This is a genomic window from Chryseobacterium kimseyorum, from assembly GCF_025971945.1.
Classification (GTDB): domain Bacteria; phylum Bacteroidota; class Bacteroidia; order Flavobacteriales; family Weeksellaceae; genus Chryseobacterium; species Chryseobacterium kimseyorum.
In genome coordinates this window covers 403701-461371 of record NZ_JAPDHW010000001.1, presented here as the reverse complement: position 1 = coordinate 461371, position 57671 = coordinate 403701, and the positions used below count along the sequence as shown (strand labels likewise).

Annotated in this window: 55 protein-coding genes (2 of these 55 cut by a window edge); 33 read left to right on the top strand and 22 right to left on the bottom strand. The window is 37.5% G+C overall.

Features of this window, described 5'->3' with window-relative positions:
* Positions 1–205 carry the 5' portion of an NAD(P)H-dependent oxidoreductase gene (locus tag OMO38_RS02240; protein WP_264748618.1) on the bottom strand. 476 nt of this gene lie to the left of the window's left edge, so 205 of the gene's 681 nt are visible here — the first part of the coding sequence; the start codon lies at positions 203–205; its stop codon lies beyond the left edge, outside the window.
* Positions 206–332: 127 nt separating this feature from the next.
* Positions 333–1193, bottom strand: a complete 861-nt coding sequence (locus OMO38_RS02235; RefSeq protein ID WP_264748617.1) for a helix-turn-helix domain-containing protein — start codon at positions 1191–1193, stop codon at positions 333–335.
* 333 nt (positions 1194–1526) lie between these two features.
* Between OMO38_RS02235 and OMO38_RS02230 the strand changes: the two genes are divergently transcribed.
* The gene (locus OMO38_RS02230; protein WP_264748616.1) at positions 1527–2171 is read left to right on the top strand and encodes an NAD-dependent epimerase/dehydratase family protein; all 645 of its coding nucleotides are present in this window, start codon (positions 1527–1529) and stop codon (positions 2169–2171) included.
* Positions 2171–3301, top strand: coding sequence for an MBL fold metallo-hydrolase (locus OMO38_RS02225; protein ID WP_264748615.1), 1131 nt, complete (start codon positions 2171–2173; stop codon positions 3299–3301). The genes OMO38_RS02230 and OMO38_RS02225 overlap by 1 nt, the downstream gene beginning before the upstream one ends.
* Before the next feature lie 85 nt (positions 3302–3386).
* Here OMO38_RS02225 and OMO38_RS02220 read toward each other — a convergent pair whose 3' ends face one another.
* A complete protein-coding gene (locus OMO38_RS02220; protein WP_264748614.1) occupies positions 3387–6812 on the bottom strand; it encodes a DEAD/DEAH box helicase in 3426 nt (1141 codons plus the stop codon).
* Between the two features lie 197 nt (positions 6813–7009).
* On the opposite strand from OMO38_RS02220, the gene OMO38_RS02215 reads away from it, so the two are divergent.
* Complete coding sequence (locus OMO38_RS02215) at positions 7010–7903, top strand: helix-turn-helix domain-containing protein (protein ID WP_264748613.1); 894 nt, start codon at positions 7010–7012, stop codon at positions 7901–7903.
* Positions 7904–7945: 42 nt separating this feature from the next.
* On the opposite strand, the gene OMO38_RS02210 is transcribed toward OMO38_RS02215, so the two are convergent.
* Genes OMO38_RS02210 through OMO38_RS02195 form a run of 4 tightly spaced genes read right to left on the bottom strand, consistent with a single transcriptional unit; the run spans position 7946 to position 11698 of the window.
* On the bottom strand, positions 7946–9181 hold the full coding sequence (locus OMO38_RS02210; protein ID WP_264748612.1) for a MutS-related protein: 1236 nt from the start codon (positions 9179–9181) through the stop codon (positions 7946–7948).
* 51 nt (positions 9182–9232) lie between these two features.
* Entirely contained in the window at positions 9233–9814 is a 582-nt protein-coding gene (locus OMO38_RS02205; protein ID WP_264748611.1) for a 5'-methylthioadenosine/S-adenosylhomocysteine nucleosidase family protein, read from the bottom strand.
* Positions 9815–9837: 23 nt separating this feature from the next.
* Positions 9838–10536: a DsbA family oxidoreductase gene (locus OMO38_RS02200; RefSeq protein WP_264748610.1), complete on the bottom strand. Its 699-nt coding sequence runs from the start codon at positions 10534–10536 to the stop codon at positions 9838–9840.
* Positions 10537–10561: 25 nt separating this feature from the next.
* Positions 10562–11698, bottom strand: a complete 1137-nt coding sequence (locus OMO38_RS02195; protein WP_264748609.1) for an MFS transporter — start codon at positions 11696–11698, stop codon at positions 10562–10564.
* A 451-nt stretch (positions 11699–12149) separates the two neighbouring features.
* Between OMO38_RS02195 and OMO38_RS02190 the strand changes: the two genes are divergently transcribed.
* From OMO38_RS02190 to OMO38_RS02180, 3 genes are read left to right on the top strand one after another with little or no spacing between them, the layout of a single operon-like run.
* Positions 12150–13073 carry an alpha/beta hydrolase gene (locus tag OMO38_RS02190; protein WP_264748608.1) on the top strand — a complete coding sequence of 308 codons (924 nt, stop codon included), beginning with the start codon at positions 12150–12152 and terminating at the stop codon, positions 13071–13073.
* A gap of 25 nt (positions 13074–13098) precedes the next feature.
* On the top strand, positions 13099–14157 hold the full coding sequence (locus OMO38_RS02185) for a serine hydrolase domain-containing protein (protein WP_264748607.1): 1059 nt from the start codon (positions 13099–13101) through the stop codon (positions 14155–14157).
* Positions 14154–14831, top strand: a complete 678-nt coding sequence (locus tag OMO38_RS02180) for an alpha/beta hydrolase (protein WP_264748606.1) — start codon at positions 14154–14156, stop codon at positions 14829–14831. Before OMO38_RS02185 ends, OMO38_RS02180 begins: the two co-directional genes overlap by 4 nt.
* On the opposite strand, the gene OMO38_RS02175 is transcribed toward OMO38_RS02180, so the two are convergent.
* The 4 genes from OMO38_RS02175 to OMO38_RS02160 form a co-directional block, all read right to left on the bottom strand.
* Entirely contained in the window at positions 14824–15738 is a 915-nt protein-coding gene (locus OMO38_RS02175; RefSeq protein WP_264748605.1) for a helix-turn-helix domain-containing protein, read from the bottom strand. The genes OMO38_RS02180 and OMO38_RS02175 overlap by 8 nt on opposite strands.
* 43 nt (positions 15739–15781) lie before the next feature.
* Positions 15782–16681, bottom strand: coding sequence for an SDR family oxidoreductase (locus OMO38_RS02170; protein ID WP_264748604.1), 900 nt, complete (start codon positions 16679–16681; stop codon positions 15782–15784).
* An 83-nt stretch (positions 16682–16764) separates the two neighbouring features.
* A complete protein-coding gene (locus OMO38_RS02165; RefSeq protein WP_264748603.1) occupies positions 16765–17679 on the bottom strand; it encodes a helix-turn-helix domain-containing protein in 915 nt (304 codons plus the stop codon).
* 47 nt (positions 17680–17726) lie between these two features.
* Complete coding sequence (locus OMO38_RS02160) at positions 17727–18566, bottom strand: SDR family NAD(P)-dependent oxidoreductase (RefSeq protein WP_264748602.1); 840 nt, start codon at positions 18564–18566, stop codon at positions 17727–17729.
* Between the two features lie 841 nt (positions 18567–19407).
* Here OMO38_RS02160 and OMO38_RS02155 point away from each other — a divergent pair.
* The 7 genes from OMO38_RS02155 (at position 19408) to OMO38_RS02125 (ending at position 26219) form a co-directional block, all read left to right on the top strand.
* Positions 19408–20646, top strand: coding sequence for a YncE family protein (locus OMO38_RS02155; protein WP_264748601.1), 1239 nt, complete (start codon positions 19408–19410; stop codon positions 20644–20646).
* A 311-nt stretch (positions 20647–20957) separates the two neighbouring features.
* Complete coding sequence (locus OMO38_RS02150; RefSeq protein ID WP_264748600.1) at positions 20958–21830, top strand: GLPGLI family protein; 873 nt, start codon at positions 20958–20960, stop codon at positions 21828–21830.
* A gap of 11 nt (positions 21831–21841) precedes the next feature.
* Positions 21842–22201 (top strand): LPS-assembly protein LptD, encoded by a 360-nt coding sequence (locus OMO38_RS02145; RefSeq protein WP_264748599.1) that lies wholly within the window; start codon positions 21842–21844, stop codon positions 22199–22201.
* Positions 22202–22273: 72 nt separating this feature from the next.
* Positions 22274–23374, top strand: a complete 1101-nt coding sequence (locus tag OMO38_RS02140; protein ID WP_264748598.1) for a lipase family protein — start codon at positions 22274–22276, stop codon at positions 23372–23374.
* 229 nt (positions 23375–23603) lie between these two features.
* Positions 23604–23996 carry a 2-dehydro-3-deoxyphosphooctonate aldolase gene (locus tag OMO38_RS02135; RefSeq protein WP_264748597.1) on the top strand — a complete coding sequence of 131 codons (393 nt, stop codon included), beginning with the start codon at positions 23604–23606 and terminating at the stop codon, positions 23994–23996.
* A gap of 190 nt (positions 23997–24186) precedes the next feature.
* Entirely contained in the window at positions 24187–25047 is an 861-nt protein-coding gene (locus tag OMO38_RS02130; RefSeq protein ID WP_264748596.1) for a hypothetical protein, read from the top strand.
* Between the two features lie 158 nt (positions 25048–25205).
* Positions 25206–26219, top strand: a complete 1014-nt coding sequence (locus tag OMO38_RS02125) for an SDR family NAD(P)-dependent oxidoreductase (RefSeq protein ID WP_264748595.1) — start codon at positions 25206–25208, stop codon at positions 26217–26219.
* A 72-nt stretch (positions 26220–26291) separates the two neighbouring features.
* Here OMO38_RS02125 and OMO38_RS02120 read toward each other — a convergent pair whose 3' ends face one another.
* Both OMO38_RS02120 and OMO38_RS02115 read right to left on the bottom strand, forming a co-directional pair.
* Positions 26292–26663: a hypothetical protein gene (locus OMO38_RS02120; protein WP_264748594.1), complete on the bottom strand. Its 372-nt coding sequence runs from the start codon at positions 26661–26663 to the stop codon at positions 26292–26294.
* A 327-nt stretch (positions 26664–26990) separates the two neighbouring features.
* A complete protein-coding gene (locus OMO38_RS02115) occupies positions 26991–27701 on the bottom strand; it encodes a DUF6261 family protein (protein ID WP_264748593.1) in 711 nt (236 codons plus the stop codon).
* 743 nt (positions 27702–28444) lie between these two features.
* Here OMO38_RS02115 and OMO38_RS02110 point away from each other — a divergent pair.
* Positions 28445–28996: an REP-associated tyrosine transposase gene (locus OMO38_RS02110; RefSeq protein WP_264748682.1), complete on the top strand. Its 552-nt coding sequence runs from the start codon at positions 28445–28447 to the stop codon at positions 28994–28996.
* 647 nt (positions 28997–29643) lie between these two features.
* On the opposite strand, the gene OMO38_RS02105 is transcribed toward OMO38_RS02110, so the two are convergent.
* The 4 genes from OMO38_RS02105 to OMO38_RS02090 form a co-directional block, all read right to left on the bottom strand.
* A complete protein-coding gene (locus OMO38_RS02105) occupies positions 29644–31062 on the bottom strand; it encodes a sugar MFS transporter (protein WP_264748592.1) in 1419 nt (472 codons plus the stop codon).
* 203 nt (positions 31063–31265) lie between these two features.
* Positions 31266–33725 (bottom strand): glycoside hydrolase family 3 N-terminal domain-containing protein, encoded by a 2460-nt coding sequence (locus tag OMO38_RS02100; protein ID WP_264748591.1) that lies wholly within the window; start codon positions 33723–33725, stop codon positions 31266–31268.
* A gap of 13 nt (positions 33726–33738) precedes the next feature.
* On the bottom strand, positions 33739–34767 hold the full coding sequence (locus OMO38_RS02095; protein WP_264748590.1) for a nucleoside hydrolase: 1029 nt from the start codon (positions 34765–34767) through the stop codon (positions 33739–33741).
* 224 nt (positions 34768–34991) lie between these two features.
* On the bottom strand, positions 34992–35870 hold the full coding sequence (locus OMO38_RS02090) for an alpha/beta hydrolase (RefSeq protein WP_264748589.1): 879 nt from the start codon (positions 35868–35870) through the stop codon (positions 34992–34994).
* A gap of 223 nt (positions 35871–36093) precedes the next feature.
* Here OMO38_RS02090 and OMO38_RS02085 point away from each other — a divergent pair, with 223 nt between their 5' ends.
* Positions 36094–36282 (top strand): hypothetical protein, encoded by a 189-nt coding sequence (locus tag OMO38_RS02085; RefSeq protein ID WP_264748588.1) that lies wholly within the window; start codon positions 36094–36096, stop codon positions 36280–36282.
* Positions 36283–36297: 15 nt separating this feature from the next.
* Here the strand turns inward: OMO38_RS02085 and OMO38_RS02080 are convergent, their stop codons facing one another.
* Entirely contained in the window at positions 36298–38592 is a 2295-nt protein-coding gene (locus OMO38_RS02080; protein WP_264748587.1) for a glycoside hydrolase family 3 protein, read from the bottom strand.
* Between the two features lie 10 nt (positions 38593–38602).
* A complete protein-coding gene (locus tag OMO38_RS02075; protein WP_264748586.1) occupies positions 38603–40870 on the bottom strand; it encodes a TonB-dependent receptor in 2268 nt (755 codons plus the stop codon).
* A 564-nt stretch (positions 40871–41434) separates the two neighbouring features.
* Between OMO38_RS02075 and OMO38_RS02070 the strand changes: the two genes are divergently transcribed.
* Complete coding sequence (locus OMO38_RS02070; RefSeq protein ID WP_264748585.1) at positions 41435–42184, top strand: NUDIX hydrolase; 750 nt, start codon at positions 41435–41437, stop codon at positions 42182–42184.
* A gap of 34 nt (positions 42185–42218) precedes the next feature.
* On the opposite strand, the gene OMO38_RS02065 is transcribed toward OMO38_RS02070, so the two are convergent.
* The gene (locus OMO38_RS02065) at positions 42219–42845 is read right to left on the bottom strand and encodes a chloramphenicol acetyltransferase (RefSeq protein WP_264748584.1); all 627 of its coding nucleotides are present in this window, start codon (positions 42843–42845) and stop codon (positions 42219–42221) included.
* Between the two features lie 34 nt (positions 42846–42879).
* Positions 42880–43227: a winged helix-turn-helix transcriptional regulator gene (locus OMO38_RS02060; protein ID WP_264748583.1), complete on the bottom strand. Its 348-nt coding sequence runs from the start codon at positions 43225–43227 to the stop codon at positions 42880–42882.
* 131 nt (positions 43228–43358) lie between these two features.
* On the opposite strand from OMO38_RS02060, the gene OMO38_RS02055 reads away from it, so the two are divergent.
* Complete coding sequence (locus OMO38_RS02055) at positions 43359–44420, top strand: NADH:flavin oxidoreductase (protein WP_264748582.1); 1062 nt, start codon at positions 43359–43361, stop codon at positions 44418–44420.
* Positions 44421–44469: 49 nt separating this feature from the next.
* Here OMO38_RS02055 and OMO38_RS02050 read toward each other — a convergent pair whose 3' ends face one another.
* On the bottom strand, positions 44470–45309 hold the full coding sequence (locus tag OMO38_RS02050) for a helix-turn-helix domain-containing protein (protein WP_264748581.1): 840 nt from the start codon (positions 45307–45309) through the stop codon (positions 44470–44472).
* Positions 45310–45461: 152 nt separating this feature from the next.
* Between OMO38_RS02050 and OMO38_RS02045 the strand changes: the two genes are divergently transcribed.
* From OMO38_RS02045 to OMO38_RS01970, 16 genes are all read left to right on the top strand, one after another.
* Complete coding sequence (locus OMO38_RS02045) at positions 45462–46838, top strand: amidohydrolase family protein (RefSeq protein WP_264748580.1); 1377 nt, start codon at positions 45462–45464, stop codon at positions 46836–46838.
* 5 nt (positions 46839–46843) lie between these two features.
* Positions 46844–47953: a major royal jelly family protein gene (locus OMO38_RS02040; protein WP_264748579.1), complete on the top strand. Its 1110-nt coding sequence runs from the start codon at positions 46844–46846 to the stop codon at positions 47951–47953.
* A 34-nt stretch (positions 47954–47987) separates the two neighbouring features.
* Entirely contained in the window at positions 47988–48971 is a 984-nt protein-coding gene (locus tag OMO38_RS02035; RefSeq protein ID WP_264748578.1) for an aldo/keto reductase, read from the top strand.
* A gap of 264 nt (positions 48972–49235) precedes the next feature.
* Positions 49236–50357 (top strand): aldo/keto reductase, encoded by a 1122-nt coding sequence (locus OMO38_RS02030; RefSeq protein WP_264748577.1) that lies wholly within the window; start codon positions 49236–49238, stop codon positions 50355–50357.
* A 2-nt stretch (positions 50358–50359) separates the two neighbouring features.
* The gene (locus tag OMO38_RS02025) at positions 50360–50650 is read left to right on the top strand and encodes a DUF3861 domain-containing protein (RefSeq protein ID WP_264748576.1); all 291 of its coding nucleotides are present in this window, start codon (positions 50360–50362) and stop codon (positions 50648–50650) included.
* Positions 50651–50665: 15 nt separating this feature from the next.
* Complete coding sequence (locus OMO38_RS02020; protein WP_264748575.1) at positions 50666–51526, top strand: NAD(P)-dependent oxidoreductase; 861 nt, start codon at positions 50666–50668, stop codon at positions 51524–51526.
* A 67-nt stretch (positions 51527–51593) separates the two neighbouring features.
* Entirely contained in the window at positions 51594–51989 is a 396-nt protein-coding gene (locus tag OMO38_RS02015) for a MauE/DoxX family redox-associated membrane protein (RefSeq protein WP_264748574.1), read from the top strand.
* A 4-nt stretch (positions 51990–51993) separates the two neighbouring features.
* Positions 51994–52464: a PPC domain-containing DNA-binding protein gene (locus OMO38_RS02010; protein ID WP_264748573.1), complete on the top strand. Its 471-nt coding sequence runs from the start codon at positions 51994–51996 to the stop codon at positions 52462–52464.
* 21 nt (positions 52465–52485) lie between these two features.
* On the top strand, positions 52486–53070 hold the full coding sequence (locus OMO38_RS02005) for a Crp/Fnr family transcriptional regulator (RefSeq protein ID WP_264748572.1): 585 nt from the start codon (positions 52486–52488) through the stop codon (positions 53068–53070).
* 131 nt (positions 53071–53201) lie between these two features.
* Positions 53202–54278, top strand: a complete 1077-nt coding sequence (locus OMO38_RS02000; protein WP_264748571.1) for an SDR family oxidoreductase — start codon at positions 53202–53204, stop codon at positions 54276–54278.
* Positions 54279–54339: 61 nt separating this feature from the next.
* The gene (locus OMO38_RS01995) at positions 54340–54954 is read left to right on the top strand and encodes a TetR family transcriptional regulator (protein ID WP_319804175.1); all 615 of its coding nucleotides are present in this window, start codon (positions 54340–54342) and stop codon (positions 54952–54954) included.
* Positions 54955–55022: 68 nt separating this feature from the next.
* The gene (locus tag OMO38_RS01990; RefSeq protein WP_264748570.1) at positions 55023–55481 is read left to right on the top strand and encodes a hypothetical protein; all 459 of its coding nucleotides are present in this window, start codon (positions 55023–55025) and stop codon (positions 55479–55481) included.
* Positions 55482–55483: 2 nt separating this feature from the next.
* Complete coding sequence (locus OMO38_RS01985; protein ID WP_264748569.1) at positions 55484–55786, top strand: DUF3817 domain-containing protein; 303 nt, start codon at positions 55484–55486, stop codon at positions 55784–55786.
* Positions 55783–56142 (top strand): rhodanese-like domain-containing protein, encoded by a 360-nt coding sequence (locus OMO38_RS01980; RefSeq protein ID WP_264748568.1) that lies wholly within the window; start codon positions 55783–55785, stop codon positions 56140–56142. The genes OMO38_RS01985 and OMO38_RS01980 overlap by 4 nt, the downstream gene beginning before the upstream one ends.
* A gap of 47 nt (positions 56143–56189) precedes the next feature.
* Positions 56190–57212, top strand: coding sequence for a ligase-associated DNA damage response exonuclease (locus OMO38_RS01975; RefSeq protein ID WP_034979735.1), 1023 nt, complete (start codon positions 56190–56192; stop codon positions 57210–57212).
* 302 nt (positions 57213–57514) lie between these two features.
* On the top strand, positions 57515–57671 hold the start of the coding sequence (locus tag OMO38_RS01970) for an ATP-dependent DNA ligase (protein ID WP_264748567.1). The gene runs 1424 nt beyond the window's last position; only the first 157 of its 1581 coding nucleotides appear in the window; it begins with the start codon at positions 57515–57517; its stop codon lies beyond the right edge, outside the window.

Genomic DNA, 57671 nt, shown 5'->3' with positions numbered 1-57671 from the left:
AAATTTTGAAGTTTTTTGCCACGAAAAATTCTCTGGCTTTATCGTAAAACGCCTTGTTCAGTTTTCCTTCTGATAAGCCAGGATAAGTAAGATGCGCGTTGATAAGTAAAACAGTCTGTTGCTTTGAAGAATTATTTTGAGCACTGATTTTTGTTCCGAATGAAATCATTGTTAAAATGATTATCAGGATAATTTTGGTCTTCATATTTTTGCTTTAAAATGATAAGACAAAATTAAAATCTTGATTTTCAATCTATGTAAACAGATTACTACAAAAAAAGAGACAAATTACGGATCACAGAAAATGCCTTCTCCTGAAGACATCTGTTTGATTATTTAATCAGTTCCTGACGAAATTCTTTCGGACTCAATCCAACTTGTTTTTTGAAAAATTTTGAAAAGTAATTCGGATATTCAAAACCCAGTTCGTACGCCACTTCGGTTGTATTCATCTGATGATTTTCCATCAATAACTCTTTTGCTTTTTTAATCACAAAATCATGGATGTTTTCTAAGGCTGACTTCTGCGTAAAATGTTTTACAATATCTCCCAGGTAGTTCGCCGTCAATCCCAGTTGATCTGCAAAGTACTGCACATTGGGAAGTTGCTGTACAGGTCGGTTGTAATAATCAATAAGGCTCTGCTGAAAATCGGTAACCACGTGATTGTACTGCTTAGGATCAGTAGAAAACTGACGTTTATAGAATGCCTCTACCAAAGAAACAAGCACATTGACATACGAGAGAAGCACATTGAAATTTCTTTTTTCACTTTCATAATATTTCATCATCAATTTAAAAACTGCACTTACCTCTTCCACTTCTTCATCGGTTAAATATAATGCCTCATGCTGTCCGTAATCTAAATAAGTCTTGAACAAAAACCGGTTTTCCTCAATTATTTTTTTGGAGAGTTGCAGATACATTCCCGTAAAATCGGGCTCAGCATCCCAGCCAGGTTCTATAATTAAATTAGGAGTATTAAAGAAAACAGCGGAGACAGGCGCAACATCCGGAGTAGATTTTCTTTTATATTTAATTTTAATTGAAATTCTGTAGAAATCTACGACAACAGCTTCACAGGCAATCTTTATTTTCGGAGCATCGTAATAACCGACATCGATATCATTATCCAAAGGTCTAGATAAACCAATTTCCTGATTGTAGGTAGCGAAGTCTTTATAAATTTTCATTTTGCAAACTTATCAAATTCTAAGATACGGAAACGAATGAAGTTTACTGATTACCGGATTTCAATTGCTGTATCAATTCCGATATTTGGTGAAAACTGCCAAATCGACCACAACTAAACAGTTAAATCCAGACCTAAAAATTTAATAGCATCACCAAATTTTCTATAATGGAACCAATATGTTTTTATAAAATTTAATCAATCCTAAACCTTTTTCATTAAATAGAAATCAATTATTTATTTATAGTAAATTGAGCTTATTATCTACTTACAATTTCATTTAAATAAAATTCTCTTTTTATTTGCGATATTTACAGCGTAAAAAAAACATAACATGAAAATCATAATCACAGGAGCAACAGGAATGGTAGGCGAAGGTGTTTTATTTGAATGCCTTGAAAATCCGAAAGTAAATGAAGTGCTGATCATCGGCAGAAGAACTTACGAACTGTCACATTCCAAACTGAAAGAACTCATTGTAAAAGATTTTTCCGAAATCAAAAAGCATTCAGATTTACTGGAAAAATATGATGGCTGTTTCTTTTGTGCAGGTATCAGTTCGGTAGGCGAAAATGAAGAAAGTTTTACCAGAAAAACGTACGATTTTGTAGTTCCATTTGCAGCTTCGCTCTCAGAAATTAAACCCGAAATGACTTTTATTTATGTTTCAGGAAGCGGTACCGACAGCAGCGAAAAAGGAAAAATAATGTGGGCAAGAGTGAAGGGACGTACAGAAAATGCGCTGATGAAACTGCCTTTCAAAGGTCAGTACAACTTCCGGCCGGCGGTTATGACGGGAAGCAAAGGTCAGAAAAACATCAAGTTTATTTTTAAAATATTGATTCCACTGTTGTCACCATTTTTTTCTGCACCTACATTAAAACTTTCAGAAGTAGGGAAAGCAATGATTAATGCAGTATTGAAAGGATATTCAAAACAAATTTTGGAGGCAAAAGACATTAAAGAATTATCAAAATAATGAAGCGATTTCTAAAAATATTAAAGTGGACGGTCATCGTTTTACTGTCATTAATCATCCTTCTCATCATCACCACTTATTTTTATATGAAACAGCCTCAGTTCGGCGCTTTACCGGAAGGTGAACGACTTGAATTGATGAAGAAATCAAAAAATTTCAGAGATGGAACCTTTCATAATCTTGTAGAAAAACCGACCATCACAAAGGGATACAGCATGTGGACTGAAGGCTGGAATTCATTAACTAAGACCTATCCTGATACTGAACCAACCACTGCTCTGCCTTCGGTTAAGACCGATTTAAAATCAATTCCGCCAGACGAAAATGTGTTGGTCTGGTTTGGGCATTCTTCTTTCTTTTTGCAGTTGGATGGTGTAAAAATTCTGGTTGATCCGATTTTCAGCGGTAAAGCATCGCCAACTCCATGGGGCGTGAAAGCGTACAAAGGCAGCGACATTTATTCTGCGGACGACATGCCCGAAATCGATTACATGCTGCTCTCACACGATCATTATGACCATTTGGATTATGAAACCGTAAAAGCATTACAGCCGAAAGTGAAATTTGTAATTTGTGGTCTTGGAGCAGGAGCGCATTATGAAAAATGGGGCTACACACAAAAACAGATTCTGGAAAAAGACTGGGGTGAAACTGTAGCCGTAAAACCGGATTTCAATATTATTGCAGAAAATACACATCACGGTGGCGGTCGTGGATTTTCACCTGATAAAGCATTGTGGCTGTCATTCTACATTCAGTCTCCCAAGATGAATATTTATTACAGTGGCGATGGCGGTTACAGTGACCGCTTCAAAACGGTTGCAGCAAAATATCCGGCGATAGACTGGGCTATTATGGAATGCGGACAGTACAACAAAGCATGGCAATCGGTACACGAGCTGCCCGAAGAAATGGCTTTGGCAACCACAGAATTAAAAGCAAAAAACCTCCTGCCCGTGCATCATTCCAAATTTACCTTGGCTCGACATCCGTGGAAAGAACCGTTGGAAAAAATGACAAAACTCTCAGCCGGAAAACCTTACAGACTGGCAACCCCGATGATTGGAGAAAAAGTGTTGCTGGACAACGGTTCTCAGGTGTTTAAACAATGGTGGAAAGATGCAAAATAATTGATTTAAAATTGTCTGTCAAACAAAAAATGCACGAATTTATTTTGAATTCGTGAATTTTTTTCATGAAACGTTTTTCTCTGATTTACAACATTTCCAGCAGATCCTGCTTTGACAAATTTCTGAACACAGAATGATCTGTCATAATCAAATCATTCGCTAATTCTTTTTTAGACTGCTGAAGTTTCATAATTTTTTCTTCCACTGTGTTCGGACAGATCAACCGTACAGCAATGACGTTTTTCTTCTGTCCGATGCGGTAACAGCGGTCTATCGCCTGATTTTCAACTGCCGGATTCCACCATGGATCGACTAGGTAAACGTAGTCGGCTTCCGTTAAGTTCAAACCTGTTCCGCCCGCTTTCAGACTTATTAAAAATACCCTGACATTTTCATTTTCCTGAAATTCATTGACTTTGGCGGCTCTGTTTTTTGTCTGTCCGGTAAGGTATTCAAATGAAATGTTTCGTTCTAAAAGTTCCGCTTTTATTAAATCGAGCATAGAGACAAATTGAGAGAAAACCAGAATTTTGTGCTGAGCAGATTTGTTTTCAATCTGCTCCATCAGAACTTCGATTTTTGCCGAACTGTCACCAAACTGTTCTTCATCCTTGAGCAATACAGGAGAATCACAAATCTGTCTCAGTTTGGTCAGTCCAGTCAGAACGTGCATGCTGTCTTTGGCGATTTCCTCTTCATCTTTTGCCGAAATATATTCGCGCAGTTCCTTTTCGTACGCATCGTAAATCCGCCTTTGTTCCTCTCCCATTTCACAGTAAATCACCATTTCCGTTTTGTCGGGAAGCTCTGTTGCAACCTGCTTTTTCGTCCTTCTGAGAATGAATGGTTTTATTTTTTGCTGTAAATCGGTTGCTCTTTTGGTGTATTCAAATTTATCAATGGGTATTGAATAAATATCTCTGAAATATTCCTTGCTGCCCAATAAACCAGGAATGGCAAAGGATAGTTGTCCGTAAAGATCAAAAGTATTATTTTCAATCGGTGTACCTGTGAGAACGATTTTGTTTCGTGATTTTAATAATCTTGCAGCTCTGTACCTTTCAGAGTTTGGGTTTTTAATGGCCTGAGATTCATCCAGAAAAATATAATTGAAACTGAATTCTTTTAAGAACCGAATATCGGAAAGCAGCATTCCGTAAGTAGTCAGCACAATTTCGTGACCTGCAAACTGACTTGTGTTTTTAATTCTGTTAGCTCCGTAATGCGTCATCATGTTGAGTGAAGGAGCAAATTTTTCTACTTCCGCCTGCCAGTTGAACAGTAAAGAAGTTGGCACCACAATAAGATTGGTGTTTTCAGAACGTTTTTCATTTTGTGAAAGAATAAATGCGATAATCTGCAAAGTCTTTCCCAATCCCATATCGTCGGCTAGACAACCTCCAAAATTGAAATTATCCAAATGATTCAGCCAGTCAAGTCCCTGTTTTTGGTAGTCGCGCAGGTTCGCTTTTAATTCTGCCGGAACTTCTGTTTCGGGAATGTTTTGATCTTCAGAAAATGCTTTGTTGTACGAATCAATTTCTTCAGTAACTTCTTTGCTCAAAACGTCCTCCTCAAAAAGGTTTTTGATATCAGAAAAATTACTTTTTGGCAACCGCAGAAGTTCGTCATAAATTTCACCTGACTGAAAATAACGGTTCAGTTTTTTCATCCATTCTTCAGGCAAAATCCCGTTGGTTCCGTCGTCGAGTTGTATAAATTTGTTTTTATTCCGGATGGATTTATGCAATTGTTTCAGTGATGCCGTTTGATTCCCGAATTTCACATTGACTACAGCATTAAACCAGTTGATTCCGCTTACAACCTGGATGGAAACAACAGCTTTATTGGGATTGAGTTTATTCTTTTTTAAATCATTGAAACCTAAAATAATGATTCCCTCATTCCGCCATTTTTCAAAAGTTTCCAAAAACCATTCTTCATCCAGAAATTTGTTTTTATGCAGATAAAAATACTCGTATTGCTCGATCTGTTCGGCAAATTCGGGATGCTGCTGCATGATGGCTGCCGTGAATTTTATTTCTTTTCTGTCGTCTCTTTCAACCTTAAAAATATTACCGTTCTGATCGGCATCAAAAATCTGTTTTCTTGAGAAAACAGGTACTTCCACCTGACCATATTTTATCACAGGCGTGATTGAAATATAATCATTCTGATCCGCCAGATAGATAATCTTTTCAACCTTTTCATCAAAGGATTTTTCTTCCAGTTGCTTTTTGGTAGCGGGTTTTATGTAAGAGTAATTGATTTTAATCTGCTTTTCCAGACTGGAAAGAATGTTCTCTTTAAATTCTTCAAATTTTGATGAATGCACCAGCAAAATTTCTCTGTTGGATTTGAAAAACTCAAGTACACGGAGCATATCCAGATTGGTGATCAGGTGTAAAGTGTTTTCGTGGAAAAGAAAGTACTGAAACTGAATTTTAAGATTCCTGAATGGTTGCAAAACATCATTCAGCCACAGTCCGCCGGTGATTTCAAAAAAGGGTTCTTTTTTGAAAACTGAAAGCTCGATATCGGCATTCAACAGTTTTACATCAACCGGCACAATAGATTTAGCAGAAACATTTTCTGAAATATTTTTATCATGATAAAAAGTGGGCAGATTGAGAGGATTTTTCACCACGATTTTTAAAGCTTCAAGATCGGCTTCATTTTTTTCTCCGTTCAGATTATTTTCAAATTTTGAAACTGCGGTAAAGAATTTTGCATCGTCAACAGTTTCAGCTTTCCAGATTAAACCTGAAGGGTCGATTGCGGTTACCGGGTTTTTTATTTTTCCGGATTGAGTGCTTTCTGATTCAAAAAGTTCAATGCTGAACCGTTCATCGTATTTATGTTTTTTAATCAGCAGAAACATTTTCTGTGAGTGATGATCAGTTTTAATTTCGTGAAAGTTCTGTGTATTTTTTGGCAATAATTTTTGCTTTAAATCATCAGCATTCAGTTTGATCAGCTCTTTTATTTTAGGCTCAATGCGTAGAGATTGATTGACGTGTTCCAACTGAAAGAAGTCGTCAAGACTGGGTTCATTTTCCAGGCCGTAATCTTTTGCGAAGTCTTGTAATTTCCTTCGCCGGAGTTTTACATCGAAGAAAATACGCAGATCCTGACGCTCAATAATTGTATATAAAACCTGAGCCTGGTGTGTACACATTCTGGTTTTCAGAGCATCGCATGGACAGTCTAAAATCAGCGAACTTCCAATGATATTTACCGCAACGCTCGGAAAATCAAGGTTAGCTGAAGGTTTGAAAAACACACCGGAATTGATTTCAATAAAATAAGGCTGAATGTCTTTTAAATTTTCTTTTTCAATACCAACCCTTTCGGAACAGTGCTTTTGCAGATCAAAAATAGAAAAGCCTGAGAGGTTGATCTGATCGAAAATATATTGATTCCTGTGTTCCTGCATTTTAGTGGAAAGAAGTTGAGTGATAATCTGTTTTTGCCTGATGTTATTGGTTTGTAAAACAAAAAAAATCAGCAAAGTTTAAGGAGAGCTAAAGTAATAAAAAAAGATGAAGTTTCCGTCTATAAGGTCTCATTAGCAAATCGTAAAATCATTACCCGCCACTATAAAATGATACAGATTACGGTTTCTCTTACCATTATTACTGATTTGGGTGGCATTCGGTAAACGGTTGCTTCAGAATGCATAATTTTGCGGTATAAATAAGCCTAAAGATGAATCAAGTTGTGCATTTTAATACGGTGAGCGACTATAATCAGTTCAATAAAAATAATACACTTCACCCATTGGTGAGTGTGGTGGATTTATCTCAGTCTGATCCACGGGCTGCTCATAAAATGACATTTGATGTTTATTGTGTCGTGCTGAAGCAGACCCAGTGTGGCGATCTACGGTACGGAAACAACACGTACGATTATCAGGACGGAACGCTTGTGTTTTTTGCGCCCGGCCAGATTGTGGAAGTGATCAGTGAAGAAGTTTATCAGCCGACAGGTCTGGCTTTGGTTTTTCATCCTGATTTACTACTGAATACACCTTTAGGAAAGAGAATGCAGGAATTCGGATTCTTCTCTTATCATACCAGTGAGGCACTACATCTCTCTGACAAAGAGAAAAAACTGGTGATTGAATGTTTTGAAAAAATATCTTACGAACTGCAACAATCCATTGATAAACACAGCAAAATGCTGATTACTTCAAATATTGAACTCTTTCTGAATTACTGCATCCGTTTTTATGACCGTCAGTTTATTACAAGAGACAATGTCAATAAAGGAGTTCTGGAAAAATTCGAGGAGCTGATGAATGATTATTTTTCCTCAGACAAACCACAAAATATTGGTTTGCCATCTGTTTCGTGGTGTGCAGACGAGCTCCATTTATCTGCCAATTATTTTGGAGATTTGATTAAAAAAGAAACCGGAAAAACTGCTCAGGAATACATTCAGGCAAAAGTGATTGATGTAGCCAAAGAAAAGATTTTTGACGGCGACAAATCGATCAGTCAGGTGGCTTATGATTTGGGATTTAAATATCCGCAGCATTTTACGAGACTGTTTAAGCAGAAAGTTGGTGTGTCACCTTTGGAGTACCGAAGTTTAAATTGAGTTGCTTGTGAAAAATGAGTTTATATAAGAATATAGTTTAAATCAACCTTCTAAAAGTTCGTTCAAACCGTATTGTTCGAATAATACATTTCCCACCTCGAGTTTAGACCAACCTTCTTTTAATTGATAGGTAAATTTCAGCTCTCTTTGCTCTAAGAAGCACTCTAAATGCGAAACTTTTATATTATTATATTTGGTAAGATTGGCTTCTATACCATTTAAATGCGTTGAAAAAATAAACATTGATTTCTCAAATTTTGATAAACCTGCAATAGTTTTCACTGTTATTTTCGAGGCATCATTGATATTAGTTCCGCTGAATATTTCATCGAAAACCGCAAAACAGGTTTTTGATTTTAGTTCAAGAAGGACTTTTTTAAGATTAATAATTTCCTGAGCAAACAGGCTGTATCCTTCTTTCAGATTATCATTTACCGAAAAATGCAAAAAGATACTTTCATAAAATGGAATATTGCAATGTGCCGACGGAACTGCAATTCCTAAATGAGCAAGCAATACGATTGTACTTAGAGACTTCATCGCCGTAGACTTTCCAGACATATTCGCTCCGGTGAAAACAACGGTATTTTGATTCTTTACCTCCAAGTTGTTTTTGACGGATTTTTTTAAATCTAAATGATAAAAATCTATAACCGTAAATTTATTTTCGGTATTAAAATCAGGGAATTTTAAGTCATGAACTCTAATCCCTTTTGATATGCTGGAATAGACATCGAACATATAAAAGAAGTCCCAAAATGAAACAAATCTATTATTCTTGTCTTTCGTTTCCTTTTCTAATTTGGTTAGGAGAGCTTTTCTCTGATTAAAATCTAATATCTTACCATAGTATTCATTTACTGACAACGAATTGATGAATGAAATGGTGTTGTCTATTTCTTTACAATAATCTAACTGAAGATCAGTTTTTTGAAAATTTCTGAGAAGCAGACCGAAACGGTAGAAAAATTCTATAAATAAACTTATATTGTTATTGGTCTCTCTATAATACTCAAGATATCTAATACTGCTTAACAACGTGTATTGATTGGCATTATTCTCATCCAAAAACTTCTGGATGTAAGAAACTTTATTTTCGTTCACTTGAAAAGTTTCCAGAAGCTGAAAATTCTCTACGAACATCTTTAGCTTCTCCTGAACATACAAAGTATGTTTTAGGTCGAAAGATTTTTTATTAAAAAATAAGTTGAGATATTTTTTGGATTTTCTGGTTTGCGTAAAATTAAAATGGGTAATTAATTCATCAATATTTTTCATTCAGCATTTGTATTTATTTTGGGCTGTAAAACTATGTAACTTTTTTAATTTTTAATCAAACAAAAGTTTTCTAAATGCCTCAGAAGCCAAAAGAACCTGTACTGACCAGTCATCAGCCGCTTCGCTTCCGGCATCATCAGAAATATATTTTAAGCATAAAAAGGGAATATTCTCCTGCATAGCAATTAGTGCCAGCGGATATGCTTCCATGTCGATAACGTTGTATTCGGTGTTGATGTGATTCATCTCAAAACTGTCGCCGCTGCCACAGATTCCTTCTTCCACGTCATCCATTTTTAATCCGTTTTCCAGAACGATTGGGATGTTGGATAAGGGAGTTTCAAATTTTTTAAAACCTAAGCCCCGAGCATCCATATCACGCTGGATAAACTTTGTGCAGCAAATAATCTCTCCTTTATGAAAACCTACTCCACCCGCGGATCCGAGGTTGACAATCAGTTTTGGTTTTCGTCTGATAATTTGTTTGGTCAGTTCAATGGCTGCACTTACTTTTCCGATTCCGGTGATGAGTTTTTGCGTGTGGTCGAAAGCTTTTCCGGCTTCAGAATCCAATGCGAAAACAAACAAAGTATCTTCTACCGTAAACGCCGTTTGGTTATTGATCTTGATCATTTTAAATATAAAAAAAGCTTAAATTAAATACTGCAACCGTCTGTATCACAAGATAAATCGCTACCCTTTGCGCTTTTAAAAGGTTCCACCCTTTCGTTATACGTCTGAGTAAGAGCTTCCACAAACAATGCTGCCGGCTGTGCTCCGGAGACTGCGTATTTTCCGTTTAAGATGAAATACGGAACTCCGGTAACGCCATTGTTGCGGCCTTCCATAATATCCTGATTTACATCGTAATCAAATTCCTCAGAACTGAGTGTCTGCAATGCTTCGTCTTTAGTGATGCCTAATTTTTCGGCGATACTGGATAGTAATTCTGTGTTTCCTACATTTTCACCATTCAGGAAATGAGCTCTAAATAATTCCTCTTCCATCTCTGAAGATTTCCCGTGCTTTTTAGCCAAATGAAGAATTTTATGTGCCGGAAACGTATTGGTAATCAGAGCTTTTTCGAAATTAAAATCAATGCCTAAAGCTTTTCCCATCTGTACCACCTGTGCTGTCATCTGCTTTGCCTGTTCTTCAGGAAAACCTTTCTTTTCTCTGAAATATTCAGCAGTGGTTTTGGTCTCACCAGCCTGCAAAGTAGGATCAAGCTGAAAGCTCTTCCACTCTACTTCTACTTCATCTTTAAATGGCAGTTGATCTAATGCCTGCTCAAAATTTTTCTTCCCGATATAACAGAACGGACACATCACGTCTGACCAGATTTCTATTTTCATGAATTTTATTCTAAGGTTAAATATATTAATTTGAAATTACTTTTTTACTGAAGAGAATATGTGCAGTTAAAGCAAGCAGTCCCATAACAACTCCCACCGTGCAGACACCTTCCCACTGTGCATATTGCCAGGCCACTGAAGCCAGCCAGGTTCCCAGTGAACCGCCGATAAAATAGGAAACCATGTAAACGGTATTCAGACGGTTGACCGCGGTGGTCTTGAGTAAAAAGTAATTGGTCTGGTTCATAATGTGGCTCGACTGTACACCCAAATCAATCAGAATCACGCCGACAATTAATCCCCAATAGGTATTTCCTGCGAAATAGGTAAAGCCCCAGCTTCCGATTAAAATCAAGAGGGCGTATAAAATTATTCTATTTAAAGAAATTTTATTCTCCAGCTTCCCAACTTTTGCGGCAGCCAATGCGCCCACTGCTCCGGCAAGACCGAAACTTCCCACCACCGAGGCACCCACCTCAAACGGAGGTCTTTCCATATGGAAAACCAACGTGGTGAAGAGTGCACACATGGATCCGAAAGCCATCGCACCACGGAAAGAGGCCAGTTGTAAAACAGGCTGAGTTTTTGCCAAATATGCAACGGACCTCATCAGTTCGATATACGTTCCTTTAAAATTGGGCTGTAAAACGGGAAGCATTTTATAGACAAACAGCCAGACTACCAGCATCAGTCCTGCCGCGATGCCATACATAGTACGCCATCCCCAAAGTTCGCCTACAATTCCGCCTACAAATCTTGAAAGTAGAATTCCCAGCAATAAACCTGAAACCACCAAGCCTATATTTCCTGATTTTTGTTCTTCTGAGGATAATTCAGCAGCGATGGGAACGAAAAGTTGTGGAATTACAGAGGTGATCCCTATCAGTAAACTGGCAGCGTAGAGCATCCAAACATCTGTAGCAAAGGTCATCCATAATAAAGCTCCGAAAACCAAAAGCAGATCGGTTAAGATTAATTTTTTACGGAAAAACTTGTCTCCCAGAGGAACAATCAGAAGTAATCCGAATGCATATCCCAGCTGGGTGAGAACTGAAATTTTTCCGGCCGCTGTTTCGGAAATGTCGAAATCTTTAGCAATTAATCCAAGCAGAGGCTGATTATAATAATTATTGGCAACCACCAGTCCGGAAATTACAGCCATAAGCCAGACGACGGTTTTAGAAATATGAGTAGGGTTTTGCACCTGTATGTGAAATTTAAATTGAAAAAAATAATTCTGAAATTCTTAGTAAAGATAAGGATTAACAACTGATTTCTCTGTTCCACATGATGAATAATTCTCAATATTTCAGATTCTGATTTTCTATTAATGATGATAATCCTGTATATTTGGCTGACACAAATTTTCTAATTAAATCTTCACAAATGATCCTGAAAAATAAAATTCTCATCCTTCTTTTTGCCTTTGTATGTCTAACTAGTTTTGCTCAGACCAGTGAGAATGTACGACTTAAAAACACGCTCCAGAAGATCATTTTATATAAGAAAGCTCAGGTTGGAATTTCCATTATAGGAACTGAAAATCATCGTGTTTCAATCAATGATGATCTACTCTATCCCATGTTAAAAAAAAGATTAAGAAAATTTAAAAGATGAACCGAATTATTCTATTTCTTTTTGCGCTGTTTTTCGTCCAAGTTAACGCGCAAACCTCTACAATTTATTCAAAAGCTTACGGGAAAAATACAAATCCGGCCATCATTTTTATTCATGGTGGACCGAGTGGAAATGCAACACTTTTTGAGGCAACGACAGCACAGAAACTTGCAGACAGAGGTTTCTTTGTAATTGCTTACGACCGTCGTGGCGAGGGGCGTTCGGTGGACAGTACCGCAACATTTACTTATGACGAAGCGATTAGTGATCTGAACAAGATTTACAGGCTTTACAACATTCAAAAAGCGAATTTAATTGCACACAGTTTTGGTGGCTTAGTGGGAACATTATTTACTGAACAGAATCGTAGAAAAGTCAGTGCATTGATTCTTGCCGGCGCCTTGTTTTCACAGCAGGAAACGTATGATCATATTTTAAATACAACCAAAGAAATTTACCTTAAACAAAATGACAGTTTGATGCTTTCTAAAATTACTGAAATTGAAGGCTTAGATAAAAATTCAGCGGCGTACAGAAAGCAGTGCTTTGAACTGGCAGGTCAAAATAATTATTTTAAAATGCCGTATCCGACAGATGAAGCAACTCTGCTTAGGAAGAATTATGAACTGAGTGATTTCTACACGAATAACATTCGGAATGCTCAGGCACCTATTCTTTTTTATCAAAATGAAAGCAGGAAGAACATTGACACTAAACCCACCCTAAAAAACATAAAGAAAAAAGTGAAATTATTTGCAATCTATGGACAGCAGGATAAAATATTTTCTGAAAAACAATTGAGTGATCTGCAGACAATAGTCACCAAAAAGAATTTTAAAATGATCGAAAACTGTTCACATTATATGTTTGTAGATCAACAGCAGATTTTTATCGACAGCATTATTGAGTGGATAAAATAATTAATCATAAATATTTAAAACACATATGAAACATTTCTTCGCAATAACAGGTATTGCCCTTGCAACTGTATTTACTTCATGCACCGCAGATGTGAAGCAGAAAAACCATTATTCTTCAAAAATCGACAGCCTGGTTAAAGTACAGAATCCCAGAACTTTTAACGGTGTAGTTTTCATTCAACAAAATGGAGAGAGAAAATATGAAAGAGCGTATGGCTATGTTGATTTCAATAAAAAAGCACCACTGAAAATCACAGACCGATTTTCTACGATGTCCATTGCAAAACAGATTACAGCTACTCTCATTTTACAGGAGGTTGAAAAAGGAACTATCGATTTACATAAACCCATCCGACAGTATTTACCCGATTTCAAATATGCTTGGGCAGACACTGTCACTGTTCATCATTTACTGAATCATACTTCCGGACTGTACAGTGACGAACTGAAATCTCAGTTAAAATTTAAAACAGGGACCGCTTTCGGTTATTCTAATGTTGGTTATTCGGTGGCAGGAATGGTTCTTGAAAAACAGAGTGGCAAAACTTTTAACGTGTTGGTGACGGCTTTATTCAAAAAATGTCAGATGAACGACAGCTCCTATCCTACTGAAACAAACAGTCAGTTGCTCGCGAAAGGTCACACTATCCGGAAAGACGGAAGTTTTGAAGTTAATGACAGGTCGGATTTTGTAGCTGATAATTACTTTGGAAGTCATTTGATAGTGACCGCACCAGATTTAGCGAAATGGAATGAAAGTCTACATAATGGTCAATTATTAAAGCCGGAAACATACAAGCTGATGACCGGCTATTCTGTAACTGATACGCATCAGGTTTTCAGTGAAAAGCCTATCGGATATGGATATGGTTTAAGAATCAATGATAAAGCGGATATCTATGAAATTGGGCATACAGGTTTTCATCCTTCCGAAGGTTTCACGGCGGTAAATTTATACTATCCGAAAACCAAGACCAGCGTTATCATTATGGAAAATGTTGCCAATGAAAACTTTGATATTGCCTATTATTTTGAGCAAGAAGTAAGAAAAATCGTGATGGACTCTCAACTTTTAAATAAATGAAAAAGACATTCTTACTGATTCCAATTTTGCTTCTTTTTAACTGTCATTCAAGTAAAGAAGCAAAAAATTCTGTCACTGACAATTACATCTTCTTCCTGCATAATAAATTTTTAGAAGACAATCCTGATGGATCTTTTTCTGCAGAATATGGTGTTAAAGGCGAATACCGCGAAATTTTACAGTCTTTGAGGAACGATGGGTTTGTGGTATTGAGTGAAAAGAGAAAACCAAATACAAACTGGATTGATTATGCCGAAAAAACAAAATCTAATATAGACAGTTTACTATCGAAAGGTGTAAAAGCCAACCACATCACCATTGTCGGTACTTCGAAAGGCGGATACATCGCTCAATACGTTTCTACTATTGCCAAAAACCAGGATTTAAACTTTGTTTTTATTGGCTCTTATCAAAACAGCGATATTGAAGAAATTCCGGAGATTGAATTTTGCGGAAATATTTTAACCATTTATGAAAAATCTGACATCTATGGTGTTTCAGCCATAAAAAGAAAACAGTTATCAAAACTTCCTATCCCTCACTTTAAAGAAGTTGAACTCAATACCGGTTTAAAGCACGGATTTTTATACACCGCTTCGGATGAATGGTTAAAACCCTGTAAAATGTGGGCGAAAAGGAATTATGAATTGAAAAAGGAATCAAAAATTAGTTAAACAACCTCCGAAACTCCAAAGGCGAAATATCCGTTTTAGCTTTAAACAGTTTATTGAAAGACTGCGAATGTTCAAAGCCTAATTCATATGCAATTTCACTTACGGAAAGTTCGGTGGTGGAGAGTTTTTCTTTGGCTTTTTCAATGAGTTTTTCGTGGATAATCTGTTGCGTCGTTTGTCCGGTCAAAGTTTTCAGAAGACTGCGCATATATTGTGGCGACATATTTAATTCGTCTGACAGAAACTGAACGCTAGGCAATCCCTTTTCTTTAAAATCATCTCTTTCAAAATAATCATTAAGCAAAACCTCTAATTTTTCTAAGAACTGATGATGTGCTTTGTGCCGGGTTAAAAATTGTCTTTGATAGAATCTTTCTGAATAATTCAGAAGTGTTTCCAGCTGAGAGATAATTATATTCTGACTGAATTTATCAATATTCGCCTGATATTCCTGCTTAATATTTTCAGTGATTTGCTGGATTTTTATTTCCTCATCTTCGGATAAAAACAGGGCTTCATTCACAGAATAATCAAAGAATTCATATTTTTTGATGGCAGTTGCCAATGGCGTATTCCAGAGAAAATCCGGATGAATCATCATCATCCATCCGGAAGGATTTTTGCCGTGCTCTTCTCTGATGACGCTCAGAATCTGATGCGGCGCCATACAGAACATCACACCTTCGTCAAAATCATAATCCTGCTGGCCGTATCTGTATTTATGATTCATATCGCGTTTGACAGAAATCATATAAAAATCGAATATCAAACTCTGTTTTCCGCTTTCCAAAGCGGGTGCCATATCCTGAAAATTAATTACACTGATAAGCGGATGTTTCGGCTTTGGCAATCCTCTCAACGTATGAAATTGGGAAATGGTTTTTATTCTTATCGGCGAGTCAAACATCGGTTTAATATTTAATCAAATTTAATGAATCTAAAGGTACAGATTATTGTGCTTCAGAGAAATAAACATCACTTTGCAAATCTTCCATCAGAGTTGGATGTTGAGGTTCCCAACCTAAAGCTGATTTGGTTTCTTCGCTTGAAGTTAAATTATTAAGCTTAGCAAAATGCGCAAACCAACCAAAATGTTCGGTTGCTTCATTACTGTTGAGAGAAACAACAGGAACCTGCAATCTTTCTGCGATAAATGTGGCAATATCTTTAAACGGAATTCCCTGTTCTGCAACGGCATGATATCTTGTTCCGCTGTCAAAGGGTTTTTCCAAAGCTAATCTGTATAATTTTGCAACATCTAATTTGTGAACGGCCGGCCAGAAATTATTACCATCATTAATTACAGCAGATTTGCCTTTTTCTTTTGCAATCCGAATCAGTGTAGGGACAAAACCAATGACATCTCCTTTACCGTGAACTGACGGCGACAATCTTATAACCGCCACTTTCACACCTTTCGCGGATACAGCATCGGCAGCATTTTCTGTTGCAATTCTGGGATGTGGATTTACTGAGCGGTCTGTTTCTACAGTAAGTCCGTCTTTTGAAAAAAGTGCCGTCCCTGAAGTAATGAGAAAAGGTTTTTCGGTTCCCAACAATGCTTCACCAATGGTTTCGATGACTTTTCCATCCAATTCACACATTTCAGCAAATCTTGTAAAATCGTGAACAAATCCTAGGTGAATCACGGCATCTGAAACTTCAGCTCCGGATTTCAGACTTTCAAAATCATTTAAATCTCCTCGGTGCGCTTCTGCGCCGGCCGCAATAAGTTTGTTTGCCGATTCCTCTGAACGCGCCAATCCTAAAACCTGGTGACCATTGGCTAATAATTCCTGTACTACGGCAGTTCCCACGAAACCTGTAGCGCCTGTAACAAATACTTTCATTTTGATATATTTTAATGAAGCAAAGTTCAGATTTCGCTGTCGTACTCTTGTAGCCGAAAAGTATTTTCTTGTAGCCTAAAAATTTAATTAAAAGACCTCCGAAACTCCAAAGGCGAAATATCCGTTTTAGCTTTAAACAGTTTATTGAAAGACTGCGAATGTTCAAAGCCTAATTCATATGCAATTTCACTTACGGAAAGTTCGGTAGTCGAGAGTTTTTCTTTGGCTTTCTCAATCAGCTTTTCATGGATGTGCTGTTGTGTGGTTTGTCCGGTCAGTTGTTTTAATAAGCTTCCAAGATAATTGGTGGAGATATTCAGTTGCTCCGCGATGAAATTGGCGGTTGGTAAGCCTTTATCCATTACATTTTCATTAAAATAATCTTCCAAAATGATTTCTAATTTATCTAAAACCTGATGATTGGTCTTTTTTCGGGTAATAAACTGTCTTTGGTAAAATCTTTCGCAGTAATTTAAAATCACTTCAATCTGAGAGATAATAATACTTTGCGTAAACTGGTCAATTCCCGATTGGTATTCTTTTTCGATTCCTTTGAAAAGTCCAATTAACGTCTCTTCTTCCTTTTCAGATAGGAATAATGCTTCGTTCACATCATAACCGAAAAATTTGTAGTTATTAATGGTTTTTGCCAAAGGTGTATTCCAAATAAAATCTGGATGAAAAGCCAAAAGATATCCTGAAGGTTTCGTTTCGTATTTGCTGATAACCATTTTGACCACCTGTCTCGGCGCAATAAAACACATTAAACCTTCATCAAAATCATACTGACCCTGACCGTAGTGAAGTTTCCCCTGAATATCTCTTTTGAAACCCATAAAATACAAATCCTGAACCCAGCTTATTTCGGATTCCTCGATTTGATACTCTACCAAACTGTAATCTACCAGACTGATGAGCGGATGCTGAGGTTTGGGCAATCCTGAAATTCTGTGAAATTCAGAAATGGTATCGATGGTGTATAATTTTCTGTTATGCATAACTTTAAAATTAAAGGCAACAGCAAGAAACTGTTGCCTTTACAAATTTAATAATCTGTAGATGTACTTAGCGTTTTAAACTCAGAAATTTCGTTTTGAAGTGCATTTAATTTATTTCCGGCAATGCCGAATGCATCAGTGCCTAAAACCAAATGTACAGGCGGATTTTCCAATGCTACCAATTCCATCAATGCTACAGCTGCTTTTTCAGGGTCGCCGGGTTGATTTCCATTGATATCTTTTTCGTGTGCCGTCTGCAGTTGTCTTGCTACCGTGTATTCTTCCATTTCAGTTTTCGGTGTTCTGAGTGAGCCACCCGTTAAGAAATCAGTTCTGAAATAGCCTGGATAAACGACGGTTGCGTTCACTCCGAATTCTTTCACTTCTGCAGCCAAAGCTTCTGTAAATCCTACCACTGCAAACTTGGTAGCACAATAAATTCCCCAACCTGCAAATTCTCCTGTCAATCCACCAATGGAAGCAATGTTGATAATGAATCCACTTTTCTGTTTTCTTAAATAAGGCATTGTCTTTCTGATGATATTTAAAGAACCGAAAACATTCGTGTCAAAATTCTGACGACTTTCCAAGTCTGAAATTTCTTCTAAAGTTCCCAACTGTCCGTAACCGGCATTATTCACCACAACATCAAGTTTCCCGAATTTCTCTATCACTTTTGAAACCGCTGCTTCAACGGAGTTTTCGTTAATCAAATCAACTTCCAGCGGAAGAAATGATGCATTTTCTTCACTGACTGCTTTCTGAAGTTCAGCAATATTTCTCGAAGTTGATGCCACAGAATGACCTTCTGCCAATAATTTTTTGACTAAAGTTAATCCTAAACCTTTTGAAGCTCCTGTCACGAACCATACTTTTTGTGTGTCCATTTTTTTATTTTTAATTGATTAATTTTTACAGTACAAAGTTGAGAAACAATCAAATTTGTTGTGTGACTGAATCAATGATTGTTGTAGCCAAATCACAGCTATCCTCTTGAATTAATTTCAAATGGTTATAATGAAAAATTATTATTTTGATGATTATTAAAGCTTTAAAATTTTCTTTCGCAATACAATTAAAATTTAATGAGAAATTTACTTTTAATCATCAAAGTCTTTGTTTCAAACTTATTGTAAACCCAAGATGACAGGCTTAGTAAGGATAAAGTAGATAAAATTCAAACTGTAATTCATTTATTTAAAACTAAAAATATCAAAGGAATTTTCTGCAATTGTCAACTATCCGTTGAGTAGAGATTATCCTTTTAAATATCTAAAAACTAAGCAGGAATTGATTAAAAGATTTAATGACGTATTTGATCAAAACGTTATTGATGAGATTGCAAAATCTAAAATAACTTTGGTCTGCAAAACCAGACATCATTTTAACCAACGGAATATTAAAATTCAGCGGAAGCGGAGGAAATCATACCATTACTTTTAAAAAAGGAAACTTTAAAATATATCGTTTACAGGTTTCATATCGGAGCAAACGATACTCTGGAAATCAGTCTTTCTGTAGAAGAAAATGATAACCAAATTCTCAATGAGGACGGTCAATTAGTAGTAGAAAAATAAAATACAATCATGATACCTAACTTTAGGAATAGAAAACGCTTTATTTTCGGATCAGACGAGATTATCAAATATGTACACAATTTTAACGCGTCTCCCTATTATGTGATTTTAAAATTAATTATATTTGAGAAATTAATACTAAACTACATATATGAAAAATTTTTTATCGGTTTTATTTTTAGGAGGAAGTCTTTTCTCTTTTGCGCAACTGCAGGTAAATTCACTGGATATCACCGTCAACGATTTGGTGTACGATGCGAATACCAACAAAATCTACGCATCTATCCCCAGTGCAAACGGTTCTAATGGAAACAGTATCGGTGTGATCAATCCTGTTACGAGAGTCCTGGAAAATACGGTCTTTATAGGAAGCGAGCCTTCTGTTCTTGCGATCTCAGACAATGGTCAGTATATCTATTCCGGTTTTACAGGTGCTTCCATTGTGAGAAGATTTGATGTGGCTACACAAACTGCAGGACTGCAGTTCAGTTTAGGTGCAGATTCTACAACAGGATCTTTTTATGTTGAAGATCTGGAAGTAATGCCGGGACAGCCCAACACTATTGCGATCTCTAGAAGAAATATCGGATATTCACCAAGGCATGAAGGTGTCGCAATTTACGACAACAACATAATGCGTCCTACCACAACTCCAGATCATACCGGGAGTAATAAAATAGAATTTACAGGTGCCAGCTCTTTGATTGGATATAATAATGAAACTACAGAATTCGGAATCAGAAGATTATCAGTAAATAGCTCGGGAGTTAGCAATTTGGGTGTAACTCAAAGTGTGCTGTCGAGTTTTTCTCTTGATTTTAAATATCATGACAACCGAATGTTTTCAACCGACGGGAAAGTTGTTGATATTACCACAGCTCCTTTTGTGATGGGTCAGTTTACCAATGTGAGCGGTCCAGTTGTATACGACACCTATTACAATAAAGTTGCTTTTGCAAGTTATGATTTTTCAGGAAATATCACTTTTAAAAGATATAATCCGAATACATTCTTGCTTACCGACAGCTTACCGATCTCTATTGCTTTTGGGACTGTAAAAAGCATTATCACCTGTGGAAACGGCTGTTACGCATTTAATACAAACGGAAACAAACTGGTGATTATCAACGATGCTACTTTGGCAACGTCAGATACAAAGGCAAAACCAAAATTCAGTATCTACCCGAATCCTACAGCAGATTTTATCAATATTCAGGGCGATGAAAAAATCAGAGAAGCAGCAGTTTATGAAATGAGCGGAAAACTGGTTTCCAGAATGACAGATCAAAAAAGCAAAATCAATCTTACCGGTTTATCAGCAGGAATTTATGTATTGAAAATTGTTGATGCAAAAGGAAATGTATCCACTGAAAAAATTATTAAGAAATAAGCTTTCTTTCATAAATACTATTTAGAAAGTCTTCACTTGTGAGGACTTTTTTATTTTAAAAAAATGATGCTTCATCAAACTTAAATTGCGTTGTAAAAAAGTTATGCTTTGGTTTTTATATTTAAACAAAATCTAGATTTGCCTTCGATTTTAGGGATTATTCTGATAATTTGTGGTGTTATCGTCATGAATTTTTTTTCGAAATCTGCATCTCATCAGTAAAGTTTAAAACTTTATTAAAACATTAACATCTGTTTATCAAAACACAGTGATTTCTTTTATTATTTTTAATTTTTAAAATTAAATTATAGATGAAAAAAATTACCACTCTTTTCTTAATGTTCGTCATCGCAGCTACACACCAGATAAATGCCCAGTCTAATCAGTTTATGTACGAATATAAATTTAAACTCGATTCTCTTAACCGTAATAAATCTGATACCGAAATAATGATTTTGGAAACCTCCCCAAACGGATCAAAGTTCTACAGTCAGGTGAAAGCGGTCTATGATTCTACAATGGATGCAACTTTTAAAAATGCCAAAATGATTCAGAATAAACAGTTTGATTTTACTTCATTAAAGCCTGCGAAAGTGAATGACGAGGTTCTGAAGACCTATCCTGATTATCAGACAAAGCTTCGAACCAGATTAGCAACAACTCAACTGTTAATCGAAAACAATAAGAAAATCAACTGGAAAATCACCTCAGATAAAGACACAGTTTTAGGATATCAGGTACAGAAAGCCACTGCCAATATGAACGGAAGAAAATGGGTTGCTTGGTTCGCTCCGGAAATTCCGGTACAGGACGGTCCGTATGATTTCTACGGACTTCCGGGATTGATTGTGAAAATTGAAGATTCAAAAGGCGATCACTCCTTTACCTTGGTCGGCAGCAGAAAAATAAACGGTGCGCAGACCATTGGTCTCGAGAAAAAGGCAAGAGAAATTGCTGTAACCGAAGACAAGTTCAATAAAATTTGGCAGGAATATAAGAACGATCCTGTAAAAGATTACAGGCAAAGAACTTCATCTGCCGGCGGTTCAGCAACGATTTCAGCTGTACTATCATACGGTGGAAAAAAACTTTCTCAGGAAGAAATGATGAAAGAGCTGGAAAAAGAAGCCAAAGAGAACTTAAAAAAGGAAAATAATTATCTGAATCTGAATCTGTACCGTTAAAAATTTAAATAATGAAAAAAATAGTAACAACTATCGGAGTTTTTGTGCTCCTCTTTGTCTCTCAGAATGTTTTCTCACAGGAAAAAGCAAGTATAGCTCAAGAAGCAAACGAATTATTTTTAAATGGCGAAACCAGCACTAAAAATGTAAAAGATAACACGATTGTTTTTAAAGGTAATGTTTCTTTACAGTGTAAATCTTTGTCATTCGAAAAAGCTGATCAAGTAATTTTGCATAAAAATACCAATGTCATAAAAATTTATAATCCGAAAAATTTAAAAATTATCAGTGTTAATGCTCTTACAAAGCCACAAAAAAAAGAAAGCGAGTTTATTACTTACAATTTTAAAGAAAACACTGTAATTTTATAGAAGATTATTCTTGGTACTGTGACTGATAAGGAAGAAAGCTTTAGAATAATTTAATCACAAAAAATTAATCATATGAATAGAGCTTTTTTCTTATTCTTCATTGTGCTGTCATGTCATATGTCTGCTCAGCTACTGAAGCCTGGTTTTGATAAATCTGAATATATCCAAACATTAAAAATCAATTACAAAGCGCATATTCCTGTCAGTGAATGGGATAAAAATAAGACACTTTCCAGTCCTGAAAATTTTAATTTTGTATATCGGTCACCTGTTGTTGCCTTCGATAATATCTGGGATCTATGGATTCATAAAAGCGAAAAGATAGCTGTAATTGCCGTGCAGGGAAGTGTTCAGACGGAAGCCAGTTTTTTAGCAAATCTTTATGCAGCGATGATCCCGGCTCAAGGTGAACTTCAATTGGATGATCAGTTTCTATTTAAATACAAACTGGCAGAAAATCCGAGAGCTGCTGTTCAGGTAGGTTGGTTTGTTGCGATGGCATACCTGTCAAAAACCATTGAGGCAAAGATTGATTCCTGTTATAAAGCAGGAATTAAAGATTTTATTCTGACCGGTCACAGCCAGGGTGGCGGAATAACCTTTATGCTGAATGCTTATCTGGAAAATTTAAAACTCTCTAAAAAACTTCCCCAGGATATCAGTTTTAAAACGTACTGCAGTGCAGGCCCTAAACCCGGCAATCTCTTCTTTGCATACGATTATGAGCATATAACTGCGGGAGGCTGGGCATACAATGTAGTCAATACTGCTGACTGGGTTCCTGATGTTCCTTTTTCTGTGCAGACCGTGAATGATTTTACAGCGGTTAATCCTTTTCAGGGTGCAAAGGCAATGATTAAAAAGCAAAAATTCCCTGCAAATGTTGCGTTGAAATATGCTTATAATCAACTGAGCAAACCAAGCTTCAAAGCGCAGAAAAACTACGAAAAATATCTCGGGAAGATGGTTTCGAAGGCCGTGAAGAAACAGATTCCCAACTTCAATACTCCAGAGTATTTCCAGAGCAATTATTATGTACGAACCGGAAACACGGTTGTGCTTTACGCAGACGAAGAATATTTTAAGCTTTTCAGTAATGAATCTGATAATCCAAACATATGGCAGCATCATCTTCCGCAGCAGTATTTGTTTTTAGCAGAAAAATTAAAATAAAATTAAAGTAACCGCGCTCTGCCAAACGTTTATACAATAAACATATAACATGAGAATCCCTGTTATTCACGGATATATTGATCGCCGTATTCTTATTAATTATACGGCAGATCCGAAGGATATTGAGAAAAATAATTCCTCAACCTTTTCGTCCTAAAATCTACAAAGACAGAACAATTGTCGGGATTTGTCTTATCAGTAAACTAAATAATAAAAACTTAAACAAACCATGAAAAAACTACTACTAAGCACTTCGATAGTCATCCTTTTGTTATCTTGTGGAACAGCAAAATCTACAGCCGAAATTTCTGCAGATTCATCAACTGCAGATTCCACATACGGTTACACCGAAAGAAATGCGGTGAAAGTTGGCGGAGTTGGAAACGGCCCGATGAATGAAAGAAATTATCTGAATGCGCTTACGGGTCCCAACGGTGAAAAAGTTTCTTTCGAAAGACATGGAAGCTGCTGTGAATTTAAATCTAAAAACAGTCCGTTTGGTATGGCATTGCTTGACCGTTACGCCGTAACCTATGAAGGAAAAAAAGACACGGTTACTATTTATCTCAATATGTACGATAAAGAAAAAACCATGGCTCCGGTAGGATTTAAAATGAAATAAACTGAATTGGGACGCACCTCTCCCCGATTTGGAAACAAGAATGACTATTACAATCCCCTCAGTCTTTCAACATATTATTCAAAAAGAAAACAAAGATGTCGCCACTGGAACTCAGGCAGGGTTTTTAATTGATATCTGGAAGAAAACTTTTCATATATTTGAGAAAATCAAAAACTAAAATCCGATAACCATGAAAAAAACTGCTCTTTTTGTAGTACTGTTGTGTTTCCAATTTTCATTTTCACAAAAACTTTTGGTGTCCTGGAGCCAGCAGAATATTGAAAATTATACGGAAGACATGTATAATGAAGCTCAAAAACTGTCTCCTGAACAGCTTTTAGAAAAGAATAAAAATGCCGCTTACTGGAGTGAAGTATTTTTAACGATGAACGCCTCTGTCAATAACTACGAGAATGATAAAGAATATCTGAAAAATCTGGCAAGACAAATTACAGATACGAAAGAAACAAAAATAAAAGGAACCAGCCGTCTTATTATTTGGGACAGAATTGTAAGTGGAGATATTATTTTTGAAGGAAAAGGTTTAGTTGTTGAAAATGATCTTTTCCTGATAAATGGAAGAGCCAATCAGGTTTTACAGAGCGTTACCAGAAAAAACTTTGGTTTTGTAACATCATCTTCCACTAAAAAAGAACTGGAATCATTAAGAGAGAAATGGCTCGACTATCTGAACGGCAAACCCGTAGAAGAATTTAAACCTGCAGAGTTTAAAAATGCAAAAATTGCTGAGATCAGCGGTTTAAATGCAGTTCATGCATTAATAATTTCTTTACAGGACAATTCTGTAAAAGAGCAGATCACAAAAAAATGTCTTAAACAGATCTATAATTTAGATGAATTGCCTACATCAAAAGAGTCTCCTGCGAAATTCTGCAGTCCTGATACTTACACTTATGCATATTTAGCAATGTTGTTTGGAGACAAAACAAGAGATGAAACAAAGACCGCAAAGTGGTGGCTCAATTTCTGGAACGAGAATCAAAAAAAACTGAGTTGGAATAATGAGGGATTTTATGAAGTGAAAAAATAACCTCAATTTGTAAAATACAACGCTATGCAAAGTCTAAATGGCTTTGCATTTTTTTTTATTCGAAAGTTTTCTTCAAAATAAATCCTCATTCCTACTCTTTTGGTGTAAAAATAGATAGGTTGTAAGTATCAATACTACGTATTCAAAACCATCACAATATGAAATCAGAAAACAACTTAGAAAAGAGAAGCCTCCAAGGTAAAACCGTTGTAGTCACAGGCGGAAGCAGCGGAGTCGGAAGAGCTACCGTAGAAGCATTTGCTTTGGAAGGATGTAATATCGTTATTGCAGCCCGCGGACAGGAAGCTTTGGACGAAACTTTAAATCTCTGCAGAGAACTTGAAGTAAAAGCGATTGCTGTTGCTACCGATGTTTCAAAAGCAGAAGAAGTGGATAATTTAGTTAAAAGAGCCATCCTTGAATTTGGAAGAATAGATATCTGGGTAAACAACGCAGGAGTAATGGCAAGCGGTAAATTTGAAGAAATTCCGATGACGCTTCACGAGCAGGTTATTAAAACCAATCTTTTCGGATATATGCACGGAGCCTACAGTGTACTGCCGATTTTCAAGGAACAGAATGAAGGTATTCTGATTAATAATGTATCCATTGGTGGGTTTATGCCTGCTCCTTACAGCGCTGTGTACTCTGCTACAAAATTCGGTATCCGTGGAATGATGGAATGTCTTCAGGGAGAAATTTCAGATTTTACAGATATTCATATTGCCAATCTGTATCCGCAGATTCAGCGTTCTACGGGAAATGCACATTCAGCAAAGTATTCAGGTCTTGATTTTAAAGTTCCTCCTTTTGCAGCTGATCCCCGTGATACGGCGGCTAAGATTGTAGAGCTCGCAAAACAGCCGAAAAAAGATTTATTTCCGGATATTACATCAAGGCTCCTGGTGAACGTTTATGGAATGTTCCCGAAAGCCATCATCAATACAGCATCTGCTGGAATGAGAATGATGATGAAGCTGAAAAACGGTGAACCCACTTCAGGAAATGTTTTGGAATCATCGCCGGAACCACATCAGATTTATGGAGAAACCTCTCTTCCGGTGCCAAGTAAGAAAACAAAACTGGCTATGGTTGCCGGTGTTACCTTAGGATTGGCGTATATGTTTTTCACGTCAAGAAGTTCCCGCAGTAATAAAGATGCAGCAGAATAATTAAAATTAAATTTTAAAATAATTAAACCCCGATCTATTGTCGGGGTTTATTGTTTTGTATCAACTGTAAAACTATTTATTTAAGAGTTTCTGCAGTTCAAGAAAAGATTTTAAAAGCTCCTGTTCTGATTTCACGTAGAAAGTAATATTGACTCTTGGCTCGCCCTGATAGATCCTTACTTTCATTCTGTCTGATGATATTGAAGCATTTTTAATAGAATAGGTTTCGCTAAAAGGCTTCTCGTCTCCGGTAACTGTTATGTCACCATTCTCTGCAATCTTCAGCGAAACAAACGAATAAGAAGGCGGATCATAAATCCCTCTCAGCATGTAAGAACCTTGCAGCTGTTCATTCAGGGTCGTTTCAATTTTTTTAAACTTTTCGCTTTGTGCAAAAATAAAAGTGCTCATTAAAAGTAGAGCCAGTGTAAGATAAGTTTTCATGGGTATTAGTTTTTATTAATAAATTTCTACTCAAAAGTAGGAATTATGTCCATCCAAAGAAATTACCCTTTTGTGGTATTTTTTGAGTAATACTAATAAATATTGGCAAATCATTGACAAGGTTAAGAAAACTGTTCGGCTTCGTTGAACATTCTTGCTCAGCAGTTTTTTTGCAGATCAGTTTTCCTTGTAATGTGTGGAAGAAAAAACATCAATAAAACTCCACTCTCTACAAGCTTCCTTTTTGTTGTAGGTATTCAGACTGCCAAAATTCTGATCACATCTGTCAAAAATAAAAACAACCTGATGAGGTTGTTTTATTGCTTTTTATTGTGGAATGTTCCCGCCTTTGTTGACCACTGGTGGCAGCTTGGAATTCTTCGCCGCTTTTACCAGTTCATTTACATCATTGTAAAAAAGTTTCCAGTCTGCGACGTCTTTCATGGCTGTCAGGAGTCCAAAAAAAGATTTCAGGGTTTCCTCTAGATCGTTACGGATGGCAGAGGCACTCTTCTGTTGGCGAAGGTCAGCGTTGGCACCGGCCTGCTCTGCAAAGATTTCTTCAAAGGCCGTCTGCTTACCTTTCATATCGTCGAAAGCTGCGGTGAGGGACAGTGCAGTAAGCTTCTGCATATTCTCACTCTTATCCAATTCATCGATAAGCTTTTTCATCTGGGCGGTTTGGGACGAGTAGCTCATACGGTCGAGATCCAGACCAAACTGCTTGAAGATCTGATAGAGGTCTTCTGCAGACTGATAGCCAGGCAGTGTGACCATTTTTCGGTAGCTGTTGAGGAAGGTCTTCAATGTGGTGTAAGCCATGTCTCTTTCCCGGTCCGCATGGGCAACATCATTTCCTTTTCCGCTGAAGGTCATTTTGGTATAAACGGCATCATACTCGGCATACTTCACCTTCAGTTCCGCTAGAAGCGGATGCGCATCGATCACTGGATAATTTCCTGAATCGGAAGTGTTGATTGTTCTCTGCGCGAGCGTCGCCAAGTCTTTTGTGCTTAGCTTTCTTAATGTGATTTTCATAAATCAAATGTGTTTTTATTAATAATTTATTTAATGAATTCCGTTTTTAAATATATTATTTTTTTGATTTCTGGCAAAACAATCTGTTTAGACTGAAAATATTTTGTGTTTGAGTTTAAACAACCTGTTTAGAGAAAAAACAGGTTGAGGTTTTGTTTAAACAAGTTGTTTGGACGAAAAACATTTTGTGTTTTGGTTTAAACGAGTTGTTTGGAGAAAATGAGAGTTGAGGTTTGGTTTAAACGGGGTGTTTGGGGGTTTGATAGTTTTTGATTTTAATTTCTGTTGAAATACGAATATGTGGATCAAGTCATTTTTGATATTTGACATCAGTTCCTCCGCTGGCGCGAGCTTCAAGCTCGTGTCTCTAGCAGAAAATATAGTAGTGCAATAAATTACTGCGATGATTTTGATGAAGTTCTTACAATTGATGTGAATTTATAAGTTTGGACACGAGCGGGACGCTCGCGCCAGCTTCAAAACTTTAATCGTTAGTGTGACCGACCATCAATATATTAACCGAAAAAACCTGCTCAACAGCAGTTTTTTATATTAAATGTAAAGATCTTAATACCCAGACTTAGCCTTGCGCTGGCGCGAGCTTCAAGCTCGTGTCTTTAGCAGTCTCACGTTAGCATATTACTACCACCGCTGGCGCGAGCTTCAAGCTCGTGTCTCTAGCAATTACAAATCTCACGTCAGTATATCATTAAATTTTGTAGTTTTACTGTAAACACAAAATGATGAGTAGAAAATATAAATTCAAGGAGAAAGATGGTGCTTATTTCATAAGTTTTGCAACTGTATTCTGGATAGATGTTTTTACAAGAACAGAATATTTTGACATCATTATTAATTCTTTAGATTACTGTAGAAAGAATAAAGGAATGATCATCTTCGGCTACTGCATTATGCCAAGTCATATACATTTGATTTTTCGCTCTGATGATGGAAAACCTTCAGAATTAATCAGGGATTTTAAAGGATTTACTTCAAGAAATTTAATAAAAGCCATTCAGGAAAATAATCAGGAAAGCAGAAAAGAATGGATGTTATGGATGTTCAAAAAAGCTGGGGACAAAAATTCTAATGTTAAAGAATATCAATTTTGGCAACAGAATAATCAACCTATAGAAATTTGGTCATTAAAAGTATTCGAACAGAAGTTAAATTATATCCATCAAAACCCTGTAGAAAGTGGTTTTGTTATAGAACCTTGGGAATGGAAATATAGTAGTGCAAAAAATTACTGCGATGATTTTGATGAAGTTCTTACAATTGATGTGAATTTATAAGTTTGGACACGAGCGGGACGCTCGCGCCAGCTTCAAAACTTTAATCGTTAGCGCGAGCGACCATCAATATATTAACCGAAAAAACCTGCTCAACAGTAGGTTTTTATATTCAAATGTAAAGATTTTAATGCCCAGACTTAGCCTTTCGCTGGCGCGAGCTTCAAGCTCGTGTCTTTAGCAAGAGAATGGAAATATAGTAGTGCAAAAAATTACTGCGATGATTTTGATGAAATTCTTACAATTGATGTGAATTTATAAGTTTGGACACGAGCGGGACGCTCGCGCCAGCTTCAAAACTTTAATTGTTAGCGCAAGTGACCATCGATGTATGAACCAAAAAAAAACTGCTCCACAGCAGGTTTTTATATTTAATTGTAAAGATCTTAATACCCAGACTTAGCCTTTCGCTGGCGCAAGCTTCAAGCTCGTGTCTCTAGCAAGAGAATGGAAATATAGTAGTGCAAAAAATTACTGCGATGATTTTGATGAAATTCTTACAATTGATGTGAATTTATAAGTTTGGACACGAGCGGGACGCTCGCGCCAGCTTCAAATAACAGCTTTAATCGTTAGCGCGAGCGACCATCGATGTATTAACCAAAAAAACCTGCTCTCCAGCAGGTTTTATATTTTAAAATTCAAACATCTTAATGTCCAGACTTAGCATCAGCATCCTGCTTTACATGTCCCAGATATTTGGTGCAATAAGCCCCAAAAATCAGAATAAATATATAACAGAACACAGGAATTATAAATGAATGCTGAACTCCGAAAATATCTGCTAAGTATCCCTGGAAAATCGGAACGATCGCACCTCCTAAAATGGCCATTACGACCAAAGAAGAACCTTGGCTCGTGTATTTTCCTAGACCGGAAATCGCCAATGTGTAGATATTAGAGAACATAATCGAGTTGAAGATCCCGATTCCCAAAATGCTGTACATCGCAAGTTCGCCGTGGTTCAGCATCGCTGAGATTAATAGCAGAACGTTGATCCCTGCAAAGATAGAAAGGGTTCTTGCCGGAGCAGATTTCCCGATGAAGAACGCAACGAAATTTAAAGCAATAAATACGAGGAAGAAACTGATCTGTGAAAACGTCAGATCCACAATACTGAAGATTACTAAAAATACTGCAGTTGCCGCACCCAACATATAGATGGCTTTTTTGCTTTGGCTGATGGAATGATTTAAGGAAATCGCTCCCAGGAAACGCCCAATCATCGCACCGCCCCAGTACAGAGAAAGGTAATTTTTGCTTACAACCTCAGACAGATTCATCACCTGTGGCTGCTCAAGGAAACTGATAATAAAACTTCCCACGGCAACTTCTCCACCAACATAACAGAACATCGCAAAGACTCCGAATATAAGATGATTATACTGCAATGCCCCCAATCCTTTGACGATTTCATCTCCTTTCACCTGAAAATCAGGTAGCTTCACTCTTGAGATCAACAAAGCGACCAACAACAGGATTCCGGCAAAGATCAGATATGGAATTTTTGTTGCTGCTGCGGAGAAAGAACCATCAGGTGCGGAGAATAATTCGAAAATTAAATGTCCGCCCAAAACCGGTGCAATGGTTGTCCCGAATGCGTTGAAAGCCTGCGTCATATTCAGTCGGCTGGACGCGGAATCTTCCGGACCCAACAGTGAAACGTAAGCATTAGCCGTAATCTGCAATACCGTGAAACCCAGGCCTAAGATAAACAAAGCGCCTAAGAACAACGGATAGGATGATAAACTCGCCGCCGGATAAAACAAAACGCAACCAAAAGCTGCAAGAAAAATTCCGAATAGAATTCCTTTTTTGTACCCTACTTTATCGATGGGGTCACCCTGCGTGGTTGAAATTAAAAAGTAAATTAACGAGCCTATAAAGTAAGCGCCAAAGAAACAGAACTGTACCAACATCGACTGGAAGAAGGTCAGATTGAAAAGCTGTTTCAGGTAAGGAATCAGGATGTCATTCATACACGTGATGAATCCCCACATAAAAAATAAAAGCGTAATGGTAATCAAAGGGATGGTATAGTTCCTCTTCGATTGTGCGTCATTCGTCATAATCATTCAGTTTAAAAATAAAGAGGCTAAAGATAGCCTCTTTTGTTGATAATTGCTTATTTTGAGACAATAAATTTGTCATTAAAAATTGAACATTTGTTTTCAAAATTCCATTAAATTATTTTCCCCTTCCCTAAAGGGTGTAATTTTAATGAGAATTTTCCTCCCTTTAGGGTTGGGGTAAAGAAAATTCTCCTGAAAATTTAAGGTCTTAAATCCTTAAACTGTTTATCCGCAGGGAAAACGTGCTGTACTTTTTCAACCACGAGTTCTTTTGGTAGCGAGAAATCAGCAGTTTGTTTAATGTCTAACGAAGACGCTCCCACAGACACTTTATAATTTCCTGCTTCCGCAACCCAAGCGGATTTTGCGGTGATATAAGAAGCCAAATCTTTCGGATTCAAAGTCAGAGTGATGGTTTGAGATTCTCCCGGTTTCAAATCTTTGGTTTTGGCATAAGCTTTCAATTCAGATTTTGGTTTGTCGATGGATTGGTTAGGTGCAGAAAGATATAGTTCAACGACTTCTTTTCCGGTGACTTTTCCGGTGTTTTTCACTTCAACCGTTACTTCTAATTTACTATTGAACGTTTTAGAATTCAGTTTTAAATTACTGTAAGCAAAGTCGGTATAAGATTTACCGAAACCAAATTCATAAGAAGGTTTTACATTGAAGGTATTGAAATAACGGTATCCAACATAAACGCCTTCTTCATACGTCACTTCTTTAGGATTATCCGCAGGAATTCCAGGGAAATTCTTTGCTGATGCGTGGTCTAAATAATTGACGGGGAAAGTCATCGTCAGTTTTCCTGAAGGATTTACTTTTCCGGAAACGACGTCAGCTACGGAATGTCCGCCTTCCTGACCTGGTTGCCAAGCCAAAAGAATCGCATCGACTTTGTCTTTCCAGGACGCAGTTTCAATAACACCACCAATATTTAAAATTACCACCACTTTTTTTCCTTTTGCGTGGAACGCTTTGGAGATTTTGTCCAGCATTTCGATTTCTTCCGTTGCCAGATTGAAATCTTCGTTCACCACTCTATCGCCGCCTTCTCCTGAGTTTCTTCCTAAAGTTACAAAAGCGATTTCAGAAGTTTCTGCTTTTTTAGCCAGGAAAGCGTCGTCCATTTTCATTTCAGCCAGTCTTCCCGGAAGTGCTAAAATGCCTCTTGCTTTTCGGCTTTCTTTTTCGGCAGTTGACTCTTTTTCTGCAAATGGTTTATATAAATCAACCAGTTCCTTATCCAATTGGTAGCCTGCGGAATTTAAACCTTCTAACAAAGAAACCGTGTGTTTGTTGTTCACACTTCCACTTCCTGTTCCGCCTGTAATCCAGGCATAAGAAGTCACTCCGAATAATGAAACTTCCTTTTGTTTATCGGCAAATGGCAATGCATTTTTTTCATTTTTAAGCAAAACCATTCCTTCTGCTGCAGCATTTCTGGTCACTTCTGCATTTTGAGTTAAGTTAGGTTTGTCGCTGTATTTGTAATGTGCGAAAGTTGGTGTTTTGAAAATATATTCCAAAATTCTTTTCGCATTTAAATTGGCTACTTCCTGAGACAATTTGCCGGTATTTAAAGCTTCCAGCAATACTTTTTTCTGCGCTGGAATTCCCGGCATTAACAGGTCATTTCCTGCATTCATTTGTTTGACAACATCAGAAAGTCCGCCATCTTTAATCGATTCAAATCCCGGGAAACCTCCGAACCAGTCGGTCATTACGATTCCTTTGAAACCCCATTCATTTCTTAAAACCTGAGTCAGTAAATCTTTAGAATCTGACGTGTAAACGCCGTTCAGTTTGTTGTAAGACGACATTACCGTCCAGGGCTGAGATTCTTTCACCGTAATTTCAAAATTTCTCAGATACAGTTCTCGCATTGCTCTTTCGGAAACGTGGGCATTGATGGTCAAACGGTTGGTTTCCTCGTTATTCGCAGCAAAATGTTTGATGGAAGTTCCAACACCTTGCGACTGAATTCCGTTCACAATCGCAGCCGCAGTTTTTCCTGAAATTAATGGGTCTTCAGAATAATATTCGAAATTTCTTCCGTTCAATGGATTTCTCTGAATGTTCAGAGCCGGAGCCAAAAGCACATCTACTCCATACTCCTTCACTTCATTTCCCATTGCTTTTCCAACTTTTTCCAGCAAATCTTTATTCCAGGTCGATGCCAGAGCAGTTCCCACAGGAAATGCTGTAGCATAATAGGTTTTTGAATCATTATCTCTGGTTGGCTGAATTCTCAAACCAGCCGGACCATCTGCAACAATCGTCGCAGGAATTCCGAATCTGTCAAAAGAATCTGTTCCACCGGCAGCTCCGGGAACCAAGCCTTGTTTTGAATCACCAACAGGACCTGTCAGCACTTCGATTCCGGGCATTCCGGTTCCGATTAAAAGATTAACCTTTTCTTCGTTGGTCATTTGCTTGATGATGGCGTCGATTCTTTTGTCAACAGAAAGTCTTGTGTCTTCCCAAACATCCAATTTTCCGTTTTTGTTGGAATCTTTAAATGTTTTTCCGTCAACGGTTACCGTTGCATTTTTAGTCTGAGCATTCGCAAACGGCGATGCAGCCAATAAAGCCAGGAATAATCCTGAATATTTTGCTTTCTGAGAAAGTCCTATCAGCGTTGATATATTCTTCTGCATAATTCTATATTTTTTACTTTTTGTTATTGAATAATTTTAGTTTTGAGTAGAAATCTTCGAACATCAATCGGGTATCGAGTTGTGTGTAAACTCTGATTTTTCTTCCTTTCGGATTGTCTTCGTAAAGTCCGCTATCATTGATTTTAGGAGCATTTTTAATGACATAAGAACTTGATGACGGGTCGGCTTCAAATGATGATTGTAAAGCTGTCAGCAAAACCAACGGTGAATCTCCCATTATGTAAGTCTCCCCGATTTTCAGATTGAATTTCTGAACCATTTCCATTAAATCTTCAATCTTTTTGGTTAAATAAGCACCGGTATTTCCTTCCGGTTTTACTTTCATTACGAGTTCTGAGTAAGACATCAAAGTCTGTCGGTAGGCATTCCTCGGAATTTGCCAAATATTTAAATTGGATTCATTGAATACAACCTGCGCTGCTTTGATATCGATTCCAAGATTGTATTCTAAAGGCGTATAACCAGGAGGTGGCGTTGCCAAATCTTGATATTCCGGACCTCCAATCCAAACGACAACAATTTTGTCAGCGATTTTTGGTTCGATTAAATAAGCACTCGCCACTTCCGTCAAGCCTGCGCCGCAAACGACGAACAACGGATTCTTAACATCTGCCTTCATCGCCTCTGCAACGATAGCTTTTGCACCTTCGGAAATATTGGGTGTTTTCAAGTCTTTCAATGGGTCATTGGAACCTTGTAAAACATTGAATCTGTTTTTCAAATTCATTACCTCCAACGTTTCGTTGACTTTCTTCACGGCATTTTCAGCGGTAACATTAGATTTATCAAATGGGTCGCCTGGTTTCAGATGAGAACAGATAATTCCTTTGATTTCTGTAGAAGGCGAAAGGATTTGATGAACGAGCTGAAAAAGTCCGTCCGGATCTCCACCGAAATCGTTGTCGACGATGACACGATAGCGGGGTTTTACGTATTTATCCATTTCTGAAATCACGGGAGACGACTGCGCGGACACAGCCATTGCCGCGAAAAAAGAAACGATATTAAAAAATGATTTCATTGTTTTAGGTTGAACCACAAAAGGCACAAAAGTTTTTGACACATTAGTCACATCAGATTTAAGTTTTAAAACTTTGAAAATAAAAGAACACATTAGCTGAAAATCAAAGATTTTCAAAAGCTTTTATGCTCTTTAAAAAGTTTAGTGTTCAAACTTTACAATCAAAAAAGCTTTTGTGACTTTTGACTTCGTCGAATCTTCGATTTGTGGTAAAATTTTAAGGTTTATAAATACTTGTGGAATTTCAGCCAGTCTAAATACACATCAGACCATTTGTCAATAGGCAGATTCTGTTTTCCCATTCCGAAACCGTGACCGCCTTTTTCGTAGATGTGAAGTTCGGTGGGTTGTCCTGCTTCCAGCCATTTGTTGTACAACAAAACTGATTTCGGAGCGAGTTTCAACTGGTCATCACTTGCAGCACAAATAAACATTGGAAGCGATGATTTTGGAATTTCAGTATCTAAAATTTCCTGACTTGGTCCGCCATAAATCGAAGCTGCGAAATTCGGTAAGGTTGAAGCATCTTTGCTGTGAAGAACGCTTTCCAAAATTACACTTGCACCCGCTGAAAATCCTATGACGCCCAATTTTTCAGGATTGATGTTCAGTTCTTTTGCGTGAGTTCTGATATAAGTAATTGCAGTTTTGATATCCTCTCCTGCCATCACTTTGATAGGAGCTGTATTTGCATCAAATGCTTTTCGGTCTTTGATGTTTTCCATCATTTCTTTGGCCGGGTCATTGGATTTTGTTTCCAGCAATCTGTATTTTAAAACGACTGCCGTGATTCCGTTTTCAGCTAATTTTTTGGCAACATCAATTCCTTCCCGGTTGATGGATAAACTTTGGAAGCCTCCGCCTGGAGCAACAACGATGACAGTTCCGTTCGCCTTTGATTTATCCGCTTCGAACAATAACATTGAAGGTTGCGCTACATTGAAAACGACTTCGGTTTTGAACAATTCATTGAATTGCTGTGCTTCTTTCTGCGTCCAGTTTTCTGTTCCTGGTGCTTTTCCTTTGTATAATGGAATTGATTTTTGAGCATTGATGGTGCTTAATCCTAAAAGAAATATACTTGCTATGATTAATTTTTTCATTTTGATTTGATATTAATTTTTAATCCCGAAGTTTCGGGACTAAGGTTTTTTTGATTATTAAACTGTTTTTAAGTTCGCAAAGGCGTTTCACTTAGCAAAGACAAACAATTAGATAACAGTTTGTTTGTCATTCCGTAGGAATCTAGACAAAGGATTTAATAGCATTGTTGAGATTCCTACGGAATGACAAAAATGCCGTGGACTTATCTCAATAATTTTAACAGTGAATCTCACGCAGCCCGACTTGAGTGGAGCTCTTTTTGTTATTGCGATTGCTGAAAAGTTCAACTTGTTGACTCAGTTTCTTCGCAATGACAAAAAAGCGGGAACGGAAGGCGGAAAAGCTGCCCAAAATATTCTAGTAAAAAGAAATGAGACCGAACATAATGCCCGGTCTCAAGACATCAATTAACCTATTTATGATGAACTATTGCTTATGATATTTTTGAGTTCTAGTATCTTTAATCACACCAGACCAGTTCATTCCATACCCGAAATCGTAGTTGTGACCTTCGGAATCTTTGTGCGTTTCCATATCGTAAGGAACGTCTTCTTTCTGCTTTTCAACCGTCGCCATATTCGCAGGCATCTGAAGCGGAAGCAATCCTGAAGGTTCGTATTTTCCGGTCACAATATCCACAACTGCCTGATTTGACACGTTGAAATTCATCAGAATTGCGTCTGCGTGTTTTTCGAATTCATTAAAAACCATCGGCTTGGAAGCGGTGATAGAAACGATGACAGGTTTTCCGTTCATTGCTTTGTACGCATTTTCTATCGCTAGCAAATCTGTGAAATTGGTCGCTGTAGAAGTTTTGTTTTTGAAGGTTCTGTCGTGTACGTTGGGTGCAAGAACAGGGTCTCCCGCTGCGATACTTTTTTCACGGGCTTCGGTTGCCGTGTACGTCTGGTATTGAAGAGAAATCGGGACGTAACCGTTTCCGCCCTCTTTGGCATCAACATCGCTGTAACCGCCTTCTTCACTGTGCGGACTTTTCACAAAAACCAAGGCAAAATCAGCTTTCGCAGGGTCATCGGTCACATTAAAATGCTGTTTCACTTTTTCGATATCCACAGGATATTCCAAAGACGGTCCGGTGTAAATTCCCCACCAGTTGAACGTTGCCGGAGAATATCGCTTTGGAATGTAAGCCGTTTTTCTTTCTTTTATCGGAAGAATATTGGCTTTGTTTTTCAGCATTACGATGGATTTTACCTGAGCTTCGTAACCTGCTTTCATAAATTCTGGATTACCAACGATTTTCTTGGTTTCTTCCGTGTTTACGTAAGGGTTTTCAAACAATCCGGTTCTGAAGAAATTTCTCAACAGACGAACGGCTGACTGCTCAAATTTTGCACGATATGCCTTTTCGCCGTGTTCTTTTACACCCATTTGATAGGCTTCTAGAACAGGGGCTTTGTCGTTGTTTCCTCCAAATTGGTCAACGCCCGCTTCTAAAACTTTGTAATGACGTTCTGCGATGGATAATTTCTCTGCACCCCAAGGTTTTCCGGCAAATCCACCAGGAGATTTCGGTTCGTCTGCTGTAATCAACCAATCGGTGCACACTACGCCGTCGTATTTGTATTTTCCACGCAGTAAATCGGTGATTAAGTACTTGCTGTAACCGTTTCCAACGTTTTCTCCGTTTTTCGTATCCTGATTGAAACTAATCGTGTAGTAAGGCATTACCGCAGAAGCTTCTTTGGTTCCGCCGTTGAGTTTAAAAGCACCTTCAGTAAAAGGTTTTACGTGGTTGTGGAAATTATTTCCTGGATAAACGGCGTATTTTCCCATTGCCCAGTGACCGTCACGTCCACCTTCTTCAGGTCCGCCACCTGGCCAATGTTTGACCATTGCATTGACACTTTTGTTCCCCCAACCGTTTTTACTTCCGATGGTTGTCTGGAAACCGTCGATGTAACCTCTTCCCAAATCTGCGGTCAATTCGGGACTTTCCGAGAAAACATAAGCTATTCGGTACCAACGGGGTTCTGTTCCCAGGTCGATTTGAGGCGATAAAGCCGTTGAAATTCCTAACGCTCTATATTCCTGCGCGGCGATGTTTCCGAATTTCTTCACCAACTCCGGGTCGAAAGTTGCGCCCATTGCCAAACCGTCCGGCCAAAGAGAGATTTGTCCGCCAGCTCCTTCATTGAATTCTGCCGTTACCGTTGCCGAATGTCTCGGGTCTGTACTGTTGTTGGCAGGAATTCCCAATCCTAAACCTTCGATGTAAGCTTGGATATTATTGCTCCACTTTGCTGCAATTTCCGGAGATTCCACTGTCGTTACCAAGACGTGACGAAGATTATCGTCCTTCAGAAATTTCTTCTGCTGGTCTGTTAAGTCAAAAGCTTTGGCGCCACTTTCTTTGTAGAACATTCCGTTGTACTTTCCTGCCCTGAAACCTTCTGCAGGAGCAGGAACAGATTGGTGACCGCTGTACAACATCAATCCTGCAATCTGTTCCACTGACATTTTTGAAGCTAAATCTTTTGCTCTTTCGTCAACCGGAAGTCTCCAGTCTTCGTATATATCCAGCTTTCCGTTTTTGTTTAAATCTTTGAATTTATTTCCTGCAATCGTCAGGATTTTCACGCCTGAATCTGCAGAATATCCTAAAACCGGACCTTTGGAATTGGTTACGGTTTGAATGTTTTGTGCAAACGCTGTTAGTCCTAAAAATAATGCGGCAACATTTAAAACTGTTTTTTTCATTATTAAAATTTTAGAAATTAAAGCTTACAGAAAACTGACCTGTCAATGGCATAATGTACGTTCCCGTCAACAGTTTTCCGTAATATGGATTGGCATCGGTAATCAGTTCGGCACCGTTGATGGTTCCGCTGGCTCCCCTTTGGTTTAAGAAGTTGATAACCGTTGCGCCAAGGTTGATGTTTTTGTTTACCGTATAACTAACCCCACCGAAAGTTTCCCATCTTGGAGCGAAGTATAAAGCGTTCGTAAGATTCGCATATTGTTTTGAGAAATATCTAAAACTTGCCCAGAATCTCCATTTGTCAATCGTATAACTTGGGTCGATTTCCATCAACACTTTAGCTACCCCCAAAACATTGTTGTCGTTGTAATCGTAAGCCGTTCCGAAAGCATTGAAATTGAATTTCTTGTAAACAGGATTCTGCAAAGTCAATAGATAATGCAGGTTAAATCCTTTGAAAGGTTTTACCACAAAATCGGTTGTCCATCCAATGGTCTGAATATCATAGTAAACCGTAACGTTTTGTGCCTGAGTCGTATTCGCTGGGTTGACCAAGTTATATCTGTTCAGGTTGTTGTTCTTTTTAAGATAAGTCGCCTGAGAAATCAACTGAATGTAATCTGTATTCCAGAAAATCCCCAACGCTCCCAATGGACTTTTGATTTTGTTGGTATTCGGTTCGAAAGCCTGAGAATAACTTTCCAGTCTTCTGTTTTCTTCAGTATATAAAGCGTTTGCGATAACACCGAAGTTTTTGCTGATGTTGTACGTCGCATTCAAACTACCTCCAATCTGGTAAAAACTTTGATTGATTTGATTAAACTGGCTTGGGTCTGTAAAGTTAAAACCAACTGTTCTCGGCGTTAAAGAATATTCTCCGTCTAAGATGTGGTTTTTCAAATGCAAACCATAGCTTAAATTGAAATTATCAGAAACTTTCCACTCGTCGGTTCCATACACTGAAAGTTTATTTTCCGTTCCACTGTGGAATTCTCCTCCTGCATTGTAATTATAAAATCCGTCTGCATCCGTTGTCGGGCCAATCAGTCTCTGAGGTTGTGGTTCCGTTGTCTGGAAGAAAAACGACCTGTTCGAAGTGAATTTATCGATATTATAATATTGTTCTAAAACTCCAACCGTCACATTGTGATTTCCCAATTGTTTGTTTAATGAAAAACGTCCTGCGATATTGGTAATTGGTGTTGAAGGCGTGTGCATTGCCAGCTGAGTTCCCACTGCTCCGGTGTAAGCCTGACCTGTTGAAGCAATCGTGTAACCTGAAGCCGCATCAGCATTGAAAATACTTAAAGGAATGATGTTGGAAGATTTCGCGGTAGCAAAGTGTGCTCTCGTTGAAAACTTAAAATTCCAGCCGTTGTTTAATAAATAATTACCGAAAATATCGATGTTGTGAGAAGTATTTCTGCTGTCATTTCCATCCATATTTGCCCAATAGGTTTGTCCGGAAAAGATGTCTTTCATTTTGATTTGCCCGTCTCTCACCACGTAAGAATCTCTACCAATTCTGAAATTGTCTAGCTCGGTTACTTTACCTTCCGGTCCGTATTGGAAAACGGCGTAATTGGTAATGCTATAAGAATCTGCGTATTTGTATTGAATCGAGATTTTTCCTTTATCATCATTAAAATATTTGGTAACACCTGCTCTGAAAATCTTCGTTTCATCTACATTTCTCGTGAATCCCAATTTATAAGTGCTCGGGTCGAAGTTGGCAAAAGCGCCAACGGTGTACGTCCAGCCATTTTTAGAAATCGGTCCGGAAACATTCACGTCACCCTGTAGCCAACCGAAAGTACTCGTTGTAAACTTTCCTTTTAATTTAAAATCTTTGGTTCCGGTTTGAGAATAAGAGTTGACTGCAAAACCAAGGTCACCCATTGTGTTGGCTAGTTGGTCCATTTTCAATAGTCCGGTTTTTTCCAAGCCTACACTCTGTCTCCAGGTTTTGTTGGGAAGTTCAGGCCAGAAGAAATAAACGGCAGGCAAATCGTTTTCAAGGATGGTAATTCCACCAACTGTTGATGGCAAACCGATGTTCACGTCTCTTGGACTCGTGTTGTTGGCTGCGTTCAACATTACGTTTCTATTGTTATCTTCTTTGGAAGACGTGGTCACAGTTTTTACGCCTTCTTCATTTTTTGCAGCAGCATTGATAGCGCTTTTCACTGCAAGACTGTCAGTCTTTTCTTGTCCAAAAACTGTGGCGAAGGAAAGTATCAGTCCGAGAGCTGAAATTTTAAGTGTAGATTTTCTCATGTTTTATTATATAGTTTGTCTTTTCTCTTTCTTTATTTTTTCTATCACTTGTTGTAAGGCACAACATTTCCTGCACCCAATTTTTGGGTGATTTCTATATCATTAAAAATTTTTGGAATTTTAGGTAACCTGCTTTTTGATCAGTTGGATCATATTAAATACTTGTAGATGCATTTAAAATTCTATCTAATTCCAAATTGTATTTAGACCTTCAATGAAAATGAATTTCACTGTCTTGTAGTCTAACATATTCAAACAAAAATATCTTGAAATAAATTTTATCGAGCAGTGTGTTTTTATTGCTTCTATATGAAACATTACAATTATACATGCTTTAGATGAATCTGCAAAGAAAAATGTTAATAAAACTTAATCTTAAATTTAATTATTTGATTTATAGATGTTTAAATTATACATATTCAATAATTTCTCATTGTTTCATAGCGAAACTATGATAAAAATCAATTAAAATATTCCCCAAAATCACGTTCTCTACGTATTTTTTCAGAAATTCTTAATATTTTAATGTTAAATTTGTCATATTAGACACTCACAAATAAGCATATGGATTCACAACAACAATTTTTAAGGAAATCTGAAGAGGCAAAAGACATTTACCTTCCACATCTGTCGGCCGACCCTGTCGTTTTTGGTTTTGATAAAAGTGAGCTTAAAGTTCTGCTTCTGCAAATGACTTACCGCAAGCAGTGGCTGTTACCAGGTGGTTATGTGAAAAAAGATGAAGATCTAGATGATGCCGCAAAAAGAGTTTTGAGAGACAGAGCCGGTATTTCTGATGTCTATTTGGAAGAATTTGCTGTTTTTGGAAAGAACAAAAGAAGTGAATTTTATTTTGAAGACTTTGATGATTCTCTCTGGCACAAACAACGTTTCGTATCAATAGGATATTATGCTCTGTACAATCCGGATAATGCCGATCTTATCATTGATGAGTACAGTGATAAATGTGAGTGGATCTATCTAAGTCAGCTCAATGAGATTGAACTGGCAATGGATCACCGCGAGATTATAGAAAAAGCCTTACTGGCTTTAAGAGAAAGAATTTCTTATAAACCAATCGGTTATAATCTTTTGCCTGAAAAATTTACTCTTTCAGAATTGCAGAAATTGTATGAAACGATTTTGGGTAAAGAGCTCAACAGAGGAAATTTCTACAGAAAAATCAAGAATTTGGGAATTCTCAGAAAGTTAGACGAGCAACGTCGTGGTGGAGCTCACAAATCTCCAGACCTATACTCTTTTGACGAAGAAAATTATAAAAAAGCTTTAGAAAACGGTTTGAATAACTGGTAATCAAAAAATCCTGAGTAAATCAGGATTTTTTTTGTTATAAACTCAACTGTCTTTCAAATTCTGCAAAATACTTTGCCAGATGTAATCCGTCTGCCAAACCGTGATGGGCTTCGATAGAAACGGGTAAATATTTTCTGCCATCACGGATACTGAATTTTCCAAATGTAATTTTTGGTATTGACTCTTTAGGATCAAAATTGGTGGGATGAAGCATGGCTGAAAATGACCTCCACGGAATGGTAGTATGCCTGATATGATTAATCGGCAATACATCATTGCTGATTCCCAAACCTGTAGAGTTTTGAACAGACTTCACTTCCTTTTGTAAATTTTCATTAAAGATTTCAAAGTTCTCAGAATAATGAAAAAATGAAAATCCGAAAGTTCCGTCTGGTCTGCCAATGGTACCTCCAACGTGCACTTCATCATATAAAATCACTTTGCCATCAACGATTCGGAGTTTCAGTTCATCTACTGTATTAATCGCAACCATCGACTTATAAAGATACAATGCGTAGAACGAATGACCATGCTCTTTTGCATTATCATAAGCTTTTGTACAATCGACCTCAGAAGTAAATCCGAAAAACGGACTTTTCATTTTGGAGAAAAATTCAAAATGTTCTTTTCTGTTCCAGTTTTCGATATCTATTTCTTTCATTTCAATCTCAGCAAATCTTTTTATCCGATTAACATTAAACGGTGACATCGAGTTTTTTCTCTGAAAAATCAAATTCATTTTCCCATTCTTCCAATAAATGTAAAATGGGTAAAAGTGCCAGACCTTTTTCAGTAAGATGATACTCCACTCTTGGTGGCAGTTCTTTAAATTCCTGTCTGGTCAGCAATCTGTCTTCTTCCATTTCCCGCAACTGATCAGTAAGAACTTTACGGGAAATGACGGATATCCGCGCTGCAATTTCCCCAAATCTTAATGTACGGTCTTTAATGACCAGCACAATAATGGGTTTCCACTTGCTGCCTAAGGCTGACATCGCTTTTCCGAGCGGGCAGCTGCACTGTTTAATCTTTTCCTGTCTCAATTTATGTTAAATTTAGCTATTAGTTACTGCTAAGTTACTAGTTTTTTTTTAGAATTTGATACAAAAGCAAACTATTATTAGTTACTTTGTGTAACAATAAAGAATTTAATCATTAAATTAATTTTAAAAAAATGAATATAGACGCGTTATTCACCCCATTCCAATATAAGAATTTAAATATAAAAAACAGACTCGTAATGGCTCCAATGACGAGAGCACAGTCTGATAATGGAGTGCCTACCAAAGCAATTGAAGAATACTATGCGAGAAGAGCTGCCTCTAATGTGGGCTTAATTTTATCTGAAGGTACCGTAATCAATCGTCCTGCTTCGAAAAATATACAGAATATTCCAGATTTTTACGGAACAGAAGCTCTGCAGGGATGGAAAAATGTCATTGATGCCGTTCATCATAACGGTGGTAAAATGGGACCTCAGATTTGGCACGTTGGTGACACAAGAAGTTCAGAAATTTATCCTGAAGTTCCGATGGAGAAAGCATCAACGATGACTTTGGAAGACATCAAAGATACTATCGCTCAGTTTGCAGCTTCTGCAAAATCAGCAAAGGATTTGGGATTTGACTGTCTTGAAATTCACGGCGCTCACGGTTACCTGATCGATCAGTTTTTTTGGGAAGTGACCAATACAAGAACAGACGTATATGGTGGAAAAAATATTAAAGAGAGAAGCCGTTTTGCGGTAGATGTAGTAAAAGCGATCAGAGCTGCGGTAGGTGAAGATTTCACTATTATTATCAGACTTTCTCAATGGAAGCAGCAGGATTACAAAAGCAGGCTGGCGACTAGTCCTGCTGAAATGGAAGACTGGCTTTTACCGTTGAAAGATGCCGGAGTAGATATTTTCCACTGTTCACAACGACGTTTTTGGGAACCTGAATTTGAAGGTTCTAATCTGAATTTTGCAGGTTGGGCAAAGAAGATCACGGGGCAGCCGACAATCACGGTAGGTTCTGTTGGATTAAGCGGAGATTTTATGGGAGCATTTGCTGGTGAAAACAGTGAGAAAACTGATCTTTCTGAATTGTTACGCAGATTCGAGCGTCAGGATTTTGATTTGGTCGCTGTCGGAAGAGCATTATTAACAGATCCTCAATGGGTACAGAAAGTGAAAGAAGGAAGAACCGAAGAAATTTCAGATTTTTCAGCTGAGAGTCTTGGCGTATTATATTAATTCAATTTTAATAGTTAGATAAAAGCAGTTTCATTTCGGAACTGCTTTTTTATGCAGTATTTTTCATTTTAAATTCAGAAGGATTCATCTTATTTAAATTTTTGAAGTAATTGGTTAAGTGACTTTCATCCGTAAAGCCGAATTCAAAAGCAATCTGCTTCATCGTCATCTGTCCAGACTGAATTCTTCTTTCGATTAATTTCAGTTTGTAATCCGTAATGTAATTTCGGTAGGTTACGTCAAAATTTCTTTTAAAATAAGCACTGAAATAGGTTTTTGAAATATTAAAATGTTCAGAAATAGTATTGATTCTGATTTTTTCAGGCGTATAAATATGCTGATGAATATAGGAAATCAGATCATCTTTTTGCGGTGCTCCGTTATCAATTCTGATGTTCAGTTTTAATGATGCTTCCCGAATCAAGCCGAAAAGTGAAAGCACCTGAAAAAACACAATCGGCGAATCTGAAATCCTGTGATAATCACTGTACTGAAATATATTTTCAACAGTCTTTCGAAGAATCGTTTTACAAGGTTCATCAAAGATCAGTTTTTCTTCTTTCAGCAAATGATTTCTCATAATTTCTGTTGGAGTTGCTATGACGAGATGATCCGGAGACAGATGTTTATTTCCTTTAAAATAAGCATCATTAAACTTAATAAAATAGAAGGTGGTCGATTTTTTGATTTCAAAGAAATGCTCGTCATCGGGAGAAATGAGGTATAAATCTCCAGCTTTATAAGGAATGACAATCTGATTGATATGATGATTGCCGGAACCTTTTGAAATGTACACCAATTCGTAGTAGGTATGACTGTGCCTCGGAAAAGGGTACACTTTTGCTTCGAAAGTATCAATCTCCAAAGGTTCAAACTGTTTTCGTTTCATAGTTTAAATTTACAACTTGTTAAACGATTTATACAAGCAAAAACCTGTTTTTATTGACAAACTTTGTAGGAAGTCTTGATGATCAAGGTTTAAAATAGATTTTTTAAAGCGAGATAAAGACTTTTCAGACACATCAATTAAAAATATTATATATGAATTTTATTAAAAAACTATCAGGGATTCTGGTGGCTGCGACCGTTCTTTTTTCGTGCAGTCAAAATAAAAAAGAAAGTTCCAATACTGAGAATAAAAACATTCTTTTTGAGAATGTAATGCTCATCGATGGCAACGGCGGTCAGCCCATTCAGAATACTAAAGTGCTGGTAAAAAACGGAAAGATTGCTGCTATTGGAAACAATATTTCGGATGACAGCGCTGAGAAGATTGATTTAAAAGGAAAAATACTGATTCCGGCTTTGATTTCTGCCCATTCGCATGTCGGAACTTTAAAGGGAACGACCACAGTTCCTGAAAATTATACGGAAGAAAATATTCGTTCTCAACTGAAGAAATATCAGGATTATGGCGTGCTCAATGTCATGTCGATGGGAACTGACCGACCTTTACTGTTTGAAAGTGGTTTAAGAGAAAAATCTGCGAAAGGAGAAATTGACGGAGCAAGAATTCATTCTGCAGGATATGGCTTCGGCGTTACTGACGGTGCTCCACCACTCGATTTTGCAATGGATAAAGTGTTCAGACCGAAAACTGTGAAGGAAATTCCGGTGCATATGGACAGTTTAAAAAAGATTAATGCTGAGCTGGTGAAAATCTGGGTGGATGATTTTAACGGAAAATTTAAAAAGAAAATCAGTCCGGAAATTTATAAAGCCATTATTACTGAGGCACACAAGCGGGATCTGCGTGTTGCAGCGCACGTTTATTATTTATCCGATTTAAAACAATTGGTGAAGGATGGAATTGATGTGATCGGTCACAGCGTTAGAAGCGAAGTGATTGATGATGCGACTTTAGTTCAGATGAAAGCAAAAAACATCATCTACATTCCTACCCTTTCTCTGGATGAGTTCGCGTACGTCTACGCTAAAAAACCGGAATGGATTAATGATGAATTCTTCAAAAAGTCACTCGAGCAAGGCGTTTTTGAGATGATCACCTCAGAAAAGTATCAGAATGAACTTAAAAATTCTCCTGCCTTTGCCAAGAATATGAAAGCTTTTGAAATCGCAAAACAGAATCTGAAAAAAGTTTTCGATGCAGGAATTCCTGTGGCAATGGGAACAGACAGCGGTGCAATGCCTTTGAGAGCTCAGGGATTTTCTGAACATCTGGAATTACAGTTGATGACAGAATCGGGATTAACTCCGCTTCAGGCAATTACCGTGGCGACGAAAAATTCGGCGAAAGCTTTAAAAATAGATAAGGATTTTGGGACGATTGAGACTGGGAAAACGGCAGATTTTATCATCTTAAATTCAGATCCTTCAAAAAATATTAAAAACACGAGAGACATCTTTTTGGTGTATAAAGCCGGAAAAGAAGTCAGTAAAGGTCCAATTGCAAAATAGAAGGTATGAAAAAGTTGATATTGAGTATATGTTTTGTTGGAATTTCTCTATTAGCAAATGCACAGTCGAATTATGAATTGGTAACTAAAATTTCACCACCCAATCCGGATCCTTCAGGAATCGCAGTGAGCTCAAACGACCGGGTATTTCTGGGATTTCCACGTCATGCAGACAATCATAAAGAATTGGCTCTGGCAGAAGTGGTCGACGGTAAATTAATTCCTTTTCCCAATAAAGAATATGTTTATCCGGGCACTAAGGATTACAAAAACTGGTTAGTTTCACCACACGGAATGTACATCGATAAAAATGATGTTTTATGGGTTCTAGATGACGGAAAACGTTCCGGACAGAAAGAAATTCCTGAAGGTGCAGCCAAGGTAGTGGGAATTGACATCTATACGAAAAAAATTATTCATACGATCATTATTCCCAAACCGGTTTTGTCGGATGATGCCCATTACAACGATCTCCGCGTGGATTTGTCTCATGGCTCGAAAGGCACTGTCTACATTGCAAATTCAGGATTTGGTGAACGGTTTTCTCTGGTTGTTTTGGATGTTGCTACAGGAAAAGCGAAAGAAGTTCTCCTGAACCACTATTCCACTTCTCCTGATCAGAGTTTTGTAGCATTTTTGGAAGGAAAACCATTGAAGTATGATTTCAAAAAACAAAAATTTCCTTTAGGCGGTGCAGATGGAATTGCAATAAGTCCGGATGAGAAAACATTGTACTGGACGGCTATCAGCAGTAGAAAATTATACAGTATCTCAACAGATCTTCTGAGCAATCTTGATTCGACGGAACAGGAAATTGAAAATGCAGTAAAATTTGAAGGTGAAAGACCAGCCTGCGATGGTTTGGCAGAAGATGAAAAAGGAAACATTTACTTTGGAGCATTTGAACAACAGTCTATCGTGAAAAGAAATTCGGCAGGAGAATTTTCTCAGATTTCATACGACAGAGAAAATTATGTCTGGCCGGATGGCCTTGCGTACAGAAATGGATATGTTTACGTCACTCTCGGACAGTGGAATCGACTTCCCGGATTTAATGATGGAAAAGATTTAAGGAAACCGCCTTACTTAGTCGTTAAAATTAAAACAGAACAGTAATAAATATAACATTACACTTTATACAATAAAAATTATGGAATACAGAAAATTAGGACACAGCAATTTAGAAGTTTCAGCAATCACTTTCGGAGCCTGGGCTGCCGGCGGATGGATGTGGGGAAGCACAGACAGAAACGAGGCGATTGATGCGATCAAAGCTTCTTATGATGTCGGCGTAACTTCGATTGACACAGCTCCAATCTATGGTCAGGGCGTTAGTGAGGAAATTGTTGGTGAAGCTGTCAAAGGGTACTCCAGAGATAAAGTTCAGATCTTAACCAAATTCGGGATGCGGTGGGATCTGGCAAAAGGAAATCTTGCCATGCACAGTAAAAATAACGAGGGTCAGGATATCGACGTGTACAAATATGCCGGAAAAGAAAGCATTATCTACGAATGTGAACAGAGTTTAAAAAGATTAGGCACAGATTATATTGATCTGTATCAGATTCACTGGCCGGATTCTACTACGCCGATTGACGAAACTTTTGAAGCGGTTTCAAAATTAATTGAGCAGGGGAAAGTTCGTTTTGCAGGCGTGTGTAATTATGATGCTGCTCAAATGGCTGAGGCTGAGAAGACTTTGAAATTGGTCTCCAATCAGATTCCTTTCAGTATGGTGAATCGTGGAGTTGAAGAGGAAACGGTTCCTTACTGCATTGAAAACAGCAAATCTATCTTAGCATACAGTCCGTTGGAAAGAGGTTTGCTGACGGGAAAAATCACTTCAGATTACAAATTTCAGGACGGCGATCACAGAGCGGGTCATCCTCATTTCCAGCCAGATTTTATTGAGAAGACAAATAAGCTTTTAGATCAAATAAAACCGATTGCAGAACAGCACAGTGCATCTCTGGGCCAACTGGTTTTAAAATGGACGATTGAAAGACCAGGCATCACAATTGCATTAGCAGGAGCAAGAAATGCAGAACAGGCTGTGCAAAATGCAAAAGCAATCGAAATTAAAATAAGCAAAGAGGAACTGAAAACAATTGATGATTTGGTGAATGCGTTTTAAATTAAATCCATTGCTTGGATAATCTGACTGATCTGATTTGATAGAGAAATTTGTTTGACTAAATTTTAAACGCAAGGTTAGACAAGGAATTTTATTCTACTACAGATGAAGATAAACAACGGCGTTTCACTTAAGAATGAAATACAGGTTTGTTTCTTAAATAAATTAAGCTGCATTTTTTAAGCTTAAAAGCGATGTGTTTGTTAAAAATATTGTCTGGCAATGCTTTTAGATAAATAGAATCACACCAATAAAATATTAAATATGGAAAGAAGAACATTCATTAAAAACAGCGGGCTTGCCGCAGCAGGATTGATGGCTTCATCTGCCGTACCTGCGTTTGCATCACAACTACTTAAAGAAAATTTTATGGAACAATTTGAAAATAAAGAACTGGGAAAAAGATTCAGACCCAAATATAAATCAGGATTTGGCGGTGTCGCCTTAGGAAATGGGTTCAACTTAAATCCCGATATCGAATGTTTACAATCCATTGAAGCGGCCTGGAATGCGGGAGTTCGTTATTTCGATACTTCTCCATGGTACGGTTTGGGACTCAGCGAACACAGAATGGGCTTGTTTCTGAAAGACAAAAAACGCGATGAGTTTACGATTTCCACAAAGATGGGAAGAATACTTAAACCACATGACGATTTTAAACTGGATGGTTTATGGAAAGGAAAACTCAACTTTTCTTATGAGTACGATTACACAGCTGCCGGCGCCAGAAAAAGTGTAGAAGACAGTCTGAACAGATTGGGAGTTGCCTCATTAGACATCGTTTTCATCCACGATTTGTCGCCGGATAACAAAGATATGAAGGGGGATTGGGTAAAATATTTTGATATTGCTGCCAAAGGCGCCATGCCCGAGCTGATAAAAATGCGTGAAGAAGGTCTTATTAAAGGCTGGGGATTTGGAGTCAACACCATCGAACCTATTTTAAAAGCCATCGAAGTTTCTGATCCTGATATTTTCCTTTCAGCGTGTCAGTATTCATTGATTGATCACAAAGACGATCTGAATAAAGTATTCCCGAAAGCAGCTGAAAAAGAAATTTCAATTGTTGTGGGAGCGCCTTTGTGTGCAGGTTTTCTGTCAGGTAAAGACCGGTATTTATACAATGGCGATTTTCCGGCTGGGGTGAAAGAAAAACTGGTGGCACTGCAACGTGTTGCAAATAATCATAAAGTAGATCTGAGAACGGCTGCGCTTCAGTTTGCGGCAGCTCCGGATGTGGTTTCCGGAGTAATTCCGGGGGCTCACACGGTAAAACAGTCTGAAGAAAATGCGGCATCGTTTAAAACGAAAATTCCTGCAGGATTCTGGGCAGAACTGAAAAAGGAAAAATTAATTGAAGAAAATGCTCCAACACCAAAAGCTTAATTATGGAAAAAAGAAATAACAGATACCATATTGATCTGAAAGAATTAGAATTAAAAGATGGCTCGATAGCCGGAAAGAATCTTTCTTTTGAGTTTGAAAACCATGATGATCTTTTTAAAATTTTCTATTTAATAAAAACTAAAAATCTCTTTGAAGATGAAAAAACGTCTCTTGAATTTACATTAGGTTTGAAATTATTTACAGAAGTTTTAATTAAAAATAAAAATCACCCGCTGTTTGAAGATTTAAGTCCGGCAATTTCAGAATTCATGAAAAAACTTAAAAGTTATTAATTTAGATAGTAAAATATGAGCACAGAAAAAATAGGCTTTATCGGTTTGGGAAATATGGGACATCCGATGGCGAAAAATCTGGAGAAAGCAGGATTTCCATTAACTGTTTACAACAGAACTGCGGGGAAAGCGGAAGAATTTAAAGCTAAGTCAGAAGTTGCTGATGACGTGAAAGAACTGGTGGAAAACAGTGATATTATTTTCACAATGCTGACCAATGATGAAGCAGCAAAAGATGTTTACAGACAGATTTTAGAACTGAATATTTCAGAAAAACTGTTCGTCGATATGAGTACAATCTCACCTGAAGCGAGTACAAAACTTGCAGATGCCGTTAAAATAAAAGAAGCGTCGTTCCTTGATGCTCCGGTTGCGGGAAGTACAAAACCAGCTGCCGAAGGCACTTTAATTTTCATGGTCGGTGGAGATGGGAATGATGTGGAAAGAGCAAAACCGTATTTAGAAAAACTTGGTAAACAGATCAAACATTTAGGCAAAAACGGAAAAGGTCTGGCGGCAAAACTGTCGGTCAATTACTTTATTTCAACGCTTTATCAGGGTTTGGCAGAAACAATTCTGTTCTCAGATCAGTTGGGAATTGAAAGAAAAGATATGCTCGACATTATCAACGAAAGTGCAAGCGGAAGCGGTGCGACCAAAGTTAAAACGCCTCTTTTGGTTGAAGACAATTATCAGCCTGCATTTTCTTTAGATTTAATGTTGAAAGATATTCTGCTCGCAAAAGATGCCGGTGCAGATTTTCCTCTTTCTCAAACTTTAATTGAAACTTATCAGTCCGCTCAAAACGATGGCTTCGGGAAAGACGATGTGATTGGAATTATCAATTATTTAAAAAAGAACCAAGACCAGAAATAAATGTAATGAACTTGAGAAGATAAATTTCTATCAACCACCAACTGACATCCAACCAAAAACAAAAACTATGAAAGACTTCAAAATCTTATTCTTCTTCCTGAGACTTCCAATCGCCATTTCACTGGCGGGTCACGGCTTGGTACGAATTCCAAAACTGCAGGCTTTTACCGAAGGCATGGTAAAATCTATGGATAAATCTGCAATTCCTGAAGTGTTGATTACACCTTTCGGATATCTGCTCCCATTTTTAGAAGCGATTGTCGGAATAGCTTTGTTGATTGGTTTTAAACCAAAATTAACCATTTATGCATCACTTGCATTAATGAGCATCCTTATTTTTGGAAGCAGTTCCGTTGAAAACTGGTCAGCCATTGAAGCACAGCTGCTCCACTCACTGTATCTGTTTGCACTTTTGTGGTTTTATTTAAGATACAGTTCAGAAGAACATCAACCCATAATATAACAATATGAAAGAACGGATTTTAGAAGGCGAATTATGGACCGCCAAAAAAATTGAAAATAATTATATCGTCAGTATTAAAGATCAGTCGAGCATTGTGCAGGCTCTGAAAGATTTTGTATTAAATCAGAACATTAAATCCGGTCAGGTCACCGGAATTGGTGCCGTGAGTGAAGCAACTTTAAGATTTTTTGACTTTTCTACGAAAGATTATGTAGACAAAAAGTTTAACGAACAAATGGAAGTGACCAATATCTCGGGCAACGTTTCCGTAACAGAAAATAAACCACTACTCCATCTACATATTACTTTGGGAAGGCAGGATTATTCGGCAATTGCGGGACATTTACAGGATGCAAAAATTCGCGGAGCAGGAGAATTTTTTTTCTATCCAATGGCAATTCCCGTTTTTAAAACTAAAAATGAGGATATTGGAATCAATCTTTATGATTTTGAAAAGTCGAACGATAAACCTTAATTTTGACGTATATTTCTCTTCATGTTTGATATTCTCATTTCACATATTCAAAACAAAGTAAATTTAACCAACGAAGAAAAAACTGAATTACAGTCTTTCTTTTCGGTTAAAAAACTGAAGAAAAAACAGTTTCTTTTGAAAGAAGGAGACATTTGCACTCATCTTTCTTTTGTGGGTGAAGGTTTGCTTAAATCGTATTTTGTGGATGAAAAAGGAGGAGAGAATATTAATATGTTTGCTTTCGAAGGATGGTGGATTTCAGATTTTAAAAGTTTTATCAGTCAGGAAAAAGCCGTCTTGAATATTGATGCCGTTGAAGAAACAGAATTGCTGATGATCAGTCTTGAAGATTACGAAAAACTGACGTTAGAAATTCCCGTGATGGACCGTTATTTCAGAATTTTGTATCAGAACAGTTTGGTGACGAAAGATTATCGTTTAATTGCATCAAACAGTTATACCGCCGAAGAGAAATACCTTGAGTTTTCCAAAAAAAATCCTGAAATAATCAAAAGAATTCCGCACAATCTTATTGCTTCATTTTTAGGTTTAGCTCCGGAAACCGTGAGCAGAATCCGCAGGAAACTTCTATTAAAAAAGCTGTAATTTTGAACTTAAGAACCTTGAATTCTAAACCTTGAATCTTAAATTTTAAATTTTGAATTGAGTGAAACTCATGACCCAGATCAAGTGCTTTAACCAATGATCGCGGTAACTTTGTAGGAGAAATTTTACAAATGGAAAACAATAAAAATATCGCCTTAGTTGTTGGTGCTACCGGAATTACCGGAAGCAACCTCGCCAACGAGCTTATTTCTCAGGGCTGGACAGCATACGGAATCTCCAGAAATCCCAACAATAATATCGAAGGATTAATTTCCGTTAAAGCTGATCTTTTAAATATCGAAAGTTTAGAAAATGCTTTAGAAAACATCGCTCCCACTCACGTATTTTTTACAACCTGGATGCGGAATGACACCGAAGAAGAAAACATCCGTGTCAACAGTGCTTTGGTAAGAAATCTTTTAAACGTTTTATCTCCTAAAAAATCAATTCAGCATGTTGCTCTGGTTACAGGTTTAAAACATTACCTTGGACCGTTTGAAGCCTACGCAAAAGAAGGAAAACTTCCGGAAACGCCTTTGAGAGAAGAACAGCCACGACTTCCCCTTCCCAACTTTTATTACGCTCAGGAAGATGAAGTTTATGCAGCGGCCGACAGGGATGGTTTCAGCTGGAGCATTCATAGACCGCATACCGTAATCGGTTATGCAGTGGGAAATGCCATGAATCTGGGAACGACTTTGGCAGTGTACGCAAGCATCTGCAAAGAGACTGGCAGAAAATTCATCTGGCCCGGTTCATCCGCACAGTGGAATGGAATTTCCGATGTAACCGACGCGAGAATTTTAGCAAAACAACTGGTTTGGGCATCTACAACAGAATCTGCTAAAAACACAGCATTCAATATCACCAACGGAGATATTTTCCGCTGGAAATGGTTGTGGTACAGACTGGCAGCATATTTTGGCGTTGAAGCAGTAGGTTTTGAGAATGAAATCAGACCTCTCGAAAAAGAGATGCAGAACGATCAGGAAATCTGGAGCAAAATTGTAGAGAAATATGAATTAAAAGAAGTAAATATCGAAAGATTATCTTCCGCATGGCACACCGATTTGGATTTAGGAAGACCTCTTGAAGTAATGACAGACATGACCAACAGCCGAAAGGCAGGATTCAGAGAATTTCAGAATACCGAAGAATCTTTCTTTGACTTATTTAAAAAATTAAAAGAAGAAAAGATTATTCCTTAAAATTTGAAGAAGAGTTGTTTTATAACAGCTCTTTTTTTTGTTTGATAAAATTTGTTCCTTTGTGAAACAGATTCGTTGGTATCTTATGAAAAAATCTCAGGAAACCCGCTTAAATATTCTTCAGAAAGCTTTTGAACTGATTTACCAAAAAGGGTATCAGACAACAAGTGTTGATGAAATTATCGCTACAACTCAGGTTACGAAAGGTGCCTTTTATTATCACTTTAAAACCAAAGATGAAATGGGTCTGGCGATTCTCAATGAACTGATGATCCCCAATTTTAAAAACAACTTCATCCAGCCTTTTCAAACTGAGGGAAATCCTTTGGACACGATTTATAATTTACTTCATTATTTACTGATGAAAAGTGTAGATTTGAAAGTGGAATACGGCTGTCCGGCCTCCAATTTTACTCAGGAAATGGCGCCGTGGAATATTGATTTTACAAAAGCTTTAAATAACCTCTCCCTCGACTGGGAAAAAACAATGATTGACTCCATTGAAAAAGCCAAGAAGGACGGAGTTTTAAAATCTGATGTGAATGCGAAAGAGGTTGCTGTTTTTGTAATATCGGGATATTGGGGTGTACGGAATTTAGGTAAACTTGAAAATTCAAAATCTGTATATCTTATTTATTTAAAAGGACTTAAGAATTATTTTGAAAGCCTGAAATAATTTTTTTCTTAAAAACATACTAATTAGTATGTTTTTGATTTATCTTTGCTGCATTGAAATTTATAACAATGTATCAAACACTTACATTTCTCCATTCCATATTTCGCTGGCTGGTTTTACTGAGTTTGCTCTACTCGATTTTCAGAGCTTATCAAGGTTACTTTTCCGATAAAATCTTTTCAAAAACAGACGATTCCGTCAGACACTGGACGGCGACCATTACACATATTCAACTGGTTTTGGGAATCACCTTCTATTCTCAAAGTCCCATTATCAAATATTTTTGGAAGAATTTCACCGAAGCCCGAGAATCTTTTGACTTATTTTTTTTCGGATTGATTCACATTTCACTGATGCTTATTTCCATTATTCTAATTACCATTGGTTCCTCCATTTCAAAAAGAAAGACCGATGACAGGGAGAAATTTAAGACAATATTAATTTACTTCGTTATCGCTTTAGTGATAATTTTCATCGCTATTCCGTGGCCATTTTCACCGCTCGCCAACAGACCTTATTTCAGATAATTATGATTGATTTATTTAAAACTAAAATCGGACGCCTAAGAATCATGGCTATTCTTGAAGGAATTTCGTTATTAACCTTAGTATTCATTGCTGTTCCCTTAAAATATGGATTTGATAATCCTGCTTTCGTCAAAATGATGGGACCGATTCACGGTTCATTATTTCTGCTTTTTTTATTCAATACTTTAAGTGTTGGCGTCGAACAAAACTGGAAGTTTAAAGAAACAACCTGGAAAGTTCTTTTAGCGTGCATCATTCCGTTCGGAACATTTTATATCGATAAAAAAATCCTGAGCAAACTATGAAAAACCTTCTGATTTTCTGCGGAGTAATCTTGTTGATTTACGTTGTATACAGAGTTTATCAATATCAGACTTTGGACGATGGTCTAGACAAACTGATTAAAAACGGAGCCGTAATTTTAGATGTAAGAACAGAAAGAGAATTTGAAACCGGACATATCGCTGGTTCACAGAATATTTCTTTAGGAAATATCAGAGAAAGGTACACCGAACTCGATCCAGACAAAACCTACATCACAGTCTGTTCTCACGGTTTGCGAAGTGTAAAAGTGGAATCTATCTTAAAGGAAAAAGGATTTAAAAAAGTCTACAACGGCGGTGCCTGGAGTGATTTGCAGAAAAGTTTGGAACAAAAGTAATTTGGTTAGATTTTTGAATATTCAGAAGCACACTAATCATCACGCTTTTGAAACTCATCACATTCACAAACAAAGGTATTTACTGTCCGCAGGGTAAATTTTACATTGACCCGTGGCGACCTGTAGACTATGCGGTTATCACGCACGGACACGCCGACCACGCGCGTTGGGGAATGAAAAAATACCTTTGTCATCATTTCACAAAACCTATTTTACATCAAAGAATTTCTCCGGACATAGAATGTCAGACCTTGCAATACGGCGAGGTTTTAGACATTAATGGTGTCAAACTTTCGATGCATCCGGCTGGTCATATCATTGGCTCGGCACAAATTCGCTTGGAATATAAAGGTTACGTAAGTGTGATTTCAGGTGACTATAAAGTTCAGGATGATGGTTTGAGTACACCGTTTGAGTTGGTAAAATGCAATGAATTTGTGACGGAAAGTACATTCGGGCTTCCCATTTACAACTGGCTCGAAGTTCCGGATTTAAATAAAAGACTGCAGAATTGGGTTTTAAGAAATCAGGAAAATCAGAAGACTTCTGTGTTCATCGGATATTCTTTGGGTAAAGCGCAACGCATTATGAAAGCCGTAGAAGGAATGGGGAAAATTCACGTTCACTACTCGATTGGAAAACTTAATAAAGCCTTTGAAGAAGTTGGAATCGTGCTTCCCGATTATGAAGTTCCCGATTTCAGGGAAAGCATCAAACACGTTGCAGGCGATATCGTAATTGTTCCGCCGGCATTGTTAGACAGCAATGTCATCAAGAAAATTCCTGATGCAGCAACCGCAATTTGCTCCGGTTGGATGCAGGTTCGCGGTGCGAGAAGGTGGCGAAGTATGGATGCAGGTTTTCCGATGAGCGACCACGCCGACTGGAAAGGATTATTGCAGGCCATCAAAGCAACTGAAGCAGAAATCGTTCACGTAACGCACGGACAAACCGAAGTTTTTTCTAAATATTTAAATGAATTGGGAATTAAATCTGATGTTGTGGAAACTTTGTATGGTGACGATGATGAAGAGGTAACTGAAAAAGAAGTTGTAAAAGATGATGATTGATTCTAAATAACCTTGACAAGGTTGATAGCAAACTTCAAAAACAGATATCACATTGAAAAATGTTGAATATTATTTAACAGCTCCGTACGAGCGAACTGCTAATAACAGAATAGAATAAGAATTATAAGAGCTCCTTAGGAGTGACCTATTAATTTTTAAACATCGAATTGCTCGCAGCCCGACTTGAGTGGAAATCCTTTTTTTGCATAAAATGAAACTTCAATTAAAGACAAAACTTCTTGCAAAAAAAGATTGAGAACGGAAGGCGGATACAGCTGCCCAAATTAAACAAAAGATAAGCAATGAAAAATTTCGCAGAACTCATCAACGCCCTCGAAAGCACGAATAAAACCAATGCTAAAATCGATGCCATCATAGATTATCTTGAGCGTGCGCCTGATGATGATAAATTGTGGTTCATCGCCCTGTTTACGGGAAAAAGACCCAAGCGAAATGTGA

What these genes read in the sequence shown, in the direction of transcription:
- OMO38_RS02050 (WP_264748581.1), bottom strand. Translation starts at nt 45,309, where the DNA reads ATGAAACGAAAACAGTTTGAACCTTTGGAGATTGATACTTTCGAAGCA.
- OMO38_RS02125 (WP_264748595.1), top strand. Translation starts at nt 25,206, where the DNA reads ATGAAATCAGAAAACAACTTAGAAAAGAGAAGCCTCCAAGGTAAAACC.
- OMO38_RS02165 (WP_264748603.1), bottom strand. Translation starts at nt 17,679, where the DNA reads ATGCATAACAGAAAATTATACACCATCGATACCATTTCTGAATTTCAC.
- OMO38_RS02010 (WP_264748573.1), top strand. Translation starts at nt 51,994, where the DNA reads ATGAAAGAACGGATTTTAGAAGGCGAATTATGGACCGCCAAAAAAATT.
- OMO38_RS02185 (WP_264748607.1), top strand. Translation starts at nt 13,099, where the DNA reads ATGAAACATTTCTTCGCAATAACAGGTATTGCCCTTGCAACTGTATTT.
- OMO38_RS02135 (WP_264748597.1), top strand. Translation starts at nt 23,604, where the DNA reads ATGAAAAAACTACTACTAAGCACTTCGATAGTCATCCTTTTGTTATCT.
- OMO38_RS02115 (WP_264748593.1), bottom strand. Translation starts at nt 27,701, where the DNA reads ATGAAAATCACATTAAGAAAGCTAAGCACAAAAGACTTGGCGACGCTC.
- OMO38_RS02030 (WP_264748577.1), top strand. Translation starts at nt 49,236, where the DNA reads ATGGAAAGAAGAACATTCATTAAAAACAGCGGGCTTGCCGCAGCAGGA.
- OMO38_RS02080 (WP_264748587.1), bottom strand. Translation starts at nt 38,592, where the DNA reads ATGAAAAAAACAGTTTTAAATGTTGCCGCATTATTTTTAGGACTAACA.
- OMO38_RS02205 (WP_264748611.1), bottom strand. Translation starts at nt 9,814, where the DNA reads ATGATCAAGATCAATAACCAAACGGCGTTTACGGTAGAAGATACTTTG.
- OMO38_RS02090 (WP_264748589.1), bottom strand. Translation starts at nt 35,870, where the DNA reads ATGAAAAAATTAATCATAGCAAGTATATTTCTTTTAGGATTAAGCACC.
- OMO38_RS02055 (WP_264748582.1), top strand. Translation starts at nt 43,359, where the DNA reads ATGAATATAGACGCGTTATTCACCCCATTCCAATATAAGAATTTAAAT.
- OMO38_RS02000 (WP_264748571.1), top strand. Translation starts at nt 53,202, where the DNA reads ATGGAAAACAATAAAAATATCGCCTTAGTTGTTGGTGCTACCGGAATT.
- OMO38_RS02215 (WP_264748613.1), top strand. Translation starts at nt 7,010, where the DNA reads ATGAATCAAGTTGTGCATTTTAATACGGTGAGCGACTATAATCAGTTC.
- OMO38_RS01985 (WP_264748569.1), top strand. Translation starts at nt 55,484, where the DNA reads ATGATTGATTTATTTAAAACTAAAATCGGACGCCTAAGAATCATGGCT.
- OMO38_RS02045 (WP_264748580.1), top strand. Translation starts at nt 45,462, where the DNA reads ATGAATTTTATTAAAAAACTATCAGGGATTCTGGTGGCTGCGACCGTT.
- OMO38_RS02070 (WP_264748585.1), top strand. Translation starts at nt 41,435, where the DNA reads ATGGATTCACAACAACAATTTTTAAGGAAATCTGAAGAGGCAAAAGAC.
- OMO38_RS02160 (WP_264748602.1), bottom strand. Translation starts at nt 18,566, where the DNA reads ATGGACACACAAAAAGTATGGTTCGTGACAGGAGCTTCAAAAGGTTTA.
- OMO38_RS01990 (WP_264748570.1), top strand. Translation starts at nt 55,023, where the DNA reads ATGTATCAAACACTTACATTTCTCCATTCCATATTTCGCTGGCTGGTT.
- OMO38_RS02100 (WP_264748591.1), bottom strand. Translation starts at nt 33,725, where the DNA reads ATGCAGAAGAATATATCAACGCTGATAGGACTTTCTCAGAAAGCAAAA.
- OMO38_RS02225 (WP_264748615.1), top strand. Translation starts at nt 2,171, where the DNA reads ATGAAGCGATTTCTAAAAATATTAAAGTGGACGGTCATCGTTTTACTG.
- OMO38_RS02105 (WP_264748592.1), bottom strand. Translation starts at nt 31,062, where the DNA reads ATGACGAATGACGCACAATCGAAGAGGAACTATACCATCCCTTTGATT.
- OMO38_RS02015 (WP_264748574.1), top strand. Translation starts at nt 51,594, where the DNA reads ATGAAAGACTTCAAAATCTTATTCTTCTTCCTGAGACTTCCAATCGCC.
- OMO38_RS02155 (WP_264748601.1), top strand. Translation starts at nt 19,408, where the DNA reads ATGAAAAATTTTTTATCGGTTTTATTTTTAGGAGGAAGTCTTTTCTCT.
- OMO38_RS02035 (WP_264748578.1), top strand. Translation starts at nt 47,988, where the DNA reads ATGGAATACAGAAAATTAGGACACAGCAATTTAGAAGTTTCAGCAATC.
- OMO38_RS02130 (WP_264748596.1), top strand. Translation starts at nt 24,187, where the DNA reads ATGAAAAAAACTGCTCTTTTTGTAGTACTGTTGTGTTTCCAATTTTCA.
- OMO38_RS01980 (WP_264748568.1), top strand. Translation starts at nt 55,783, where the DNA reads ATGAAAAACCTTCTGATTTTCTGCGGAGTAATCTTGTTGATTTACGTT.
- OMO38_RS02150 (WP_264748600.1), top strand. Translation starts at nt 20,958, where the DNA reads ATGAAAAAAATTACCACTCTTTTCTTAATGTTCGTCATCGCAGCTACA.
- OMO38_RS02235 (WP_264748617.1), bottom strand. Translation starts at nt 1,193, where the DNA reads ATGAAAATTTATAAAGACTTCGCTACCTACAATCAGGAAATTGGTTTA.
- OMO38_RS02065 (WP_264748584.1), bottom strand. Translation starts at nt 42,845, where the DNA reads ATGAAAGAAATAGATATCGAAAACTGGAACAGAAAAGAACATTTTGAA.
- OMO38_RS02175 (WP_264748605.1), bottom strand. Translation starts at nt 15,738, where the DNA reads ATGTTTGACTCGCCGATAAGAATAAAAACCATTTCCCAATTTCATACG.
- OMO38_RS02040 (WP_264748579.1), top strand. Translation starts at nt 46,844, where the DNA reads ATGAAAAAGTTGATATTGAGTATATGTTTTGTTGGAATTTCTCTATTA.
- OMO38_RS02195 (WP_264748609.1), bottom strand. Translation starts at nt 11,698, where the DNA reads ATGGCTGTAATTTCCGGACTGGTGGTTGCCAATAATTATTATAATCAG.
- OMO38_RS02210 (WP_264748612.1), bottom strand. Translation starts at nt 9,181, where the DNA reads ATGAAAAATATTGATGAATTAATTACCCATTTTAATTTTACGCAAACC.
- OMO38_RS02095 (WP_264748590.1), bottom strand. Translation starts at nt 34,767, where the DNA reads ATGAAATCATTTTTTAATATCGTTTCTTTTTTCGCGGCAATGGCTGTG.
- OMO38_RS02140 (WP_264748598.1), top strand. Translation starts at nt 22,274, where the DNA reads ATGAATAGAGCTTTTTTCTTATTCTTCATTGTGCTGTCATGTCATATG.
- OMO38_RS02025 (WP_264748576.1), top strand. Translation starts at nt 50,360, where the DNA reads ATGGAAAAAAGAAATAACAGATACCATATTGATCTGAAAGAATTAGAA.
- OMO38_RS02145 (WP_264748599.1), top strand. Translation starts at nt 21,842, where the DNA reads ATGAAAAAAATAGTAACAACTATCGGAGTTTTTGTGCTCCTCTTTGTC.
- OMO38_RS02200 (WP_264748610.1), bottom strand. Translation starts at nt 10,536, where the DNA reads ATGAAAATAGAAATCTGGTCAGACGTGATGTGTCCGTTCTGTTATATC.
- OMO38_RS02110 (WP_264748682.1), top strand. Translation starts at nt 28,445, where the DNA reads ATGAGTAGAAAATATAAATTCAAGGAGAAAGATGGTGCTTATTTCATA.
- OMO38_RS02005 (WP_264748572.1), top strand. Translation starts at nt 52,486, where the DNA reads ATGTTTGATATTCTCATTTCACATATTCAAAACAAAGTAAATTTAACC.
- OMO38_RS02020 (WP_264748575.1), top strand. Translation starts at nt 50,666, where the DNA reads ATGAGCACAGAAAAAATAGGCTTTATCGGTTTGGGAAATATGGGACAT.
- OMO38_RS02230 (WP_264748616.1), top strand. Translation starts at nt 1,527, where the DNA reads ATGAAAATCATAATCACAGGAGCAACAGGAATGGTAGGCGAAGGTGTT.
- OMO38_RS02075 (WP_264748586.1), bottom strand. Translation starts at nt 40,870, where the DNA reads ATGAGAAAATCTACACTTAAAATTTCAGCTCTCGGACTGATACTTTCC.
- OMO38_RS02190 (WP_264748608.1), top strand. Translation starts at nt 12,150, where the DNA reads ATGAACCGAATTATTCTATTTCTTTTTGCGCTGTTTTTCGTCCAAGTT.
- OMO38_RS02120 (WP_264748594.1), bottom strand. Translation starts at nt 26,663, where the DNA reads ATGAAAACTTATCTTACACTGGCTCTACTTTTAATGAGCACTTTTATT.
- OMO38_RS02170 (WP_264748604.1), bottom strand. Translation starts at nt 16,681, where the DNA reads ATGAAAGTATTTGTTACAGGCGCTACAGGTTTCGTGGGAACTGCCGTA.
- OMO38_RS02180 (WP_264748606.1), top strand. Translation starts at nt 14,154, where the DNA reads ATGAAAAAGACATTCTTACTGATTCCAATTTTGCTTCTTTTTAACTGT.